Genomic DNA, 57671 nt, shown 5'->3' on the forward strand with positions numbered 1-57671 from the left:
CCAGAGCCAAAGTGTCAAGTCAGACCGATTGGGAGTGCTTTGACCAATTCACGGTTGATTGAGGCCGCGCCGGTGGGAGAAAATTTGTGTACCAATGGTACACAAGTCCCAGAGCCAAAGTGTCAAGTCAGACCGGCACGGGACTGGCTTGAGCCCCCTAAAGGCGCAGCGTCTTCACTCTAGAGCTGAAGTGAGCCATTTGCCGGAGCATGAGTTGGCAGTCTGCCCGGCGGCGAGGGCTCATCTGTTGCTTATCGGCTGGCGGATTAAACGCCAGTCAGGCAAGCATTTTATGATGTGGTGTTTGCGTTTTACGAGCAGCAAAAGATTGGGACTGGGATGTTATAGCAGTATGCACTTAGGTTAGAACATTAGACCTTCAGGGCAGCCAGACGCTGGCCTACGTCTATATCCCAGTAGTAATATGGGTTAGGACAATAGGAGCAGGACTGGGGGGGTGCAAAAGAGGCCAAAATGTACGAACCTAAGTGCCTAGTGCTATAGCCCGGGTCTGGCTTGGTGACGGGTTTAATACCTGAAGACCTGTAATTCTTGCTTCAAGCCTAACCGCACTTTCGTGGCTCGGACAGGGGTGCACCCAGTAAAGAAGGAGTTGAGAAATTCAGTAAAAAGAGGAATTGACTGACAAGATGAAGTCTGCTAAAAAATTCTTCCAGATCAATTCCGATCAATTAAGCAGAAAAAGCAATGGGCGAAACCGAAGGGTCAAAGAAGAAAGTTGCAGAAGGTGCTGTTTTCACGGCAACAGGAGCTGCCGCTGAAAGCCTCCCAATCCACTTGCAAAAACTGGTGCGAGGTGGGATTCGCAATATAATCAACCCGCACAGTAGGGTGCGTTCCCGCACGAGGCAACGCACCCGACAGCTCTTCCTTGGCGTCCCTTCACGGGGGCGGTTCACCCCCCCTTACGCCATAATAAAAACTATGCAAAACCCCCGCCAAATCGCCTTCCTCGCCCTCCGCGACACCCACCGGCATTCCGCCAAAGCAGACGACGCCCTCGACAAATGGCTGCGCCAAGCCAAACTGAGCGATCGGGACCGGGGGCTCGCCACAGAATTAGTTTACGGCTGCGTCAGGAGAATGCGAACCCTCGACGCCCTCATCGACCAACTCGCCAAAAAGAAATCCCACCAGCAACCGCCGGATCTGCGCGCCATCCTCCACACCGGCTTGTATCAACTGCGCTATCTCAGCCACATCCCGCCAAGAGCCGCAGTAGATACCGCCGTCGAGCTAGCCAAACAGAATTCCTTAGCAGGACTTGCCGGTTTTGTCAACGGTCTGCTGCGGCAGTACCTCCGTCTGGCGGCTGATTGCGCCGATCCCCTGCAAGTGCCCTTCGATCCCGTTCAGCGTCTGGGGATTTCGCACAGCTACCCTGACTGGATTGTGAAAAACTGGCTAGACCGGCTGGGTTTTGAAGAAACAGAACAGCTGTGCCGGTGGTTTAACCAGTCCCCGACAATTGACCTGCGGGTCAACCCCCTGCGGGCGTCAATCGAGCGAGTTGAGGCGGCGATGGCAGAGGCGGGGATGGCGGTCAGTCGGGTGCCCCATTTGCCCCTAGCGCTGCGCACCGAGGGTGCCGGTGCGATTCAAAACCTGCCCGGATACAGGGAGGGGTGGTGGGCGGTGCAGGACAGCAGCGCCCAGCTGGTCAGCTATTTGCTCGACCCGCAGCCTGGCGAAGTGGTGGTCGATGCCTGCGCCGCACCGGGGGGCAAAACGACGCACATTGCGGAACTGACCGGCGATCGCGGCACGATTTGGGCGTGCGATCGGGCTGTGAGCCGGCTGGAAAAGGTGAGCGAAAATGCAGGCCGGCTGGGGCTGTTATCGATTCAAATCTGTGCCGGTGACATTCGCAACTTCTCGCAGTTTGCCGGTGCGGCGGACCGCGTGTTGCTGGACGCCCCCTGTTCTGGTTTGGGAACCCTGCACCGGCGTGCTGACGCTCGCTGGCGGCAGACTCCAGAAACGGTTCGGGAACTGTCTGCCCTGCAAGGGGAATTGATAGCACATGTTGCGAGTTTTGTCAAGCCCGGGGGCGCGATTGTTTACGCAACCTGCACGCTGAATCCCCCGGAGAATGAAAGCATTATTGAAGTATTTCTGGACAGTCATCCGAGCTGGCGGATTGAGCCGCCGGCACCCGATATGCCTGTGGCTGCCTTTGCCAGTCCGGAAGGCTGGGTGCGAGTTTGGCCTCATCGGCACCAGATGGACGGATTTTTTATGGTGCGACTGAGGCTGGGGAAGTGATATAGCAGTATGCACTTAGGTTAGGACATTATCACTCTTCTGTCACTCTAGGCAGAGGAAAAGTAATATTGCCACTGCTGGCCGTTTACGGAAATGGCCGGTGGAAAGAAATTCATTAGAGAAATTAAGCGAGTCAAGCCCAAAGTTAACTGAGGGATAGGGAAAACCTTTAACCAAAGCTTGATAAGATTAAAACAGAGTAGAGGGAGAAGAATTAAGCGCAGATTGTTCAAAACATTTTTCCAGCCTTCTTTTTCGTCCCATTGCTGATGTTGAGGAAATCTTTGGTGAACAGGAGTTGGGGGATTCAGCCAAAACCTCGACCCTTTTTGACTAGAGGCAGCATAAAGACTGACCATAAAATAGGCGCTCTCTACTATTTACCACCATTTTTCAATGTCCTCGTACTGAGTGAGGCGAAAATCCGCCCAGCCCAGTTCATTTTTGCTTTCTTTGAACCCATATTCTATCCTAGTTCGGCTCCCCTAAAAATTGCCAACATCAAGGTAAGTGAGGCCGGGAATTCTCGTCATCACATATAGCACTTGTCATTTAGGTCAGAACATGCTAAAATAGTAATAAAGAGCGTTTAGGAGTCTATTATATATGCCAGCACCACAGCTATGACCTGCGCCAAAAAGTAGTAGCTGCCGTACAACGGGGCATGAGTATAGTTGAAGCTGCCCAGGTCTTTGACGTGAGCCGCAGTACAATTTACCAGTGGCGCAAGCGTCAGTCCGCGACTGGGGACTTGAAACCGGAGTCAGGTTATCACCATGGATGGGGACAGAAAATCAAAGACTTGGAATCTTTTCGTAAGTTTGTGCTGGCCAATGGGGAAAAAACTCAAGCTCAAATGGTGCAAGCCTGGCCCGAACAAATCAGCCCTTCCACTTTCAGTCGCGCCTTTTAAAAAATTGGATTTACCCGCAAAAAGAAAACTTACGGGTACATAGAAAGGGATGAGGTTTCAAGACAGGAGTTTTTAAAGCTTCTTGAGGACAAAGCACCAGATGGTTTTTGTAGATGAGTCCGGTATAGATAACCGAGAGGATTATCCCTATGGATGGTGTGACGGAAGTGAAAGATTTTACGCCTTTAAGTCTGGTCGCCGCAAGCAAAGAGTGAGTATAGTAGCCGCTTTAAGAGGCGAGAGCTTGATAGCACCAGTAACCTTTGAGGGATCTTGTAACCGCAAGCTCTTTGAAAGCTGGGTCGAGAGTCAACTTATTCCCGTTTTAACCGCGGGCCAAATTGTGATTTTAGACAATGCCAGCTTTCATAAAGGTGGGAAAATTGAGGAACTGATTAAATCAGCGGGGTGCGATTTAATCTATTTACCGCCCTACTCACCAGACCTGAATCCAATTGAAAGATGTTGGGCAAGACTTAAAAACTATATCCGTCAAGCTCTTGTCAGGGGTGAGGAGTTAAGGCAATCAGTTGATTCAGCAGTTTTATCTATGTCCTAACCTAAGTGCATACTGCTATACTCTTTCCAAAGTGACAAAAGAGGGATATCAGTAAGGGCCAGTTTCTCAGGGCTCGAAGCTGTGTGGCAAATTTTTCTGGCCCCCACCCCCACGCACTGAAAAATATAGCAGTATTCATTTAGGTTAGGACAGCTTTGATCGCAGCGAACGCCTGTCCTAAGCCTTTTTTCCCCAGGCCACTGATGTCCGTGACCAATATGACTACTGCTATATTATTCTTTCCGATTGCATGCTTTATCTTTAAGTAAAATTTCCGCTCTGGAAAAACACGATATTTCCTGAATAGGCTATGATTTATAGTGGTTGTTTCGCCAGATTTTATATAATATCGATGCAAGGGTAAGGGAGAGCGAGGCTAAAATTTAAAATCTTTAGTCAGCCCAGTCCTGCGCCTGGCCGGCAGGGCTACGGCGCGGGACTGGGGGCGCATGGTCCGTCACAGAGGTTAAGATTTGGGCTTGCCGATACCCGGAGTTTCTTCTGGTTTGACCTCAGGCACAAAGTCAGGACGATTTTTATCTTCCCAGCCGGCAGGGCGCTTGGAGTTATACCAAGCGATGGAACCAAAAACGACAGCGGCAATAAACCCGACTACATAGACTGCAGTAAAGGCCACGGGAAAATTTGAGGTGCCGGCAGATACATCCATCAGAATATGCATAAATGATGACTCTTGTAAGGGACAGCAAAATCGGTAATTTATTTCAATCCCTGACAGGGATTCATACAAATTAACCCTGGTCACTAAGTATAATAGCAAATTCCCATAGAGCTTGTACTAGACCCTTTATGAAAACCAGAATAACCAGCCTTCTGGCTACCTGGCATCTGCCGTTAGAAGGAAAACACGACCGCTGCTTTGCAAAAGGGGCGGGTAAAAAATGCTTCCCGGGGCGGGGGCATTCCGAAAGCGCCGGCGGAAAACCTGCGGGGTGGGTTAATAGGGAAGTACAAGCAGTAGGGTGCGTTAATAGGGCACCCTACTGGTGGCCGGCCACATCTACTGGGGGCTGGAATAGCCCTGGTCGTAGTACCCGCCACCGCTGTTGACACTGTCGTAGTAGCCGGCACCGTAACCCGTACTGGCGGTATTTTGCGGGGGCTTGGCGGGGATGTCATAGTAGGTGATACTGGCCGGGATGGGTTTAGCCTTGATACTGGCTTTACGGCCATCTAGCTGGGGCAGTTCTGGGAAGGGCTCAACCGGCATGCCCCCTACCGCTTCCCTCATAAACGCCCGCCAGGTAGAAGCAGCCGTGCCGCTCGTGCCCCCTGTGGGATAGCTGTCATCGTTCCCCAGCCAGACACCTGTTACCAGTTGGGGGATATAACCAATAAACCAGAGATCGCGGGCTTCCTCAGAGGTGCCGGTTTTCCCTGCCACAGGTCGGCCCAGATAGGCCGGCCTGCCGGTGCCCTCTTGCACCACCCCTTCCAGCATCCAGGTCATAATAGCCGCCGAGTCCTTATCCAAGACTTGTTTGGGTTTAAAATCGGCCTCGTAGAGAACCTGACCCCGCCCGTCGATGACGCGGCGGATGCCGTGGGCTGGCACATGCTTGCCTTGAGCGGCCAGAGTGGCGTAGCCGTTGGTGAGTTCCAGCAAATTCACCTCAATCGCCCCCAGGGCTAGGGCGTAGTAGGGTTTGAGTTCGGTTTTGATCCCCATCTCGTGGGCCAGTTTGATAGTCGGTTCAAACCCCACTTCCGTTAGCACTTTCACCGCGACGACATTAACCGATTTAGCGAGGGCTTCCGCCATCGAAATCCAGCCGCCGCTATAACTTTTACCGTAGTTTTCCGGTTTGTAGCCATCGACGCGCATGGGCAGGTTCCGGTAGCCGTCGTAAGGAGAGAAGCCGGCGGCGATGCCGGCGGCATAGACAAAACTCTTAAAAGTCGAACCCGGTTGGCGCATCGCCTGAGTGACGCGATTGAATTCACTCTCGCCGTAGCCATAGCCGCCGACGAGCGCCTTAACTTCGCCGTCGCGCGGGTCAATCGCCACCATTGCTGCCTGCTCGAACCCCTCAGCCGGCCCATCGAGTTCCACTGCGTCCTTAACCACCTGTTCCGCCACCCGCTGCCACTTGAGGTTGAGGGTTGTCTCCACCGTCAGGCCGCCCTTTTTCAGGGCCTCTTTGGAGATATACTTGGGCAATTCCTTCTGGATATAGGAAGTAAAATAAGGAGCTTGCAGCTGCAAACGCTTCGGCTTCTTCGGATTGAGCTTGACGGGAGTGTTTTTAGCAGCTTCCGCCTCAGCCGGGGTGATATACCCAGCCTCTACCATTTCCCGCAACACGATATTGCGGCGATCCAGGGCAATTTTGGGATTGACCAACGGCGAGTATTCCGTAGGTGCGGGCGGCAGACCGGCAATCGTGGCCATTTCGGGCAGGGACAGTTTGTCCACCGTTTTGCCGAAATAAACCCAGGCCGCGTCCGCCACCCCGTAAGCCCCCGAACCCAAATAAACCAAATTGAGGTAGCGCTCCAGGATTTGCTCTTTGGTCATCTCCTCCTCGATTTTCATCGCCAGCATCGCTTCCCGAATTTTGCGCTGTGCGCTCTGATCGAGATCGAGGAAGACAATTCTCGCCACCTGCTGCGTGATCGTGCTGGCCCCTTGCACCACACTTCTCTCCCGCAGGTTGGAGACGACCGCTCTGAGAATGCCCTGATAGTCTACGCCGCCGTGTTCATAAAAGCGCCGGTCTTCGATGGCAATAAACGCTTGAACCAGCTTTTCTGGAATTTGGTCATATTTCAGCTTGTCTCGGGTGGCGTCGCCGACTTGCTGTAAAATAGTGTCATCAGCGGCTTTTATCGTCAGCGTTCCCTGTCTGGCAAAGGTGAATACCTCTGAGATGGGCGGCAAGCTGCGCTCTAAAGACTGCAAGGCCACCAGCATAGTCACCGCCCCACAGCCCCCACTGAAAAGGTACATGCCGGTCCAGAATAAAGGACGCCGGTGCAGCGGCTTTTGCCGCAGATTCGCTCCCACAGCCTGCAAAACTGGCTTGACGGGTTCGAGTTTCCCCTCCAGCTTGTCGAGCGTTTCGCGGACGCCTTTGGCGCTCTCGAATCCCAGGGCTCCTGCCTGGGAGCCTTGAGCCGATAACTCCGGAGAAGTTTCCCGATCGGGTTGTGAACCCTCTTGCTCCTCAGGCAGAAGATAGTATTCACGAGTGGGACCTGGGTAGGCTTCGGTCGAGCTTTGCTCCCGATCCCGAACATCTTGCCCCCTATCCTCTAGCTGAGCTTGCTCTCCTGCCTCAATAGGAGGGGCATATTGATAAAATTGAATCGGATCAGAATCGTTGCCCGACGTCAATGATATATGCTTGAGCTTTGAGAGAAACTTTGACACAGCAGATCCTCAATCACACCAGGAGATGATCCAGGGCTTTGCAGCCCTTGGCTCGAGCCACTGGAAGGATACACCAACAATATCCTTCCCGCAACGGTGAAGCCGGAACATCCACAGTGGCCTTTCACACACCACCATATACCCGGGCTCGAAGTTCGTTCTATTTTAGTGCTTGGGAGGGCTATCTCGCCAAGGGGGTGCGAGTATATATTTTAGATTTTATCTCAGGTTCTGTCAACTGACCCGAATCAATTTCTCTGTGTTCCCCCTCAAGCCCTCAATCCGGCTCGCTGAAAAGTAAACCGGAGGCGAGCTGAGATTTTTCCGTAGCGACCTGCTCCCAAATTGGGGCTGGTCGCCACTCAAATCTCACACAGGCTACACGCCTGCATGCCCCAAGGCCAGACCGGCGACCAGCATCCCCAAAACGAGAAAAGGCTGGGCGGAAGCCTGATATTTGACATCGTTTTCCAGGGGATTGCGCAGGAAATACATGTCCTGGAAGGTAATTTGGGGGATGACCAGCAGCAGCAGAATCACAGCGTACAGGTTCTGGTGAATGGCGATCAAGTAAGCGGCGATGCCGGCTTGAAACAAATCAATCATCAGGACGCAGATCCAAGCCGCCGTGCCAATGCCAAACATCACCGGCAAAGATTTCAATCCCAGCTTCTGGTCGCCTTCGACGCTTTTGAAGTCATTGACCACGGCAATGCCCAACCCAGCCAAGCTGTAAAACAGAGTGAGAGCCACTATAGTGGCATTGAGCTGGCCAAACAGGGCGTGGCCCGCCCACCAAGGCAGGGCGATGTAGCTGGCTCCGAGGGCGTAATTCCCCAGCCAGCCGTTTTTCTTCAGCTTCAGGGGTTCTGCAGAGTAAATGTAAGACAGAAACGACCCGCCAAGGGCCAGCACGGTCAGGATAGGGAAGCCGTGGCCGGCCCATCTGTCTAGTGCGTAAGCCACGCCAATCCCAGCCAAGAGCAGCGCCAGAATTTGGGTGACAGCTTGGGGAATAGAGATAGCACCCGAGGGAATCGGGCGGTAAGGCTCGTTGATGGCGTCGATTTCGCGGTCGTAGAAATCGTTGAGGGTTTGGGTGTAGCCGGCCAGCAATGGGCCCGACATCAGCATGCAGGCCGCGGCCTTGAGCAGATTTTCCAAACTCCAAGTGTACGCCCCAGAGGAGGCTGCGCCGCAGACGACGCCCCAAATCAGGGGAATCCAGGTGATGGGTTTCATCAGCTGCAGGCGGATTTTCCAGATATTGGTCTCTCCGCCGGCAGCGCCTTTCATACCTAGCAGCTGCCTGGTTTTGCCGCTGCGGTCTGTCTCGCTGGCCGCAGCGCCTGCTGTCGGTTCAACTGGATTTGGGGGAGAAGTCGGAGAATTAGACATAGTTCAAAGTTAGTTGTCAGCTGCCAGCTGTCAAAAGTCCCAAGTCCGTTTATTTTTGACTGAACGGTGAGCGCCACTACGCGAACGAAACGATCAGGTACTGATTTTGAAACTTAGCTCCCTTAACGGGTTTGCCGCTCAATTCGGGAGGCAGCAGGATGTTGCGCCGCTGGTCGCCAGCTTCTATCGTCACTTCCGGACCGTATTGCGTCAGTTTCACTTGCTTTTTGTCAAATCCGGGCAGAAATAGGCTGACTTGGCGACCGGGGACATCAATGGAGATCGGTCTGGGAGCCTGAGGGGCTTTGCTGAAATCTGGCAGGGCGTCCATTAGCGGCTGCCAGTCGCTGCCGGTGCGGAAGGGAACCGTGCTCACCGGCAGCGGTGCCAGTTCAGAGGTGACGGTCGCTTCGACGCAGGCTTCGCGCTCGTAGGTGCTGTAAAGCTCTTGCAGGCTGGGAGCCAGTTCTGCTGCAGCTGTGTCCGTCAAAATCGCCTGATTGAGGATTGCGCCCCCAACGGTGAGGCCCACTTGCTGGGCGCTGCCCCAGAGGTAGCGGGCTGCCGCCACGGCCACTGGGTTGCCGGTGGTCACCAAATAGGCAGCCACGCGGTTGGGGTTGGCGATGGCATCCCTCCACTTGTCCAGCAAGTGGGTAAAGTCCTGAGTCGGCGCGGCAAAGTTATCAGCCGACCAATCGACATTGAGAACCGCGCTGGTCACCGGCTGCAGGAATGGCGACAGGGTTTTGCCGAGGTCGGAATCGGCAAACACCTGACGGAACCGGCGGATGTACCAGCTGAGAATTTCCGGTGCCCCCAGCATCCGCAAGGTGTTTTGGTCGCCGCTCAAGTCGCAAACAATCGCGTCATACTGGCCACTGGCGTCCAGCTCGCGGATGGCATTCATAACCAAGGCGGTTTCCATCCCCGGCACGACCCCCAGCTCTTGGCCATAAACAGCCTTAAAAAAGGGGGTGCGGACATATTGAGCTTCCAGTTTTTTGATTTCTTCCCAGCCGCGCTCGAGCAGCACAGCTATCTGAAACTGCACTGCTTTCAGGTTGGGAGCAATCTCTTGCGGTTTGGGCCCGAGGGGTGCCCCCAGCATCAAGCCCAGGCCAGGGCCAGGATCGGAGCTTGCCAGCAGCACTCGCTGCCCAGAACTAGCCAGCCGCTTGGCAGCTGCGATCGCTATTGTGGTGCGGCCTGTGCCGCCTTTGCCCAAAAAGGTTAAAATCAGAGCCATTTTTGTTCCCGACGCCCAGATCGTCCAACTTATCCGACGTGCGGCACTGGAAAATGCAAGTTTTCCTTATGTTAGCGGGCGGAACCGCACCTGTGCCACACCCGCAACCGTAACGCTGCTCTTTGCTGCCAGCGTGAGGCTGTCAGTTATGTTTGACCCCCCAAAGTTTACTGCGACGCCACTTCGAGTTCGTCTTCAAAGAACCAGGTGGCAAAGGTGTCATCAAATTTGACCAAGAAACCAATGCCTTTTCCATCGACCACTTTGAATTCCTCAACTGTGCCGACTGGATTCTGTTTAATTTTGCTGACTGTATTTGCCGGCAGCCGGTCCCTGAGGCGGCGCACTCTGACTTTTTGACCTATTTCCATATTGATATTCCCGCTGGATACTCCCGCCACAAATATGATAGCTGGCGGTGAGAGGAAAGCGGGGCGGGGTGTGTCGCTTTCCTGTGGACAAATTTTTGCTCGCTGTCTGGCTGCAACGCAGCCAGGAACGGGGCCGAAACCTCGCTTGGCGGCTTGCGGGCGACCGGGTTGCCGCAGGGGGGGCATCTTGCCCTTTTTTAGGGACAGGCGGGACGGCTGTCCTGCCACCGGCACAGGCGGGACCCCTGTCCGGCGACCGGTACCGGCGGTTCCCCCCGGGACTGCTGCCGGCTGGATTTACAGACCAATCCAAAGTTTATCAGGGGACGCTCACGCATTCCATCTAGAAATTTTCAGTCTTGCTGCGGGACGGCTATACAGTGGGAGTGGGGGCGAGGGGACTTGGGAACCAGAAGGGGGTGAGGGGGAGATCGCTCGGGCTGTCTCCCTCTCTGTTTTTCTGGCTCTACCCCCAACGGACACCCCAAGCCCCCTGTCACTCAGTCGCACTTAAAGGAATTGCCATGCTGGCCAAACGAATTTTGCCCTGTCTGGATGTCAAAGCTGGTCGGGTGGTTAAAGGGGTGAATTTTGTGGATCTTAAGGATGCCGGCGATCCAGTGGAACTGGCGCAGGTTTATAACGATGCCGGTGCCGATGAGCTGGTGTTTCTGGACATCACGGCAACCCACGAGGATCGGGACATCATTTTTGATGTGGTCTACCGCACCGCTGAGCGGGTATTTATCCCCCTGACGGTGGGCGGAGGTATACAAAACTTAGAAACTATTAAAAGATTGTTACGAGCCGGTGCGGATAAGGTCAGCGTCAATTCCGCTGCAGTGCGCGATCCTGAGTTCATTAACAGGGCAAGTGAGCGCTTTGGCAGCCAGTGTATTGTAGTCGCTATAGATGCCCGCCGCCGGCCCGATGGGGCCACCCCGGGCTGGGACGTGTACGTCAGGGGCGGGCGGGAAAACACCGGCATCGATGCGGTGGAGTGGGCTTTGGAAGCAGAGCGCCGCGGTGCCGGCGAACTGCTGGTCACGAGTATGGACGCCGATGGCACGCAGGCCGGTTACGACTTGGAGCTAACCCGCACGATTGCTGAGCAAGTGCCGATTCCTGTGATTGCCTCCGGAGGTGCCGGCAACTGCCATCACATCTACGAGGCGCTGAGTGCCGGCAAGGCGGAAGCGGCTCTCCTGGCCTCTTTGCTCCACTACGGACAGTTGAGCGTGGCTGAAATTAAGGACTATTTGGCAGGGCAGCAAGTCCCGGTGCGGTTGCTGTAAGCCGTGGGGACTGGGGGATGGGGACTGGCCACTAGCGACTGGCGGCGCATGCTTAACCCAAATGGGTGACGGTTGCTGATACCAGTGTTACAATATGTCAAGATTTGAATAGTTAAATTATGTAAAGTGATGTTCATAATTCTGATTATTGTGATAGCGTTAGTGGCCTGGTCGCTGCACCTGATGCAGGAGGCGGTGGAGAATCGCGAGTTCGCTTTAATGCTGGCCGGCACGCTGGTGGCCACTGCAGCCGCTGCTATGGTCGGGGTTTATTTTCTGATGGGCGGCTATGTGGGCTACGTCACGGAAATGTCCCAGCAGTCCTATTTGCCTTATGAGTCGCTGAATGTAGAATACCTGAGCTGGGTTTCGCCGCCGGATGGTATGTTGGAGCCGGGGGCGCGGCTGACCGGCTCTCAGATTGGCGGGCCCCCAGCGTTTCCGTCAAGGAGACCGTTGGCTGGAAGCTAGCTCCGGTAAGGGTTCTGGCCGCTGGAACCGGCACGCGGAATCTGGGGGTGCTCCCCGAAAAAAAATTTTTGAAAAAATGCTTGACAAAAGGGGGAGGGTTGAGTGATTATAGTGAAGTGCGGCAAGGGGCTATAGCTCAGTTGGTAGAGCGCTTCAATGGCATTGAAGAAGTCAGCGGTTCGAATCCGCTTAGCTCCATAAGAAAAACTTATGTACGGTAGGGTGTCCAGCTATTATCCGCTGGACACCCTTTTTTGTGGGGAAAGCCGGTGGTGCCGGTGGGTGAGAGGGGTGCCGGTGGGTGAGGGGGTGCCGGTGGGTGAGGGGAGTGCCGGTGAAATACTTGAAGCGCCACTGGTTGTGGTAGAGTTTGTTTCCATATTAGAGACTTTGACCGGCAAGGGGCATTAAGCAAAGCTATGCGGCAGGCGAAGCCCCCGCAGCCACTTCTGCTTCCCGAAAAATAAGATACCGAATAGCATCTAGCGTCAGAAGGCGATCTGCTATTGTGGTGTGGAGAGAGACAATTTATTCATCAGATCCCCAATGGTGGAGTATCAGAAGCATTATTGGTGCGCGTTTATTAGTGATTACTAAAGTTAGTGGGTAAGCCAGGAATTCAGAGCGGCTTGTCTTTGGATATATAGCAGTAGCCACTTAGGTTCGTACAGCTGCTATATAGACGTAGGGCAGGCGTCCGGCCCCCCTGCAGGTCTAATGTCCTAATCTAAGTGGCTACTGATATATATTTTCACAGTGTATCTGTCTGGCTTCCGTTAGTCTTCCTTCCCTAAAAACTTTTACCCCTTTTCCAATTTTCACTGGATTGAGCGGAGTAATGTACTGTTGCAAGACTAATGGCAAACAAATGGTAGCAGCTGGTTTGAATTTTGCCAGCTCCGTGATGAGTAAAAGCTCGTGGGCGGAATGCTTTCTCCAACAGTGGGAAGACATTGAAGCAGCTGCCAGAGAGTTGGGATGTTATGACCGGCTTCATATTTGGCCCGACCCTGAATTGAGAGGGTATGTTGATGAAGCAAAGGTAGAGAACTGGCTGTATAAGCAGACAGTTGAAAAGTGGAAAGTCTAACAGCCTACAGACTAACGTGAACTCCACTCAGGCGATTTGTAAGAAAAACACCGGCACTCCCCACCCCCGCAAACCTCCCTAAAATTGCTATGGTGGGGATCACCGGCATCTCCTTATAATTCGCAGTGCAGGTTCAACCTGCCAACCGGCACCCCATCTTCCCAAACCTAGAAACCGCTCGATAGATGAATCGAGGTCATGTTCAAATTCAGAAACCAGACCTATAATTAAAGTATAGCGCAGAGAGGAGAAACCATGACTCAAATTCTAATACAAGACCTCGACCCGACTGTCGCCGACAAGCTAAAAATTCGCGCCGGCAAACACGGGCGCTCACTGGAAGCCGAGGTGAAAGCGATTCTGGAGGCGGCGGCTGAAACTGAGGCTGTCGAGAGGGCAACCACAAGGTTGGAAGGGTGGGAAGCAATTGACAAGGCAAGAGCTAAGTATGCCGGTCGAACCTTTAGCGATAGTGCTGAACTTTTGCGGGAGGATAGAAACCGTTGACTCTGTTTGTTGTAGATGCCAACGTAGCCATTAAGTGGGTAGTGCCTGAAATCCACTCTTCAGACGCACTCCGTTTGCGTTCGCCCGACTGTGACCTCCTAGTTCCGGATTTCTTCTTCCCAGAAATAGCCAATATTCTGTGGAAGCGGATTCGGCGCGGTGAAACTACCCTAGAAAATGCTCAGGAGGATTTAGCTGCATTGATGACAGCCCCTTTACAGATACATCCGTCTTTCGCGCTGATGCCACAAGCTCTTGATATTGCAGCCCGAACAAGCAGTTTATGACTGCGTTTACTTGGCTCTCGCTGTTACTAACGGCTGCCAAATGGTCACGGCTGATCTGAGATTCTTTAACGCACTTCACGGCGATCCCTTAGCCGCGCACCTGTTATGGTTGGAGAATTTGCCCTGAAATAGTTTGCAGCCAGGAAAGCCCAATTAAACGAGAAAGTCGGCTTCTCTAAAAAACCGGCTTTCTTCACCCTAAGTCCAGATTCCCAAAACCGGCACGCCAGCTACACATCCTCAACCTCAAGCTGACCCACCACAATTGCCGTAAAAGCGAAGGCAAAAACTACCGGCATGGGACACTTCAGCAAATAGCTCAAAATAGCAGCCGTCACGCCCACCGCAGTTGCCGCCACCGACCAAAATTTCTCATCGGGACTCATTCCTTTTTGCGCCTTAATCAACCTGAGAATTTTACCAGGGATGGGCTCCGGCATCACCGCACTTGGCGGGAACGCCCAGTAATTATTGTAACGCTCTCTAATTAAATCCGTCCAGCCGTTCTCCTCACACCATTCGGCGACCCACTCATCACAGTAATGATTCATATCCTTGCTTATCTTCAGACAATTCAAGTGGTTTAACTAAACGAAACTTAGCCTTCAGGAATTCCTGGCAGCTCAGCCAAATCAGCCTTTAATGCAAAAAATTGTAAAAGCTCGTAAAGGCTTGTAACGAAAGACCGGCAGCTGCAAAGCACCGCCACCTTTCATTCAAAAGACTAGCAGACGCAGGAGCAACAGACAAGCAAAAGATAATAAACTTTACCAAAACCAATCAGCCGCTGAGTAAAAAATCCTACCACCGGCATAAATTCTTACTCAGGGACAGGCGGGACGCCTGTCCTACGCCTTTGAGATGGACAGGCGGGACGCCGGGGACAGGCGGGACGCCGGTCCTACGCCTAGCCGCCTTAAGATAGAAGCTGTTCACCCCCGACAGAGAACCATTCGTGGCCCACTCAACACAGCCCAGCGACGCCAAACAGCCGTGTCAGCCACCGGCACTCGCCCGAACGCCCCTGTTCGAGCTTTCCGCTGAACTCAACGCCAAAATGACGGAATTCTCCGATTGGGAAATGCCGGTGCAGTACACCGGCATTCTCCTCGAACACCAAGCAGTGCGGGCAAATGCCGGCATGTTCGATATCTCCCACATGGGCAAATTCACCGTCGGGGGAAAAGACTTAATCTCCCGCTTCCAGCCTCTCGTCCCCTCGGATCTGGGCCGGCTGCAACCGGGCGAAGCCCAGTACACCGTCCTTCTCAACGCCGCTGCCGGCATCTTGGACGACATCATCTTCTACTATCAGGGCGCTGACAGCACCGGCACCCAGCGCGGCACAATTATTGTCAACGCCGCCACCACAGTCCGGGACAAAGCCTGGCTCATGACACACCTCGAATCCACCGGCATTCAATTCCAGGATCTCACCAAAGAAAAAGTCCTGATTGCCGTTCAGGGTCCGCAAGCCACCAGCTCCCTCCAACGCTTCGTTGAAGCAGACCTGACCCCAGTCAAGGCTTTTGGACATATAGAAGCGCCGGTACTCGGCGAGATGGGTTTCCTGGCGAGAACCGGCTACACCGGCGAAGACGGATTTGAAGTCATGCTCGATCCACCGGTGGGAGTCAAACTCTGGCGCTTCCTCCTCGATGCCGGTGTCACCCCCTGCGGTTTGGGGTGTCGCGACACCCTGCGCCTAGAAGCTGCAATGGCACTCTACGGACAGGATATCAGCGACACCACCACCCCCCTAGAAGCAGGTCTGGGCTGGGTTGTCCACCTCGACAGCAAAGGCGACTTTATCGGGCGCTCAGTTCTAGAACAGCAGAAGCGCGAAGGAGTGCGGCGGCGACTCGTCGGACTGCAAATGCAGGGGCGACAGATCGCCCGCCACGGGTATCCCGTAATACATGCCGGCATGCCGGTGGGAGAAGTCACTAGCGGCGCACCCTCACCCACCTTGGGCTATCCCATCGCCCTCGCCTACGTTCCAACCCACCTAGCACAAACCGGCCAGCAGTTAGAAATCGAAATCCGGGGCAAAACTTACCCCGCAACTGTCGTCAAAAAACCCTTTTATCGCTCGCCGAGCCGGCTTTCTAAAATTTAATCCCCCTCCCCTCATTCTGGAGGCATCACTTTCTAGTAGGTAAACGGACAGGCGAGACGCCTGTCCTACATCCTAACCTAAGTAGCTTCGGGAGCGCGGGAGCAAGGGAGGCCGGAATGTAAGTTTCCTAAATGCTTACTGCTATATAGACGTAGGGCAGGCGTCCCGCCCCCCTCAAGGTCTAATGTCCTAATCTAAGTGACTGCTGCTATAATCCACCCCATTAAATCAAGGATTGCACGAAGGGAGCTCCCCACCAACACCGGCAGGAGAATTATTCCCTATAATAGCACCTTGTGCTTGCAGTGTGGAAAGGTCGGGGGACGTCCCAATCGTAATTGCTCCGGTCAAATCGAGATTTGTCGCGCTGGCGAGATTGCTCAGATCCGCACCGCTGATATCTGCATTTGCCAGAGAGGCATTCCTCAAATTCGCCGCCCTCAAATCCGCCCCTAGAAGCCGGTATGATGGGTCAGGGCCAATACAGGCATTTAGGCGAGCGGAACGCAAATCGGCACCTTCCAAGTTAGCCCCATTGAACTTCGCCCCAGACAGCACCGCACCCCTGAGATCCGCATTTGCCAGGTTAGCGCTGACATGAGCTAGGCGCAGGTTAGCATTCTGCAGGTTAGCATTCGTCAGGTTCGCTCCAACCAGCCTAGCATTTTCCAGATTCGCCCCCCTCAAGTTAGCGCCCTCCAGGTTGGAATCCAGCCTACTATTGTTAAAAGACTCGAATGAAATCAGAGCACCTCTCAAATTCGCCTCTCTGAGATCCGCACCTCGCAGATCGGAACCTTGCAAGTCAGCAAATTGCAGGTTAGCATACCGCAAGTCCATCCCTCGCAGGTTGATGAAAGTCAGGTCGCAGGCTGAGCAGGAGCCGGTTCTCATCAGCTGTCTGACGTGAACGGGATTCGCTGCTTTCCCCGCACTGGCAAACAAGACTGTAGCTAATACAGTCAGAGTAGCTATAATTATGCGACGCATTTTTCACCTCTGAACTCTACAACACTTGGCTTTGATAAAATCCTAATTGCTGCCAGCAAAAGTAAGAGACTGTTTCTAGCAGCACACAGTCAGTTTAGGACAGGGCATCTCACTTGCTAGGAAGGACAGGGACAGGCGCGACGCCTGTCCTACGTCCTAAACCAAGTGGCTGCTGCTATATAAAGCAATTGCTAAGGCTGGCTCTCCGGTAATAAACCCGGTTTATTTTGCTGGTAGGGGCGGGTTTAAAGATATCCTTGACTAGCAATAAACATCTCGGGAAACCCCGCCCCTACCTCTGTAAGGGCAACCCGCCACAACCGGCACGATTTCTAGATCCCTCACGTTTTCTTTATACAAACTCTCTAACCCCCATTACCCAAAGTTGAGAAATGAACGCAAACTTCATGAAGAGATCCTATGTTCTAGCCTAACCTTAGAGCGCTACTTGTTCAATCTTTCTTTGGGTATATTTCCCGCTCGCTCTAAAGTTGAAGTAATGTTTGCGAAAGTTGCCAATTGTATCAATATCCTCAAAAATTGGCTAAAATAGGCTATATAAGGAAATCTGAGGCCGGCAGCCGGCTTTTGGGACATCACCGGACAGATGTCCTGCACAGCCACGAGCGCAGCGACTCGCCAGAGAACAGCAGACAGCACCGGCTGATGGGGGTGAAGTCCTCATGCGTCTCGTTACGGGTGTGAGATGGGAGTAGAACCAAACACATGAAAAAGAAAACTTGGTTAGGCATGCAGCCGGTCAGCCGAAGCGCCTTGCACCGGCTCGCCGCACTCGCTATAATTCTCAGTATTCTGATTGCTTGGGGGTGGTTTGCCACGATCCAAATGCCCGGGAAAAGCCACACCGGCACTCTCGCCGAGCTGACAGCGCCGCAAGTTGCGCTGCGAGACGCACTGCGGCGGGATGTCGAACAGCTAGCCGGCACCATTGGAGAGCGCAACTACACCCTGTACAAAAAGCTAACAGCCTCAGCTGATTTTCTGGAATCCTCGTTTGCATCAGCTGGCTACAAAGTCCAGCGACAGGGGTACGAAATAGACGGAAAAAACTACGACAACCTGGAAGTGGAGATTGCCGGTGCAAAGAAACCAGACGAAATCGTCATTGTCGGCGGACACTACGACTCAGTGTATGGCAGTTCCGGAGCCAACGATAACGGCACCGGCGCAGCAGCAGTTCTAGAGCTAGCCAGAGCCTTTGCCGGCAAAAAAAAACAGCGAACCCTGCGATTTGTTGAATTCGTCAACGAAGAGCCGCCCTTTTTCTGGACCCCTGACATGGGGAGCCTGGTTTATGCCAAACGCTGCAAACAGCGCAACGAGAAAATCGCCGCCATGCTCAGCCTAGAAACAATGGGGTACTATTCCGACGAAATCGGCAGCCAGAAATACCCCTTTTCCCTGGGCACGCTCTATCCCTTGCAAGGAAATTTTATCGCCTTTATCGGCAACATAGCATCGGGAAAACTGGTGCGGGAAACTATTGCCTCCTTCCGCACCCACGCCAAATTTCCCAGCGAAGGAGCCGCCCTTCCGGGAGCAGTTCAGGGCGTGTGCTGGTCTGACCACTGGTCATTTTGGCAGCAAGGCTATCCAGCGCTAATGGTAACAGATACCGCTCCCTTTCGCTACCCCCACTACCACACTACAAAAGACACTCCCGACAAAGTAGATTACGAGCGCATGGCGCGAGTTGTCGCGGGGTTGGAAAGTGTAATTGCCGACCTCGCCGGTCTTGTTAGTCGTTAGGTGGGGGGAGAGATTTCCTGTCGGGCGGTGGGGTTTAGGGATTGGGGTTCTCCCCGCGCCGCAAAGCTTCAGCAAACTCCCGCAAAGCTTTTTCATACTCCTGACCGGCAACCTCCATGACATCATTGTGACCGGCTCCCACCACCGGCAAAAAGCGTTTCGGCGGATTAGCCGCCGCAAACAGTTCTTGCCCGTGCCAGAATGGAATCACCGCATCAGCCGTTCCGTGCGCCACCAAAACCGGACAGCGCACCCGCTTAATCTTGTCAATATTGGCAAACTTGTCGAAAGGCACAATCGGAATCCGCGTCACCACCCGAAATGCGGAGATAAACGGATTTTCCAAAACCAGACCGGCTACCGGCTGCCGGCTGGCCAAATCAACCGATGGCCCAGACCCCACCGAGCGCCCGTAAACAATGATCTGTGCCGGTGGCACCCTGAGCTTCTGTGTCAGATAATTGTAAGCAGCGTTAATATCTCCATAGGCACCCAACTCGCTCGGCGTCCCCTCGCTCGTTCCGTAGCCCCGGTAATCATAAGCGAACACAGCAAACCCGATGTCCCGCAATTCTTCGAGCACCCAGCGAATATCTCCCAAGTCCTCTGCGTTCCCGTGGCTGAAGAGGATAGTATAGTGCGCCTGCCGGTTGGGGAGATAGACAGCAGAAATCCGGACGCCATCCGCTACCGTCAGCTTGAGAGTCTCTCGGGTGTCCCCATAGCTTGCCGGTTGCGGCTTAAAAATCAGCCCGTCCGCGAAAAAGTATCCGTAGATACAAACACAGGCATAGATGAAGAGGGCGGAGCGCACCAGGCGTTTTAGGGAAAATTCGCCCACCAGCAGCCGGCTGAGAGTTTTCTTGTCCATTCGGCATGTACCCAGAATACAAACTTTGGGGAATAATCTGTAGCGGTAACACAATGCTATCCGCGCCCTTAAAGCACCGGCACGATCGCAGGCTCGCTGCGTCTCGCCCGCGCCCAAAGCCCGGAACTCCCGCCAATCCCTGTATCTATGTCTTGTGAGGAAATAACATGAGCCTGCACTGTCCTGATGACCTGAAGTATCTCGACAGCCACGAGTACGTGCGCTTAGATGGCGACATTGCTACCATTGGCATCAGTGCCTTTGCCGTAGACCAGTTGGGTGACATCGTTTTTCTGGAACTGCCAGATATCGGTGCGGCTGTCACAAAGGGAGAGTCCTTTGGCACAGTTGAGTCCGTGAAAGCGGTTGAAACCCTCAAATCACCCGTCACCGGCACAGTGGTGGAGCGCAACGAGCCACTCAACGACGATCCCGAGGAACTGGGGATAGATCCCTACGGAGAAGGTTGGCTGATCAAGGTGCGCGTTGAGAATCCAGACGAACTGCAAGACGCCATGTCAGCAGATCAGTACCGCCAGCTGGTGGAGGGGTCATAGAAGACGGAAGAAAATCGCTCATCTTTCATCCCTGCCGTAATTTACGATTGATTGCTTACTTTATAGCCTGCGCGGGGTATCGGCGCAACCGATCATTGGCTGGGCTGATACCTTTCATTTAATTCGCCTGAAACTCTGTTTTTTTATGGACTAAAAAAACGGATTTTACTATAGGTGACGGGGGCGGGCAGTGGGGCGTGGCGAATCTCTGGCCCGGAGAAGAATTAGATTAATCAACCGGACATGATATGAGGGAGGTCAAAGCTCGCCTCGGGCTGGCCTGAAATTTGACAGCCAACTCCGGAATCTTGCCAGAGTGCGCTCCCCCGGAACCGGCATCTGCCTGCAAATTTTGAGTGATTGTTGCAAAATATGAAAAATGCAGGCGCTGGACAGCAGATGCTTGCTGCAGGCGCAAACTATCCCTGCGTCCCACACCTGGGTTTACGGTGTTGAATCCGGATGTTAGGTGCGAGCTACATACCCTCAACCCCTCAATCAGTCCCCGTTCTATGCCTAATTTGAATCTTACAGATAACCGCCCCGCTCTAACCGAACATAACGATAACTCGCTTCCGGGCCAGAGACTCGCACCGGCAGATTCTTTTGTGCGCCGGCACATTGGCCCGAGGCCAGATGAAATCCGGCAAATGCTGGAAGTCTTGGGCGTGCCGAGTTTGGACGCCCTGATTGAGAAAACAGTGCCGGCGGCGATCCGGCTCAAACAACCGCTGCAATTGCCCGCAGCCGGGAGCGAATACGCCGCCCTGGCCCAATTAAAAGAAATCGCCTCCAAAAACGAGATATTCCGGTCATTCACCGGCACCGGCTATCACGACTGCATCACCCCGCCGGTCATCCTGCGCAACATCCTGGAAAATCCCGGCTGGTACACCGCCTACACCCCCTACCAGGCAGAAATTGCCCAAGGGCGGCTAGAAGCGCTGCTGAATTTCCAAACCATGATCATAGACCTCACCGGCATGGAAATTGCCAACGCTTCCCTGCTAGACGAGGGCACAGCCGCCGCAGAAGGGATGGCGGTGAGCTTGGGTTTGTGCAAAACAAAAGCAAAAGCCTTCTTCATTGCCCAAGACTGCCACCCCCAAACCATCGAAGTGGTGCGAACCCGCGCCAACCCCCTCGGCATTGAAGTCATTGTCGGCGATTGGCAAACCTTTACCTTCGATCGGCCAATCTTTGGGGCGCTGCTGCAATACCCCACCACCGACGGCACCGTATGCGACTACCGGCACTTTATCGAACAAGCGCACGCCGCCGGTGCCCTCGTCACCGTAGCCGCAGACATCCTGAGCCTGTGCCTGCTCAAACCCCCCGGTGAATTTGGCGCGGATATTGCCGTAGGGAGCACCCAGCGGTTTGGCGTTCCCCTCGGATACGGCGGACCGCACGCCGCCTACTTCGCCACAAAACAAGAGTACAAGCGGCAAGTTCCCGGAAGGATTGTCGGCGTGTCCAAAGACGCCCAGGGCAAGCCGGCGCTGCGACTCGCCCTGCAAACCCGCGAACAGCACATCCGGCGCGAAAAAGCAACCAGCAACATCTGCACCGCCCAAGTGCTGCTGGCGGTGATTGCTTCTATGTATGCCGTCTACCACGGGCCCGATGGGCTGAAAAGAATTGCCTTTCGGGTGCACCGGCTGACGGCAATCCTGGCGGAAGGGTTGAAGCGCCTGGGATACCGCATCGCTTCCGAACCGTTTTTTGACACGCTGCGGGTGGAAGTGGGAACCCGCCGGCTCGAAGACATTCTCAAAGCTGCGCGAGAGCGCCGCATTAACCTGCGCGCCTTTAGCCCAACTGCATTAGGCGTCAGCCTCGACGAAACCGCCACTGCAGAAGACTTGCGCCAACTCTGGGAGATTTTTGCCGGTGGGGGAGAGCTTTCCTTTACTGTCGGAGAGATTGCCGGAGAAATTGGCGAATCTCCTTTGGAAAAAGAACCGTTTGCCCGTACCAGCAGCTATCTCACCCATCCGGTGTTCAACCGCTACCACTCGGAAAGCGAACTGTTGCGCTACCTGCACCGGCTGGAAACCAAAGACCTGTCCCTGACCACATCGATGATACCGCTCGGCTCGTGCACGATGAAGCTGAACGCCACTGCCGAGATGCTGCCGGTGACTTGGCCAGAATTTGGCAAGATCCATCCGTTTGCGCCCCTGTGGCAAACGCGGGGCTATCAGGTTTTGTTCCAGCAGCTGGAACAGTGGCTGGCTGAAATCACCGGCTTTGCGGGAATTTCCCTGCAGCCGAATGCCGGTTCGCAGGGGGAGTATACAGGATTGCTAGTAATTCGTCAATACCACCAGCACCGGGGAGAGAGCCACCGCAACGTCTGCCTGATCCCCCAGTCGGCGCACGGGACGAATCCCGCTTCTGCAGTGATGTGCGGCATGAAGGTGGTGGTGGTTGAGTGCGACGAGCAGGGCAACGTTGATATAGAGGATCTGAGGAAAAAAGCCCAGAAGCACGAGCCAGAACTGGCGGCGCTGATGGTGACGTATCCCTCCACTCACGGGGTTTTTGAGGAGGGAATTAAGGAAATCTGTGATATTATCCATGCTTGCGGCGGGCAAGTGTATATGGACGGGGCGAACATGAACGCCCAAGTGGGGCTGTGCCGGCCCGGGGATTTTGGGGCGGATGTCTGTCACCTGAACTTGCACAAGACGTTTTGCATCCCCCACGGCGGCGGCGGGCCAGGTATGGGCCCGATTGGCGTGGCCCCGCACCTGCTACCGTTCCTGCCGGGGCACTCGGTTGCCGGCACCGGCGGTGCGGAAAGCATTGGGGCTGTTTCCGCTGCGCCTTGGGGTAGCGCCAGCATCCTGACGATTTCGTGGATGTACATTGCCATGATGGGTGGCGCGGGGCTGGCGGAAGCCACGAAGGTGGCCATTCTCAATGCGAATTACATCGCCCGCCGGTTAGAGCCGTATTACCCTGTGCTGTATAAGGGGAAGGACGGTTTTGTGGCCCACGAGTGCATTTTGGACTTGCGAGGGCTGAAGAAGAGTGCGGGGATTGAGGTGGATGATATTGCCAAACGCCTGATGGATTATGGGTTCCACGCGCCGACAGTTTCTTGGCCGGTGGCGGGTACGGTGATGGTGGAGCCCACGGAAAGCGAGTCGAAGCAGGAGCTGGACCGTTTTTGCGATGCCATGATTGCCATTCGCAAGGAAATTGAGGAGATTGAGTTGGGGAAGGCGGACCCCAGTAATAATGTGCTCAAGAATGCGCCCCACACGGCGGAAAGCTTGATTGCCGGGGAGTGGGACCGTCCTTATTCGCGGGAGCGGGCGGCTTACCCGGCACCGTGGACTCGCGAGTCCAAGTTCTGGCCGGCTGTGGGGCGGATTGACAATGCCTATGGGGACCGGCATTTTGTCTGTTCTTGCTTGCCGGTGGAGGCGTATTCGCAGGCGTAACGCCCTGTCCGGTGCGGGACGCTAGCGCTTAGCACATTGGCTGTAAAATGTCAAGCAGCCAGAGCCGGAGAAAAAAATCCTAATCAAACAGCGGGCCGGCGATCGGGAAAGTAGTTGGGCTTTAGCCCTACCGGCGGAAAGTAGTTGGGCTTTAGCCCTACCGGCGGAAAGTAGTTGGGCTTTAGCCCCACCGGCGGGGCTCCTATCTGTCCCGCTCTCCTGGCACAGCCGCTGGCACAGCGTCTCCCGTGCCGGCACAGCCCGTGGCACAGCCTCTGTCGCCGCAGTGACAGACAAGATGCCGGTTTCTGGCGCAGGGAAGGCACCGGCATTGGAAGCAGCTCACAAGCAGGGGCGCGCTGCCGGTGATCCCTGCGCCCCGCTGAGTGAAACCTTTGTATTTTCGTCAATTCCCCCCGCACCCCCTCTGGAAAACCCCTTTTCGGAAAAACTGGCAACCGGTGGGGGGGGAGAGGGGAACTAATCAGCAACCTGCAGCGTCTTGCTTGGAGTCCTGCTAAAAATCCTTCACGGACGACCGGCAGGCCAGTTTTAATAAATCTCAAATAATCAGTCCGAAATAGAATTTGGCCGGAGCAATTGCAGGCTGTTTAAAGTCCGCAATGTTAAAGATTTTACCCGTGGCAAACAGTCGCGTTTGTCGCACTGATTTAGATTAAACCTATGGCACAGAAATTTTAAAATAATTTGCCTAAATAATTTGTTTTGACAAAACAGTGGATTCACGGATGACTGTACGGGCAGAGAAAGGGAGAATATAAACAGGGCAAAAAGTTATGCTTGCTGACAAAAAATTGGGGGGGTGTTACAAAAGAGAGAGAAAGCTTTTGTAAAGGGTTGGACTTGTATGGGAATAACCAGTCAGTTTAGGACAAGGCATCTCACTTTCTAGTAGGCAAAGGAACAGGCGTCTCGCCTTTCCTAAGTCCTAACCTAAGTGGTTACTGCGATAAAGTCAAGCGAAGACAGATAGCCGCAAATGAAATAAAAAGAATGATGCGGTGCGGTCGAGTGCCAGTCAATTTCATAGCCCGGAATAAAAAAGTGTTGGTAAGCTCAGATATTAGGGTGCGCTTAAATGGGTCGGGAATCCAATGCATGCGGTGGGGGCATCTTTACTGGGCCATGAATTTGTCCCAAACACAGGTGGCTTGCCAAACGGAGATTCCCCGTTAAAAAGGGTTAAAGAATCTAGAGACGGGAGAGAGAGAGGAGGAAAGAAACCTTCAGTTCTTGTCCTAGGTTTGGGTTTATTTCAGGAAAAAGAAAGGTTTGTGTACTCTCAGTCAAGGGTTAAACTTATGGAATTGTTCGATGAGAATAGCGGGACGCTGCAAGACTTAAGTGGGGAAAAGCTCACAGAGGATAAATTAGCAGCTCCCCTGTACAAGAAAACAGGCGGCAACCAGGGCGGGACAAACGCCGGCGCTGGGGGCGGCGGTAGCATGAAACCTCCGAGCCAAGGGAAGCCAGACGAGTCAGACCAGCCGGCAGCAGACAGCGGCTCCAACAAGATAAGCTCCTCGGATTCGGTCAAAATCAACCACTTTCGCACTGAATACTCGGTTCAATTAACAGCGTTCTACGGAGTTGAAACCGCAGCTGACCTCAGCGACGAGCAGGTGTTCAACTACATCAAAACCGAGGGACGGTTTTCAACGCTGGAAGGCTTGCTAGACCTGAATGTGTATCGCGCCGCCGGCACGGACTTACAGGCAGCCGGTCTGACCGACGAACAGCTAATTTCTCACTTCCGGGAGTTTGGGGTAAAAGAAGAGCGTCCCTTCGCCGCCTGCATCGACATCAACTACTACCGGCAGGTTAACCCAGACCTCACCAACTTAACCTACGAGCAAGCGCTGCAACACCTGCTGGAGTTTGGGTTGAAGGAGAACCGGCAGTTTTCGGCGCTTATCGACCTCAGCTACTACCAGAAGGTCAACGCAGACCTAGCCGGTTTGAGTTCCGAGCAACTGCTGTCGCACTTGCTCGACTTTGGGTTGAAGGAAAACCGGCAGTTTTCGGCATTCGTAAACCCTGACTACTACCGGCAGCAAAACCAAGACCTGGCCGGCATGACCGACGAGCAGGCGCTGGAGCACCTGTTCGCGTTTGGGCTGAAAGAAAACCGCCAATTTTCTGCCGTCATCGACCTGAACTACTACCAGAAGCAAAACGCAGACCTTGCCAGCATGACCGGCAAGCAACTGCTGGAACACCTGGTCCAGTTTGGGCTGAACGAGAACCGCAAATTCTCGCCGCTGTGTGACCTAAACTACTACCAGCAGCAAAACGCAGACCTAACCGGCATGACCGGCAAGCAACTGCTGGAACACCTGATCCAGTTTGGCATCAAAGAAGGGCGTGCCTTCTCGCCGCTGATTGACATCAACTACTACAAGAACACCTACGCCCAAGCGCTGACCGACTTTTTTGGAGCTGGATCTGTCGGGGAAATCAGCTTCCAGCAAGTATTCCAGTTCATGACCGGCGCTGGTTTGCAGCAAGGCATCAGCCCCTCGCCGGTGGCGGACATCAGCGTGTTTACCAGCGCTCCGTCCGATGACATTGTTCAAGGCGGCACCGGCAACGATGTTGCCGGTGGGGGCACCGGCAGCGAAACCCCCAGCGGCGGCACCGGCAGCGAAACCCTCAGCGGCGGCACCGGCAGCGAAACCCCCAGCGGCGGCACCGGCAGCGGCACCACAACCCCTCCCGCAGACAGCGACCTTCCCCTTCCTCCCATAGTTGGCCAGCCGGCCACTCCTCCGGTAGATGGCGGCACCGGCACAGACACCACACCCGGTGGGGACGGCACAGAAACCACACCCGGTGGGGACGGCACAGACACCACTCCCGGTGGCACTGGCACAGATCCTGACCCATTTTTCAACAGCGATTACATTCGCGACACTTACGCCGACCAACTGGCACAGGCATACCCGGGCGCTGACCCCGCAACTCTCACCGAAGAGCAGGTTCAGGAGTTTCTGAACGACAAGGCGCTCGAACAGGGGTTAAACCCGTCGCCGGTGGTTGACGTAAAGTATTATGTATCCGCCTATGGCGACGACATCCTCAGCTACTATCAAGACCAAGGAAAGCCGGTTGCATCTGTTGCAGACCTGAGCTACCAGCAGATCGTCGATTACATCAAAGGCCCGGGTCTGGAAAAAGGGGTGAACCCCGCACCGGCGGTGGACTTGGGCTTCATCAAAGTTACCTACTCCGCAGAGTTGCTCGCCGAGTACAAAGTAGACTCTGTAGACAAACTGACCAACGCACAGATTTTGGCGTTTGTCAGTGGAGCCGGCAAAGAAAAAGTCACCCAACCCGCACCGGCGGTTGACTTGGGCTTCATCAAAGTTACCTATTCCGCAGAGTTGCTCGCCGAGTACAAAGTAGACTCTGTAGACAAACTGACCAACGCACAAGTTTTGGCGTTTGTCAGTGGAGCCGGCAAAGAAAAAGTCACCCAACCCGCACCGGCGGTTGACTTGGGCTTCATCAAAGTTACCTATTCCGCAGAGTTGCTCGCCGAGTACAAAGTAGACTCTGTAGACAAACTGACCAACGCACAAGTTTTGGCGTTTGTCAGTGGAGCCGGCAAAGAAAAAGTCACCCAACCCGCACCGGCGGTTGACTTGGGCTTCATCAAAGTTACCTATTCCGCAGAGTTGCTCGCCGAGTACAAAGTAGACTCTGTAGACAAACTGACCAACGCACAAGTTTTGGCGTTTGTCAGTGGAGCCGGCAAAGAAAAAGTCACCCAACCCGCACCGGCGGTGGACTTGGGCTTCATCAAAGTTACCTATTCCGCAGAGTTGCTCGCCGAGTACAAAGTAGACTCTGTAGACAAACTGACCAACGCACAGATTTTGTCGTTTGTCAGTGGAGCCGGCAAAGAAAAAGTCACCCAACCCGCGTCAACGGTTGACTTGGATTTCGTCAAAACCACCTACTCGGCAGATTTGCTCGCGCAGTACAAGGTAGATTCTGTAGACAAACTGACCAACGCACAAGTTTTGGCGTTTGTCAATGGGGAAGGGCTAGAAAAAGTGACTTCTCCGTCGCCGGTGGTGAACCTGAGTTACATTAAAGCCACCCAATCTGCGGAAATCCTCAGCTACTACCAGCAGCTTGGCGTTCAAGTGACATCCGCCGCCCAACTGACCAACGCTCAGATTCTCCAGTACCTGAGTGACGCAGGTCTAGAAGAAGGCGTGAACCCGTCGCCGGGGGTCAACTTCAAGTACGTTAAAGAAACGTACTCGCAGGAAATTCTCACCTACTATCAGTCCGTTGGTGTTCAAGTGCAATCCGTTGATGAGCTGAGCTTCCAGCAGATTCTCGACTTCATACAAGGTGAAGGCGTCAAACAAGGGTTGAATCCGTCGCCGGAGGTAGATTTAGCGTACTTTAAGGCGAGCTACGCTGAGGAAATTCTCAGCTTCTATCAATCCATTGGCGTTGAAGTTACATCCGTTGATGAACTGAGCAACGAGCAGATTTTCCAGTTTCTGAACGGAGCCGGTCTGGAGCAAGGGCTGAACCCGTCGTCGGTGATTGACTTAAACTACGTCAAAGCCACCTACGGCGACGAAATCCTCAGCTTCTTCAAACAGCAGGGACTTGAAATCACATCGGTTGCGCAACTGAACTTCCAGGAGATTTTCGCGTTTCTCAACAGCGCCGGTATGGAACAAGGGGTGAGCCCGTCGCCGCTGGTTGACCTCAACTACATCAAAGCCACCTTCTCTGCGGAACTCACCAGCTACTTCGGCGTAGCCTCTGTCGATGAGCTGAACTTCCAGCAGATTTTCGACTTCGTGACCGAAGCCGGTCTTGACGAAGGGATGAAGCCCTCTGCGGTTCTGGACATCGAGTACATCAAACAAACCTACTCCGAGCAAATTCTCAGCTTCTATCAAGCGCTGGGAGTGGAAGTTGAAACCGTCGATGACCTGAGCTTCAAGCAGATTTTCGATTTTGTCACCTGTGACGGTATCGAACAAGGGGTGAACCCGTCACAGTTCGTAAACTTGAACTACGTTAAAGCCACCCACTCCGAGGAAATACTGAGCTTCTATCAAGCTCAAGGCGTTGAAGTTGAATCTGTTGCAGAGCTGAGCAACCAGCAGATTTTGACCTTCGTGAGCGGTGTCGCTCTGAAAGAAGGGTTGAGCCTGTCACCGGCATTTAGCTTCGACTTCATCAAAGCCGCCCACTCCGAGAAACTGACCGCCCATTTCGGCGTAGCCTCCGTCGCAGACCTGAGCCCTCAGCAAATCCTCGACTACATAACCACCACCGGCTTGCAAGAAGGGTTGAGCCCCTCACCGGCGGTCAACTTCGACTACTATCAATCGGTTCACGGCGACGCTCTGGCGGAGCACTACAACATCAAATCCATTGACGAACTCAGCGACGAACAAGTCGCCGAAAGTGCGGTTGCGGTTAAGCTTCCCGTCTTGGATGTCGCCTTCTTCCGCGCTACCTACGCCACAGAACTGGCGGAGTTCTATCAAGTCCCAGTTGAAGGGGTCGCCGATCTCACCGAGGAGCAGGTGCAGTCCTACATGCTGGATAAGGGCGCGGATAAAAAGCTGAAACTGTCCCCGCTCGACTTCAAAAGCTACAGCGAAGACAACGCCGACGCACTGAAGGAATTCTACGAAGTTGACGGCGTTGCAAAACTCAGCCAGCAGCAGATCAAAGACTTCATGCTGGGCGAAGGAGTGAAAGCCGGCATCGATTTGACCGCCCACGTACAAGTCGATTACTACCGCAGTAGCTTCGCCGAGGCACTGAAGAGCTTCTTCGGCGCTGACACCATCGAAAAAGTCACAGACAAACAGATCGTCGATTTCTTCTTCGGTAAGGCCGGCGTCTCAATCGACTACGAATACTACCGCAAGACAAACGCCGAAGCCCTAATTGCTGCTTTCGGTGTTCAAGATGTCGAGAAAATCACCGACGAGCAGATCGAAACCTACGCTTTGGGCGCGGGGTGGAAACCAGAAGTCAAGCTGTCTCCCATCGACTTCGCCAGCTATCGCCAGCAACACGCCGCCGACCTGATTGAATATTGTGGCGTTACCGATGTCACAGAAATCGGCGATGACCAGATCCGCGAGTTCATGTTTGGTAAAGGCTGGAAAGACGGCATCAAGCCTGTTGATTTTGTTGATGCTGCCGAAATCGACGCCATTAAGACCGACAAAGCCAGCGAAATCGCCAAATCCTTTGGCATTTCGGTTGAGGGAGTTGCGAATATCAGCGTCAGTGTGTTGCTGGACTTCCAATACGGTGGGCTGTCCCAAGACATTGACTACGACTACCTCCGCACGACATACGAAACGCAACTGACCGAAACCTACGGCGTTGCTATCGACCAGATCGCCGACTGGCAAATTCTCGATTATGTCTACACCGAGGGCGTTCCCGAGCAAGGCGTGCAGGTGACTTCCTTTGATGTGGACGCCTACGCCTCAGCCAACTCCGCCGCACTGGTGGAATTCTATGGCGTGGGTGATGTGCGCCAACTCAAGCACAAAGATATCCTCAAGTTCGCCTTCGACAAAGGCTGGAAAGACGGCATCAACCCCTCTGATTTTGTCGGGGAAGCCGAAATCGAGGACATTAAGGTCAAAAAAGCCGACAAACTCGCCGAATACTTCGGCATTGAGGCTGCGCAAGTCACCAACCTCAGCGCCAATCTGGTGCTCGACTTCCAGTTCGGCGGCTTGTCGAAAGAAGTTGACTGCGACTTCATCCGCAAGACCTACGCGACGGAATTGACGGCGCTATACACCGGCGTCGCTGTCGAACAGCTCACCAAAGTCCAGATCCTCGAATTCGTCTACAGCAAGGGCATTACTATTGAAGGCTTCCAACTGTCGTCTGTCGATATTGACGCCTACAGCGAAGCTAACGCCGACAAGCTGCTGGGCCACTTCAAGCTTAAGGATGTCAAGGATCTCAAGAAGCTCGACAAGAAGGATATCGAAGATTTCGCCTTCGGCGAGGGCTTAAAACTGGGCGTAGATGTGTCCGCGTTTGTCTCTGTCGCCTATTTGCGCCAGGAATACTCCGCCGCACTGCTGAGCGTCTATCAAACGACCGACATCACAGCGGTAACAGACGATCAGGTGAAGACTTGGTATGAGGACAAGGCGGCGAGTGCCGATTTTGACTACTGTCGCTTTAAGTACAGCGACAAGCTGATTGAACTGTCCGGCGCAGCTACTGTTGAAGAACTCTCCAACAAGCAGATCCTCGATTTTGTGTTGAGCGAGCAGTTGGGAGCAGACGCTGTGGTGTCCCCAATTGACTACGAGGCTTATCGCAAGCAACACGCCGCAGAATTGGCCAGCTTCTTTGGCGGGGCTAGTGGTGCCGGTGCTGAGGACACGGTTGCCGGTGGTGAGGACACGGTTGCCGGTGGTGAGGACACCGTTGCCGGCGGTAGTGACACAGTTGCCGGCGGTGCGGACACCATAACCGGCGGCGCGGACACCATAACCGGCGGCGCGGACACCATAACCGGCGGCGCGGACACTATAACCGGCGGTGCGGACACCATAACTGGCGGCTCGGACACCATAACTGGCGGCTCGGACACCATAACTGGCGGCTCGGACACCATAACTGGCGGCTCGGACACGGTTGCCGGTGGCTCGGACACCATAACTGGCGGCTCGGATACGGTTGCCGGTGGTGCGGGATTCGACGTAGCGAGCCTCACCCACGAGCAACTGCGGGAGTTCATGTTTGGCAAAGGGTTGGAGCAAGGAATCAACCCGTCCGACTTCGCGGTTGATATCGAATACTTCCGCTCACACTTCCAGGCGCAACTCGCCGAACACTATGGAATTGCGGTTGAGCAAGTGGCCAACCTCAGCCCCGATCTGGTCCTGGACTTCCAGTTCGGCGGTTTGTCCGAGGCTGTTGACTACGACTACATCCGCGCCACCTACGCGACGGAACTGACCGCCACCTACGGCGCAGCCATCGACCAGATCGCTAACTGGCAAGTGCTCGATTATGCCTACACCCAAGGGATAACGGCTGAAGGGTTCAAACTCTCGGCGGTTGACTTTGACGCCTACACCAACGCCAACAAAGACAAACTGGTGGAATTCTATGGCGTGGGTGACGTCGCCAAACTCAAGGACAAGGACATCCTCAAGTTCATGTTTGGCGAAGGGTGGAAAAAAGGCATCAAACCTGCCGATTTCGTCGATGCTGCCGAGATCGACGGCATTAAGGCCAAGAACGCCGACAAACTCGCCAAATACTTTGGCATTGAGGCTTCGCAAGTCGCCAACCTCAGCGCCAATCTGGTGCTGGACTTCCAGTACGGCGGCTTGTCGGAGGAAGTTGACTGCGACTTCATCCGCGCTACCTACGCGACGGAACTGACTGCCACCTACACCGGCGTCGCGGTCGAACAGCTCACCAAAGCCCAGATCCTGGATTACGTCTACAACCAGGGGTTAGCGGTTGCGGACTTCAAGCTGTCGGCAATCGATATTGACGCCTACAGCGAAGCCAACGGCGACAAGCTGCTGGGCCACTTCAAGCTCAAGGATGTCAAGGATCTCAAGAAGCTCGACAAGAAGGATATTGAAGATTTTGCCTTCGGCGAGGGCTTACAGCTGGGCGTGGATGTGTCCGCCTTCGTCTCTGTCACCTACTTGCGCCAGGAATACTCCGCCGAACTGCTGAGCGCCTATCAAGCGACCGACATCGCAGCGCTAACAGACGATCAGGTGAAGACCTGGTACAGCGACAAGGCGGCGAGTGTCGATTTTGACTACTGTCGCTTTAAGTACAGCGACAAGCTGATTGAACTGTCCGGCGCAGCTACTGTCGAAGAAATCTCCAACAAGCAGATCCTCAACTTTGTGTTGAGCGAGCAGTTGGGAGCGGATGCTAAGTTTTCCGCGATTGACGTTGATGCTTATCGCGAGAAACACGGCAAAGAGCTGGCCAAGTTCCTGAAAGGCACCGGCGACATGTCTGGCAACACCGGCGGTGCTGACACCATAACCGGCGGTGGTGACACCATAACCGGCGGTGGTGACACCATAACCGGCGGTGGTGATACCATAACCGGCGGTGGTGATACCATAACCGGCGGTGCTGACACCATAACCGGCGGTGCTGACACCATAACCGGCGGTGCTGACACCATAACCGGTTCTGATACGATGGCCGGTGCTGGGGACACGATGGCCGGTTCTGACACCATGAGCGGCGCTGACACCATGAGTGGCGGCACCGGCGGCGGCGACATGTCGGGGAACACCGGCTCTGATACCATGAGTGGCGGCACTGGCGGCGATGACATGTCTGGCGGCACCGGCGGCAAGGACGTTGATGTCAACAGCCTGAAAGACAAGGACATCATCAAGTTCATGTTCGGCAAAGGCTGGGAAATCGGCATCAACCCGTCCGAGTTCGTGGCCGATATCGAATACTACCGCACTGTCAACCAGGAGGCGCTCGCCGAACACTACCAGATTACCGTTGAGCAAGTCGCCACCCTCAGCGCGGCCCTAATCCTCGACTACCAATTCGGCGGCTTGTCCGAGGTTGTGGACTACGAGCTGATCCGCTCTACCAAAGCCGATGAACTGACCGCTTTCTACCAAGGAGTGGCCATCAACCAGATCGCCGACTGGCAGGTTCTCGATTTTGTCTACAGCACCGGCTTGCCAGAACTGGGCTTGCAGGTGTCGGTGTCGTCCTTTGACGCGGAGGCTTATGCCGAAGCCCACAAAGACGCACTGGTGGAATTCTATGGCGTGGATGACGTTGGCAAGCTCAAGGACAAGGACATCCTCAAGTTCGCCTTCGGCAAAGGCTGGAAAGACGGCATCAACCCTGCCGATTTTGTCGGGGAAGCCGAAATTGACGACATCAAGGGCAAAAAAGCCGACAAACTGGCCGAGTTCTACGGCATTGCGGTTGAGGAAGTTGCCAACCTCAGCGTCAGTCTGGTGCTCGACTTCGAGTTCGGCGGCTTGTCGCAGGAAGTGGACTACGACTTCATCCGCACGAGCTACGCCACCGAACTGACTGCCACCTACACCGGCATTGCGGTCGAACAGCTCACCAAAGCCCAGATCCTGGAATTCGTGTACAGCAAGGGACTCTCCGAGGTGGAAGGCTTCCAGCTGTCGCCGGTGGATGTGGATGGCTATTGCAAGGAGTACGGCAAGAAGCTCAAGGACCACTTCAAGGTCAAGACTGTCAAAGACATCGACAAGAAGGACATCAAAGAGTTCGCCCTCGGCGAGGGGTTGGATCTCGGACTCGATGCCTCCAAGTTTGTCAACTTCGAGTATTACCGCCAGACTTACTCTGCGGCACTGCTCAAGTTCTACACAGACGTCACCGATGTCAGCACGATTACTGACCAGCAGATTGCTGACTGGTTCAGCGCCAAGTCGGTCAGTGTCGATCTGGACTACACTCGCTTTACCTACAAGGCAGAACTGGTCGCCTTCTACGGTGTTGACAGCGTAGAGGATCTCACCGACAAGCAAGTCGTCGATTTCGCCTTCGGCGGTAAATTGCCAGAAGGTGGTAAACTTTCCGCTATCGACACCAAAGGCTATCGCGAGAAACACGGTGACGAGCTGGTCAGCTTCTATAAAGGCAGCGGCGGCAAGCACACCAATAAGGGCACCGGCGGCGGCGACATGTCTGGCAACACCGGCGGCAAAGACGGCGGTACCGGCGGTGATGACATGTCCGGCGGCACCGGCGGCGCTAAGGACAGCGCGGACACCATTGCCGGCGGCGACATGTCAGGCGGCACCGGCGGCGCGAAGAACAGCAGCAACGACGGCGCTGACACCATTGCCGGTGGCGACATGTCTGGCGACAGCCCCGCCGCTGACACCATTGCCGGTGGCGACACCAGCGCAGCGGACCTCACCGACGCCCAAATCATCAAGTACATCTTCGGCGAAGGCTGGAAGGAAGGCGTCAACCCGCTGGAATTCGTCGATGTCGCTTACCTGCGCCAGACACAAGCCACCCAACTGGCTGAGTTCTACGGCGTTAGTGTTGAGGAAGTGGCCAACCTTGACGACGATCTGGTCATCGACTTCCAGTTCGGCGGTTTGTCCCAATTCGTTGACTGCGAATACTATCGCGTCAAATACTCGCAGGAACTGGCCACCGACCTCCAGATTGACGTTAAGGACGTAGCCAAGCTCGACGACAAACAGATTCTCAAACACCTGTACAGCAAAGACTTAGACCCCAATCGCAAGCTGTCTGGCATCGATTTCGCCGGCTATACCACTAAATACGCGAAAGAGCTGGCCAAAGAGTTTGGCACTGACGTCAAAGATGTCTTCAAGCTGGACAAACACAAAGTCAAGGACTTCATGTTTGGCAAAGGCAAGGATGAAGGTCTGAAGCTGTCCGATTTCGTCGATGTGGACTTCTACCGCCAGTACCAAGCCGGTCAAATCACCTTGAACTACCGCGCTGACAGCGTTTACAGCGTCAGCCCCAAACAGATTTCGGACTTCATGTTCAAAGAAGGTCTGGAGCAAGGGCTGAACACGTCACCGGCAGTTGACCTGGAGTGGTATCGCACCACCTACGCGCAAGCGCTGGAAACCGACAAACAATCCATCGATATTGACGCTAACGGCAATATCGATAACCCTGAACTGTTTGACTATGTGACAGGTGCCGGTTTGCAGCAGGGCAACAACCCGTCTCAGGCGGTTGACATTGCCGAGTACCGCCAACTCTACGCCAGCGACTTGCTCACGCAGTACGGTGCAGCCTCTATTGATGAGGTCAGCAACCAAGAAACGCTGGACTTCATGCTGTCAAGTGGCTTGGAAAAAGGCTACAAACCCTCCTCGAAGCTTCAAGACTTAGATGAGTACAAAGCCGCTCATGCGGACGTCCTCATCCAAGAATACGGCGCGTCTTCCATCGAACAAGTCACCTACGAGCAGACTTTCGAGTATATGGTAGGTCTGGGCAAGGAAGCCGGTATTGACCCCTTCCTCGGATAGTCCCTTGTTTCTCTCTCGCGGGGCAGGCGCTTGACCCGCCCCTAGAACCCCCTAATTATAGCAGTATGCACTTAGGTTAGAACATTAGACCTTCAGGGGGGGCGGGACGCCCCCCCTACGTCTATATAGCGTCCATCTGCGTTTCTCTGGCGTTTAATCCCCCTTCCCCTGAACTCCCCCTAACGAATTCTTCTCCCCCTCTCTCTTTCTCTCTCCTTCTTCCTTGGCGTCCTACCCTTCGGGAAGCCGCTAGCGCGTCTAAGGCGTCTTGGCGGTTTAATATTCTCTAAAATATCCCCCATCCCCATATTATAGCAGTATGCACTTAGGTTAAAACATTAGACCTTCAGGGCAGCCAGACGCTGGCCTACGTCTATATCCCAGTAGTAATATGGGTTAGGACAATAGGAGCTGGAGTGCGGGGGTGCAAAAGAGGCCGAAATGTACGAACCTAAGTGGCTACTGCTATAAACTAAAATCAATAGTGAGCAATTTTAACTATGGTTTGGCCAGCGGGACACGTCTTGCAAAACGGCAAGTACATAATCGAAAAAAAGATAAGGGAAGGCAGCTTTGGCATCACCTATATAGCCAGAGAAACCGCCGGCAATTTAACCGTTATCAAAACCCTAAATGACGAAGTGCGCCAGCGCCGCGACTTCGCCAAACTTCAGCAGGATTTCCTCAATGAGGCGCTGCGTCTGGCAAAATGCAGCCACCCTCACATCGTGCGCGTCGATGAGTTAATCTGCGAGGAGTCTTTCTGGTGCATAGTGATGGAGTACATTGACGGCACGGATTTGGCAACCCGCATTGAAACTCGGGGCTCTTTGCCGCTGTCTGAAGCGCTCCTCTACACCCGCCAAATTGGTGACGCCCTGACGGCGGTTCACAAGCAGGGCTTTTTGCACCGAGATATCAAACCGCTCAACATCCTGTTGCGCAAAAATAAACTTGAAGCTGTACTGATTGATTTTGGAATCGCTCGCGAGTTTACCCCCAATCTCACTCAAGTCCACACGCTGTATTTCTCGGATGGCTTTGCGCCTATTGAGCAGTACGACCGGCGAGCGATTCGCGGCGCTTATACTGATGTTTATGGCTTGGCTGCAACGCTTTACGCGATGGTAACTGCGAAGGTTCCTGAATATGCCCCCGCTAGAGATCGCAGCACGGTCAAACACAAAACTGACTCTTTAATCCCGCCCAAACAGCTCAACCCCCGCCTCAGCGACCGGCTGAACGAGGCTCTGCTCCTGGGTTTGGCTCTGGAGCCAGAAAATCGCCCCCAGTCTGTGGTAGAATGGTTAAAACTTTTAGAGGCGGATAGCTCCGCTACCTCCCCGGTTTCGCCCCCACCGGCACCTGAATCGGCTCCCCCACAAACCCCAGCAGAAATCCCTCGCTGGATTTCGGCGGTGGGAATGGATTACAGCAAGTTGCGCGATTTACTCGCCACCGGCAACTGGGAAGACGCCGATATGGAAACTGCGTCTCTGATGCTTCAGGTTGCCGGTCGCGAAAAAGAAGGCCGGTTGGATATAGAAGATGTAAAAAAATTCTCCTGTCGCGACCTGCGCACGATTGACTCTCTCTGGGTAGAATACAGCAGCGGGCGCTTCGGCTTTAGCGTACAAAAACGCATCTGGAAACAGGTTGAAAAAAATTACGAAGCGTTTGGATATCTCGTTGGGTGGCGTCGCGCCAGCATTTGGCTGCCTTACTCTGAACTCTCTTTCAGCGCTGCCGCGCAGGAAGGACATTTGCCCACGTGGGGACGCCGGGGCCGTTTGTGGAGTTTTCTGGCGGAACGGCTTGTAAAATGCAGTTTGTAACCCAAAGCGCCAAGATGTCATAGACGCGCTTTCTCGGCTTCCCGAAGGGTAGAGCGCAAAAAAATAAGGCAAACTTTTTAGGCGGATATTAGAACAGTTGTAAGTCTGTAAGTTCTGTTAGAATAGATATTAGCCGTAAGATGATTTTTATAATACGGTTGAAGACTCATGTAATGGCAGTTGGGCGGTAAAGGTTGCCCCCTGCCCGCTGCCCCTGCTTTCCACGGAGACCGTACCGCCGTGGAGCTCTACGAGGTGGCGGACGATGGCTAGCCCCAGGCCCAAGCCGCCATCTTTGGCCATGCCTTCAGCTTGGCGGAAACGGTCGAAGGCGTGGGGCAAGAAGTCAGGGCTGATGCCGATGCCGGTGTCGGCGACCTGGATTTGGGCTAGGGATGTTGGATGTTGGATGTTGGATTTTGGATTGGGGATTGACTGTTTTGCCCGATCTCCAGTGTCCGAGGCGCTGTCCCCCATTTGCACTGACAGCCGCACCCCGACCCGTCCTTTTGGCGGTGTGAACTTGATGGCGTTAGACAGCAGATTCCCGACAACTTGCTGCAACCGGCTGGAATCGCCCAAAACCACACAGGAGCTCGTGCCGATCTCCACCTTGAGCTGAATCGCCTTAGCCGCAGCCGCCGGCTGTACAGTGTCAACAGCCGCGTGAATCACCGGCACCAGATCCACCGACTGCAAGTTGAGGCGGATCTTGCCGGTCACAGTGCGGGAGGCGTCGAGCAGGTCTTCAATCAGTTGCGCCTGCAGCTGCACGTTGCGCTCGATACTCTCGAAGGCGCGTTTAGCCGCTGCTTCATTGAGCAGGCCCGATCTCAGCAACTGCGCCCAGCCGCGTATGCCCTGCAGGGGGGAGCGCAACTCGTGGGAAACCATTGCCAAAAACTCGTCCTTGCTGCGGTTCGCCGCCTCCGCAGAAGCTCGCGCTTGCTGCTCCCGCCCTAGCAGCTGGGCCCGCTCTCTCTCCGCCCGCACGCGATCGGAGATGTCGCGCTGAATTGCCGTCCAGTGTGTGAAGTACCCTGTTTCGTCAGCCACCGGCACGACGCTCAATTCAATCGAGAACGGCGTTCCGTCCTTGCGGTAGTTGACCAGTTCGGCACGCACCGGCTGCCAATTTTTCAGCGCCGCCCGAATCCTGTCGAGAGCCGCCCGGTCAGTTTCTGGCCCTTGCAGGATGCGGGGCGTTTTCCCCAGCACTTCCTCTGGCGCATAGCCGGTCATCCGGGTAAAAGCTTCGTTGACGTAGAGAATGCGCGGGCCCGGCTCGTCGAGCTCGGTGTCCGCAATCAGAACCGCATCGTTCGCGCCGGTGACGGCAGATTCCAGCAGCCGCAAGCGCTCCTCAATTCGCAGGCGCTCAGTGATATCTGTCAAAAACCCGACAGCGCCCCGCACCTCGCCCGCCACATCCCGCAGCGCCGCCGACGAGAGGCTGACGTCCACGAGAGAGCCGTCTTTTCTGAGCCGGCGCAGCTGCAAATTGTGGCGCACCGCCCCCCGCAACTCCTCCTCAAACAGCTTTTGGAACTCCGCCCGCCGCTGTTGCGGAATCGCCGCAAAGGGGCGACCGAGCACTTCGGCTTCGCTCCAGCCGAAAAGTCCCTCCGCTGCAGGGTTCCACAGCTGAACGCGGCTCTCCCTATCCATGGCGACGATGGCGATCGGCGAAGCTTCAACCAGCGCTTGCAGCAATTCGGTCGTTTCCCGCAACTGCGCCTGAGCGAGCACGCGCTCGCTGATGTCGCGCCAGCAGATCGCCAAACCGTCGTCGAGTTTGCTAGCGCAGACGTCGTAAAATCGGCTCTGGGACTGCGGGCTGCCTGCGTCTGGGCAGATGACCGATTCTCTGACCAGTGGGGAGCCGGTTTCCACCACTTGGCAGCATTCCTCAAAAAGTCCTATTTGCCAGAGAGCCGGCTGCAGTTGCAGCAGGCGCTTGCCAATGTGTTCCTCCTGAGTCATGCCGGTGTTCAGGCAAGCCGCCGCGTTGACATACTCGATGAGGAAGTCTATAATCCGCCCAGAGCCATCCCGAATTGCCGACCAAATCGCAAAACAGTCCAGCATATTCTCGACGGAAGTGCGGAACGGCTCCTCACTTTGTTGCAGCTGCCGGCGGAGGTAACTATTTTCTATGGCACTGTGGATGGCGTCGCGGAAATTCTCAGGGGAAATCTTTCCCTTGACTAGATAGTCGGTGGCTCCGCTTTTCATAGCCGTCACAGCCACTGACTCATTTCCCTGCCCTGTCAGCATCACTACGGGCGGAGAATTTTTGTCGGGCTGAGCTCTCAACTCGGACAGGAATTCCAGGCCATCTAAATCTGGGAGCCGGAAATCCAGCAAAACGACATCCAGATCCGGCTGGTCGCACAGTTGTAGCGCCCTTTCGCCAGAATCCTCCTCCAGAAAGGTATAAGTGTATTTGGAATCTTGCAGCAGGTATCGCCGGTAGGTCGCCCGGTCTTCCGGGCTGTCATCGACGATGAGAATTTTCCGGTGCCGGTCAGCCATTATCTTTTTACCTTGTCGGGGAGAATAACCGCCTCAAACCAGTAGTCTATCAAAAGGCGGACTGTTTTTCTAAGTTTATCTAAATCGATGGGTTTGACAATATAGGCGTTGGCACCATTCCTGTAACAGGTTTGAATATCCTTGGGGTTGGAGGATGTGGTGAAGACCACCACGGGAATGATTTTGAGGATCTCATCTTGCTTGATTTCTTGGATCACCTCTCGCCCATCCGTACCGGGCAAGTTGAGGTCGAGCAGGATGAGTGAGGGGCGGGGCGCTATTGTGGGATCGGCGTATTCGCCGGTGCGGTACAGGAAGTCTAGCGCCTGATCTCCATCTGTGCAGCGATAAAGCGGGATATCTATGGAGGATTTTCTCATTATCCGCACAATTGCTGCAAAATCTTCATCGCTGTCCTCAATCATAAGTAGGGGTTTAGTTAGATAAGTTTTCACTGTGTGGTTTAAAAAGTGTCACATCAGCGTTCAAAGGCAGGGGCGCAGCCGGCAGATGGCCCTACTTGTCAGGCCGGTGGTGGCCCAGAAGGCAACAGGGGGAAATCGCTCAGTCTGGGTTTTTGGTGCCGGTGCGTTCCCCCCGGAAGAAGGCACCCGAACTGAGCCGTTAGATTAATAATGCTGCTTGCTGGGGAAAGCAGGCTCTGCCTCCCGAGGCCACTTCCCAGGCGGAGCCCGGGAACGAGGGGAAGAATGTAGGCTTTAAATTATACCACAGCAAAGCCTAACATGCCGGCGGTCAGTGATAGAGCGGTTTGCCAGAAACCCGGTTTCTTAAAGAAACCGGGTTTCTCAGCACCTCACAAAGGATGAAAAGCGCTATATTTCTTGAATTAGCGGTTGCGGTGGGTTCCCCTGCGGGGAACTACTGAGAGCGCGAAATTATACCACTTTGCAGAGTGAAATAAAAGGTGCTTCCCTGACCGAAAGTAGATTCCGCCCAAATTTCGCCGCCATGACGCTCAACAATTTTCTTCGCGATGGTCAGTCCTGCGCCGGTTCCGCCGCCATATTTGTCAGGTGCGTGAAGGCGCTTGAAGATGCGAAAAATGGTGTCGAGGTGTTTGTGGCGAATGCCAATGCCGTTGTCGCTGACATAGAAAACAATCGCCTGCTCTGGGTTGGCGCGGTCCGTTGCCTGCTGGGGTTCCAGAAAGCCAATCTCAATCCATTTTTCCGGCTTGTCGCTGTACTTAATAGCATTGGTTATCAGGTTATTGAACACCTCACCCACCCGAACCCGATCGCAGCGAATAGCGGGGAGAGATATGGGAATGCGGATGTCTACTTTCGCCTGCTCTATTCGGGGTTTCAAGATTTCTATAATCTGGCTCACCAATTTATTCAAGTCCGTCTCTTCCACCGAGAGGTCCACCCGCCCCACCCGAGAAAAATACAGCAGGGAGTCTATCAGGTTTTCCATACGCTGAGTGAGGCGAACCAGGGTTTTCAATTTAGAGACTCCCTCCTCATCCAGCTTGTCCGCATAATCTTCTATCAGGAAGCTAGAGTAGTTGTGAATGCCGCGCAAAGGTTCCTTCAAGTCATGGGATGCGATGTAAGCAAAAGAGTCCAGCTCGCTGTTGCTGCGTGACAGCTCTACATTTAACTTGGCGAGTTCATCGGCTTTGCGCAGCACAATACTAATAATAGCATTTCTCATCTCGATTGCCGCGTCAATTTCAGACTGCTTCCAAGGGAAAGACTTCAATCGAACCGTTTCTCGCCAGAGGTCAAAAGATTTGCGCGGAGACAGCCGCACCCTAGCGTCACTCCCGTCACTCCCCACTCCCACCAGCTTGTTAGGATTCCCCCCCCACTCCACAGTTTGAAGGACCTCAGGGCGGAACCACAAAACATAATTCTTCTGAGTTTTGGATATAGAAAGTGCCAGCAACCCGCAGGCGGCGTCTTTAAACTTCTCGGCTTCTGGATAAAGGCTGGGCAAAGAATCTGTATAAAATACGTCCTGGCTATCGGTGCGGTTCACCCATTCTATTAAGTGCTTAACCTCTGACTCTTGAGGCGTTACGCCAGCCAGGGCGCACTCGCCATCAAAATAAACGGCTGCGCCTCCAGCGCTCACCAAGTTCAGCAAAATATGCTGGTGCTTGACTGCGCCGGTAATAAAATTTTCTTCTGCCGACATAACCTCAAGGAATTTAGCCAGGATAGATTTCGCCTCAATCCTGTAATCGGCATCCTCACTTTCTTCTTTTGAGGCAATTTCTAATGACATGACCTGGCCGATAAATTCGCATGCTGTCCGCACTTCATAAGGAACGTACTTGGGAGACTGGTGGTGGCAAGCGATCAGCCCCCAGAGTTTGTTGTCTTTAATTAAAGATACAGACATGGAGGCGCTAACGCCCATGTTTTGCAGGTACTCTATATGAATGGGAGAGACACTCCTCAAAAAGGAGTAGCTGAGGTCGATCGGTAGATTGGAGATCGGATTATTGGCGGGAACAATTTCTACAGGTTGATAGGCGATGTCTGGGATTAGCCTAATCCAGTTTAAGCAGTACAGTCTTCGAGCTTGTTTGGGGATATCGGAAGCTGGGTAGCGCAAACCCAAGTAAGGGTTGAGACTTTCGAGCTTATCTTCCGCAATCACAGTTCCATGCCCCTCTCCGGGATCAAATCGATAGAGCATTACCCTGTCAAACCCAGTTAGCTTCCGCACTTCTTTTACTATAACCTGACACAGACTGTCAAGGTTTGCCGCTGCTTTTAGGGTGTAAATAGAGGATTTAATGGAGTGATATAAATTAGCGAAAGAAAGATTTTCTTTGGATAGCGAAGGCTCTATTTCCAGAATTACAGTCCCATCATCATTGCGGTGAACAGCGCCGTCAAAATTTAACTGCCTGTCTGTCAAGCTTACAGACAATTTGATGGGACTGACAGATGGCAATCCGGCTGGCGAAAGGGAGTCTTTCAGGCAATTTACCTGGGCTCCATCCAGAAAAACGTCCAAGGTCTTGCCGATCAAATCTTGCGGAGAAATTCCGAGAAAGCTAGAGGTATTATTGCTGACCTGCAAGATTTCTAGCTGCGGTTCTTTTAATACGAAAAGTCCCCCGTGAGGCTGGACGCAACCGGGAATGTGAATGGGTTCTTCGTCGCAGGCGGTCAAATCCATCTCTGGCACTTGGACATTTACGAGTTCGCTCATGTTGCGGGTTGCTTTCCAGCAGCTGTGAAGTGAGAGTATTATAGCCGGTTTCATCTGGGTGAAGTGCGCCCGAGAAACCAGGTTGGTTTAAGGCACCTGGTCTTTCAGCACCTCACTCCTGTGACAAACACTCAATAATTTTACACGACAAGCGGCTGTTTGAAAACATTCTGGGGGGTGAATTTGGAAAAAGCCGGCAGCGGTTGCCGGGAAAAGGGATAGAAAGCAACCCGCCGGAACGGGAGTGAGGGGAGCGAGCCGCCGGCGTTTGGGGAGGGGAGCGGGTGGGGGCTGGTGGCGGGGACTCAGAACTTTTTCTTCTTTTTGAAGAGGTTGGGGGGGGGTTCGTAAGGGGGGATTGTCCCGGGTTGGGCCGGCATTTGGCGGGGTGTCGATTTTTTCTCCGGCGGTTTGCCGCTCTTTTTCTTCTTGGCTTTTTTAGGTTCTTCGACAGGAGGGAGATCGAACACCACTTGAGCGATAAACGTGGCGTCCTCCAGGACGAGCTTGTTTCCCTCGCGGCACACGTCCAGATCCCAGAACTGGCCATTGACATTTCCGGGCAAGAACCCCTCAATACCCAAAGTGAAGGGCTGGTATTTTTTTCTCAGGGCTTTTTCCGGCGGGATGATATTGCGGTGGATGCGGACTGTGATAGTGCCGGTGTGGCTGTCTTGAGAGACGATCTCGCCGCGAACCGAGAAATAGTCTACGCCTTGGATATCGTCGATGGTTTGCCCTTCCATTGGCAGCCGCAAGGTTTTCAGCTGCATGTGCAGGTGGTTATCTAAAGTTCGTGGCCAAGCCACCCAGACGCGCTCTTGCTCGAGCAGCAGTTCTGGCTGCACCTTAGTGAGCCAGCCGGCATTCTCTGTGAGGTTAGCGGACATTACAGTGCCGTCATGCCCTAGCAGGGTGCCTCTGGTGATTTTGTTTTGGCTGGGCAGATAGCGCCCGCGCACGAGACCGATCGCCCGATACTCTAAGGGAGAGAAAGGGGGCAGCAAGACGGGGTTTGACATACGCAACTCGCTCCAATTTCCATATCTTCACTTATTTTCTGTCGCACCCAGGCACAATGGTCGAGTGGTTTTATCTCAGCAGTCCGATCCGGCATAATTTTTCCCCCCGCCAGCCGGCGGGCGGGGTTAGTTAAGATATTCTAAGTGCAAAGCTCAGCGCAAAATTTCCTCTAATCGCGCAATCGCGTCTGTTTCTGCCGGCTGTGCCGCCACCCGGCACCAGCTGTGGGGGGGCATGGAATGGCGCAAGCCTCCTCGCCTGTCCGACAGCGCGCACTCTTGTGAAAGCCCATATCGAGAGCCAGATGACACCCAAAAGCGATTCTTCCAAGTCCATCCCACCTGAGTCCAATCTAACGCTTGCCAGTCCGGGCGGTGCCGGTGGGGGAGATGAAGACGGGGACCCCACCAAGTCGGGAGCGGCTGTCGCCCCCACCGTGGCCATCGGGCCGCCTCCGGCTGGGCCCTCAACCCCCACCGCACAGGTGCCGGCTGGCGTTTGGAAGGCGAACCCGATTGCGGCTGTGCTGGCGGGAGCAGGTCTGGCGCTTCTGGGGGTGGCCATTAACAGTCCCTGGCTGGGACTGTCGGGTGCCTTCTTAGCGCTGCTGGTCTCCGTGGCGCTGATATGGCCCAAGGTGCTGTCGCTGCTGGCGGACTTGCTGTTGCCGCACCGGCTCTCCCTCGTCGTGGCCACTGTGGGGATAGCGGTGGCAACCTTGAGCTTCCTAAAGTTCCTGGGTATCTCCGAACGCCTGGCCAGTTGGAGCCGGCAGATTCAGTGGGATGCCTTCGGAAGCCTCGCCGAGTGGTTTGGAGCCCTCGGGCAAATCTTCATCGCCATTTTAGCGGTCTACATCGCTTGGCAGCAGTATGTGATTTCCCGCGACCTGACTCTGGAGCAAAACCGGCTGACGAGCCAGCAAAACACGCTCACCCAGCAGCAGACAATTGACGCCTACTTCCAGGGGATCTCCGATCTCGCCCTCGATGACGAGGGACTGCTAGAAGACTGGCCCCAGGAGCGAGCCTTTTCCGAAGGGCGCACTGCCGCCATTCTCGGCAGTGTGGACGCTGCCGGCAAAGCCAAAGTCCTGCGATTTTTGTCCGGGGCGAGATTGCTCACCCCCCTGAAGCGCGACCGGCATTTGGGACGCCCGATCCTCAACGGCAATGGGGGTTACGAGGAGGACCGCGACAGCGGCGTCCGCGTTATCGATCTCGGCGTCATGCTGGCGGGGGCGGATCTTTCTGGCACTGACTTGCGCTGGACAGAATTGAGCGACGCCAATCTGATCAGAGCCAAGCTCAAGGGGTGCGACTTGGTGAAAGCCAACCTCGCCCGCACGATCCTGTACGAAGCCAATCTTGCCGGTGCCGATCTCAAGGGGGCGCGCCTGTTTTACGGCGACGCTAAAACGGCAAGCCCCCGCAGCCGCACCGAATTGCCAAACTACAGTACGGGAGAGCACACCGGCGCTGTCATTGAGAGCGCTGACTTCAGCGCCGCGCTGCGGCTGTCTGACGAGCAGCGCTACTACTGCTGCGCTTGGGGCGGCTCTAACACCCGAGCCACCATTCCGGGGGGTTGCGAGGGCATTCCCAACAAACTGGGCCGGTAGCTCTAGGGTGAGTTCCGCGCTTGAACGCACCCAAATAGCCTGTTGGCAAAAGTGGCAGGCTCCCCGCAGACAGTGGTGACAGGATCTCCCCACTTAAGAGTCATGTTCCTCCGGCGGGAAAATGCCCCGCTTCTTGCGGGCTTCCATCGCTTTCTCCAGCATTTCTAGCAGTCCGGGCGCTTCTTCTTGCAGGGTGAGCAGCAGCCTCTCTCCGATTTCTTCATCCCCCGGATCTACGCCGGTTTCCATCACCTGTTGCAGGCGGGGCATCGCCACATCATCCACAATCTGAATCAAGCCACTCAGGCAGCGGTTGAACTGTCTTTCTGTTAAAATAGAATCTTCCAAGGGAAATTCAATAATCGCCCGAATTTCTCCATCCGATGGGTCGTACTCCCACTGGAGCATTTTCGTCTCCCAAGAGATGCACAGCATTGTCTGCAGGATAGCATCTTTATAAGGATGCTCGTGGACTCCTGACAGCACTTGTGGGGCGAAGAGCTTAAAAAATTCCCCGTCCTCATCCAGCTGGATCACGATCAGGAAGTCCTCTACATTTTCTGCATAAACTCCCGTAATAATTCGACTATTTTCTTCGTCTAGCTCATATTGCCAACCTTTTGTGTCCAGATAGCGGGCAATCTGTTGCAAAGTCGCCCCCATGAAAGCCTCCTGAGTAAAGAAACAAATTTTTATAACGCCAAGATGCCGGTTGCAGCTGTTCTGGGTTAGATGGCCAATTTTATTGGATCAAAAATACACGCGAATACAATTTGCCATGCGGTCGCCTGGTATGCTACAATGGAAAGGCGACAACTTCAACTCTACACTGCAAGCAGTCAGGCCGGTAAAATCACCTTGAATCCCGGTCAGGGATGGAAACAATCATAGCAAAATACTCTCCGCTCCCGTCAGCTGATTGCTGCCGTTTCGGAATCGGGCGCGGCAGAGAAAGGCGCAGGAATTGCCCCCTTGTTTCCCGCCTTCCTGGCTGTAGCCCGGTGCGGACAGATGCCGGCTGGGCCTGCGCCCAAGCCACAGGCTGCCAAAAAGCAGGCTGTGAGCGCCCGCAGTTCTCCTCCAGCAAGCATTTCCGTCACTTGGCACACAGCACCGGCAAGTGCGGGGAATTCACCCAAAGCTATTCGCCCACAGAGATAGTTTGGCCCGTTTCAGCTGACCGGCGGGCGGCATCAGCAACTTTCAGGCTGTGGGAGCTAGCGTTGGGTGTCACATACAGGGGCGCGCCCTCAATTAAATGGTCGAGCACCATTTTCGTGTCTTTGGCAAACATGCCCCGCCTCGGGCCCACTTCCACCGGCACGCTCTGATCGCCGCGCGCGATTCGCCCAACGTCGCCGTCAAAGATCAGGGTGCCGCGATCTCCGTGGGCTTCAAAGACGCGCTCTTCTTTCCAGAAGGTTTCGCCTTTGCCGTAAACGACGTCCGCGACAGCGCCGCTGGTGAAGCGCAACTGGGCAGCGCACAGACAGGCGGTGAAATAGGGCGGGTTTGCGGCGCGCCCGGGGGCGTCCCAAAACCGGGCCTGACAGCTGACTGTGGCCACAGTGCCAAACAGGTCTGTGAGCCGGTGGACTCGGGAAAGGGCACCGGCGAGGGGAAAGCCAAACAGGTCGGGCTGGTAAGTCCAGCGGCGGGGTGCAGGTCGCTGGGGGCTGAGGGTGCAGTAGCGGGCGTAAAAAACTTCCCCAAGTTCGGGCAAGGATTTTACTGCAGCTTGGTGCACCCCGCCGAGAAGTTCAATGTGCTCGACGTGCAGCAGCAAGCCGGCGCTCTCGGCCAAAGCAATCAGTGCAAAGGCCTCAGCGGGATCTAGGGAGAGGGGGTATTCCACCACCACATGCTTGCCTGCGTCCAGCGCCGCCCGGGCTATCGCGCCGTGATCCCGACTGACAGTAGAAACGATCGCCAGATCGAGATCCTCGCGCTCCACCAGCTTGCGCCAGGAGACGGCGGCTTCAGCCCCGAAGGTTTGGCTGAACGCCTCAGTTTTTTCTGGCGTGTGACCGGCAACCGCCACCAGAGTGGCTCTCGGATCGGCAAGCAAAGCTTCGGCACGCAGCTTGGCGGCGTAGCCGGTGCCGGCGAGCCCCACCCGAATGGGCGAGCCTAAGGCGGCAATTAAGGGTTTTTGAGGCATTTTTGGGCCTGGAGTGCGAGTTTTTGGGTTTGTGTGCCAGCTTCAGTCCCGTTTCCGGGATTCACGGGTCTTGACGTCTTTTTTCTTTTTTTCAATTCCTGGCAGGGATTTGTGCTAACCCATACAGCTGGGTTTGCATCATAGCACATTCCCCGACTGTGCTTGCATTCGACCGGGGGTGAAAATTGCCACACCCATGCACCAGCGCCTCCGGCGTCCAGTGGCACGGGCAGCACCCGGCGACACGGCCCCAGTCCGGGTGGGCCGGGCCACCCCACCAAGTATAAGCAATCCAGATTAAATTAGAAAAAGTTATAACTTTTCCCATTGGGAAAAGTGGCCACTCAGTGTTGCGGTGGGGATTTTTTCCCCTACTATCAAAAATGAAGCGCACCTAAGAGCGTGCCGCCGGCTTAAATCTCGCCCGCGAGCCAGCATTAGGTAAACTTATAATTTACGCGATGACTTGAGAGGAACGCTGCATGGCAACGTACAAGGTGACGTTAATCAACGAAAAAGAAGGGCTCAACGAAACGATTGAAGTGCCCGACGACGAGTACATTCTGGATGCTGCAGAAGCTGCTGGACTGGATCTGCCCTACTCCTGTCGCGCCGGGGCTTGCTCCACCTGTGCCGGCAAGATCAAAGAGGGCACAGTAAACCAGACTGACCAGTCTTTCTTGGATGACGATCAAATTGAAGCTGGCTATGTCTTGACCTGCGTTGCATACCCCACATCTGACTGCACCATCGCAACTCACCAAGAAGAAGAACTGTACTAAAAGTGTTCCCTCCCGGGCGCGAAAGGACGAAAGTCCACTCCCGCCCCTTGTCTTTCAGCCCCCACGCCGACAGGGATGAGCACCCGCCGTAAAGCCTTGAGTCTTTATACGGATGCCATCTTTGACCCCGGCAGGGAATCCTACTGTATAGAGACTTCTGGAGCGGGGGCGTCGTGGGGCGTCCCTGATTCCTTTTGATACCTCTCGCGAGACTGGAATGGCGATCGCGTGGGATGTTCCTGAAAGTTCTGGGGGATATGGCCTCTATCACTTTTAACGGTGATAGTGCCATCGTTGCACTGTCCGGAGATTCCCGGACAAATGTCGCGTAAATTTATCAGAAATTCTTCCCTTTCTGGCAAGGGAAGGAACAAACTAGCGCCAGCGTTCGCTCCCTCACCCACAGCTGCGCCGCAGTCGGTGCACCCAAAAATTGCCAGCTGCGCCGAATGGTGATACAATGCAGGTTCTGCGCTCTGAGTGCCGGCAGAGCATAAGCTGAGAGCAGGGGGGCTCGCTCGATCCATTTTGCCTGGGCTGTGACAGCCAGGTGGACGGGTGCCGGGCTCCTAGAAGGCACCTGGAAGCGCTACGCAGCCTACGACAAGGCCCCAGTACGGGCGGGCCCAGGCCATACAGCCCCCGAACGTATAAGCAATTGAGATTAAATTAGAAAAAGTTATAACTTTTCCCATTGGGAAAATCTGTGTGCTGAGTGTTGCCAGGTGGAGCTTTTCCCGTACTATAAGAAATGTGGCGCACCTAAAAGCATGCCGCCGGCTTAATCGGGCCTTGGAGCAGCCATTAGGGAAATTTATACTTTACACGATGACTTGAGAGGAGCACTGCATGGCAACTTACAAGGTTACGTTAATCAACGAAGCAGAAGGTCTGAACACGACCATTGAAGTACCCGAGGATGAGTTCATTCTGGATGCGGCTGAGGAGCAAGGGCTGGATCTGCCCTACTCCTGTCGCGCCGGTGCTTGCTCCAGCTGTGCTGGTAAGATCGCAGAGGGGACAGTGGATCAGTCTGATCAGTCTTTCTTGGATGACGAGCAAATTGAAGCTGGGTATGTCTTGACCTGCATTGCATACCCCACCTCTGACTGCACCATCATAACTCACCAAGAAGAGGGACTGTACTGAAGAGTGCCCCACACCGGGCGCGAAAGGAAGAAAGTCCACTCCCGCCCCTTGTCTTTGGCACCCCACGCCGACAGGGATGAGCACCCGCCGCAACGCTTTGAGTTTTTAAACGGATGCCTTCTTTGACGCCGGCTCTTAATTCAACTGTATAGACACTTCTGGAGCGGGGGCGTCGTGGGACGTCCCTGATTCCTTTTGGTATCTTTTAACGGCGAGTCAACTGGCAATGCCCAGAGGAGTCGCCCACCTGCTATGGCTGGGCTCAGATAGAGCACAAGGCTTTTTGATTCCTGCGCCCATGTCACGCTCAGCTTACAAACTAGCGCCAGCTTTCGCTCCCTCACCCACTGCTGCCCCGCAGTCGGTGCACCCAAAACTTGCCGAGTGCGCCAAAAGGTGATAAAATATAGCATCTGCGCTCTGAGTGCCGGCACAGCAGAAGCTCAGAGACAGCGGGCTCGCTCGACCCATTTTGCCTGGGCTGTCGCAGCCGGCTCGACGGGTGCCCGGCACCTGGAAGCGGCGCGCACCCCACGACACGGCCCCAGTGCGGGCGGGCCCGGGCCACCACACGAACGATAAGCAATCAAGATTAAATTAGAAAAACTTATAAGAAATCCCATTGGGACAAGTGCCCGCGCTCGTGTTGCGGTGCCGATTTTTTCCCGTACTATCAAAAATGAAGCGTACCTGAGAGCGTGCCGCCGGCTTAATCGGGCCTTGGAGCAGCCATTAGGGAAATTTATACTTTACCCAATGACTTGAGAGGAACACTGCATGGCAAAAACTTACAAGGTTACGTTAATCAACGAAAAAGAAAGGCTGAACGAGACGATTGATGTGCCCGAGGACGAGTACATTCTGGATAGTGCTGAGAAAGCTGGACTGAAGCTGCCCTACACCTGTCGCGCCGGTGCTTGCTCCACCTGTGCGGGGAAGCTCGTTTCAGGGACAGTCGATCAGACGGACCAGTCTTTCTTGGATGACGAGCAAATTGAAGCGGGGTATGTCTTGACCTGCGTTGCATACCCCACCTCTGACTGCACCATTGAAACTCACCAAGAAGATGAACTGTACTAAACGTATTCCCTCCCTCCGCGCGCCCAAGAAATTCAGCCCGGATGATCTCACCTGGCAAAACTTTAAGTCTTTAAACGGAAGCCTTCTTTAACCGGCGCTCTTAATTGAATTTTTCAGAGACTTCCGGAGCCGGTTCGTCCTGTGGCGTCCCCGATTTTTTCCTGTCCTGTCAGGTAAATTTGCGGATCTCCGGATGAATCGTCTATCTGCAATCCTGGCGCTCAGATCAATTAATGGCCTGCGCCACCTCTAGACTGACGCGCCACAGCAAGGGCGAAGGGATACCCCAGCCCTGCATCAGGGAGCCCGACTAATGGGAAAGTCGTAAAATTGTCAGGCTGAACGTCAGGCTGAACAAAGCGAAGCAATATTCGGTTAAATACTTACACTATATCAGAACTGAGCGCTAGCTAGGGTTGTATTATAGCATAAAAGTAATTAAAAGTAATTAAACGAACTTAATGTCAAGTGACCTGCTTGGGGGCTTGGCGCGCCTGTCAGGGAAGAAACAGCGCCGGGTGCCGGTGGCCAGCTCCCTGACCCAGAGCGCTGGCGCGCTTGCGTGCCGGCACAGCAGAAGCCAAAAATGCCGGTCGCGCTTTGCGCCGGTGGGACTGACGCCGGCCTGTTCGCGGGACATGCCCCAGGACACGGCCCCAGTCCGGGCTGGCCAGGGCCACACAGCCCCGAACGTATAAGCAATTGAGATTAAATTAGAAAAAGTTATAACTTTTCCCGTTGGGAAAATCTGCGCCCTGAGTGTTGCCAGGTGGATCTTTTCCCGTAATATCAGAAATGTTGCGCACCTAAAAGCATGCTGCCGGCTTAATCGGGCCTTGGAGCAGCCATTAGGTAAATTTATACTTTACGCGATTACTTGAGAGGAACAGTGCATGGCAAAAACTTACAAGGTTACGTTAATCAACGAAGCTGAAGGGCTGAACACGACCATTGAAGTGCCCGACGACCAGTACATTGTGGATGCTGCTGAGGAACAAGACATCGATCTGCCCTACTCCTGTCGCGCCGGTGCTTGCTCCACTTGTGCTGGCAAGCTCAAAGAGGGGACAGTGGACCAGTCCGACCAGTCTTTCTTGGATGACGACCAAATTGAAGCTGGGTTTGTCTTGACCTGCGTTGCTAAGCCCACCTCTGACTGCACTATCCTCACTCACCAAGAGGAAGAAATCTCGTAAAGAGTTGTCCCCACCGAGCGCGCAAGGGAAGAAATTCAACTCGCGTCCCTTGTCTTCTAGACCGCACCATACAGGGACGATCTCCCACTGCAATCGTTTGAGTCTTTAAACGGATGTCTTCTTAGACCGGCACTGGGAATTGAATTTTTTTCTGGCTTCAGGAGCGGGGGCGTCGTGTGGCGTCCCCGATTCTTTTGGCCCTCCTTTCAGAGCCGTTTAATAATATCCGGATGAATCGCTCATCTGCAAGTCTTGAGGGCCGGGTTGTAAATCTGAGAGGCCGGGCTGCTTTGGGCTGGAATAGAACGCCGGTTTTCCCCGTCAAATGCCAGCTTAGCTCCCGAAAGGGCAGCCAAACCGCACCGGAACTCCCGAGCGTATCTTGCCATACCAGAAACCGGGTTTCTTTGCAAGGGAGCAGCGAAAATTTAGCCTTCTAGCCGGCGGTCTGCCACCGGCGACGGCCCCCGGTTTGGCAGTGCACAGGAGCAATACAAGACTCGCTCTCTAGAACTGCGGGTCGCGCCAAAAGGTAATCGAATCGCTAAGCGGAAGGATTTGGGTGCCCGGATAGTAGAAGCTGAGAATGCGCTCGCTGGGCCACCCCATTTTAGCGAGCTTGTAAGAGCCGATTTGACTCATGCCGACGCCATGCCCGAATCCCCCGCCAACAAAAGCGTAGCCCTTCAGGCTTTTGCTGTCCTTGCTGTCCTTGCTGTCCTTTTTGTACACCGGCTCGACATAGAACAGAGTGCTCAAAGGCGCATAAAAAGCCCTGAGAATCTCGTCTTTTTCCAGTTCAACAGTGCCTGCGTCGGTTTGCACTGTCATGTTCAGAGCCCGACCGCTTCTGGAGCGCTGCACCACCTGGATCTGCTGAATAGTTTTAAAGTTGGCCAGGGGATGTTTTTTATCCTCCAGATAGCGCCTCAAGTCTTTGTTCATATTTTCCAGAGAGCTCTCCTCGCGCCAGCGGAATAGCTCCTTGCCTTCCTCATTAAATCCCTTCTTGAGGCTGATAAACCGCCGGAAGTTCTCTTCGTTTTCTAAACTCTGGCCCGACAGGTCCCAAACATTGCTAGTAGGGGCGTCTATCACGGTTTGCAGGTAAGGGCGCTCCGGACCGTGCCAGATGTCGCTAAAGGGAGCGGTGACGCCGCCGCTAGTTGAATAGTACAGGGCGTCAACCAGCTCGTTTTTATAGGTCAGCACCTTGCCGGCGGTGGCGGCGACTGCTCGGTCGGCATCCGCCCAAGTGCCGGTCAGTCCTTTATAAACCTGGCAGTTCGTATTAGCACATATCTGGTAGCCATCGGTGGCAAACCGGCGCAAGTTCCGCAGCACATAGGTGCGAGCCAGAATGGCCTGCGCTTCTACCGACGCATAGGGGGCCTCGCCCCCTATCTCATGGGGGACGACGCCGCGCAGATAGGTTTCTAGCGGCACTTGGTTCACCAGGGTGTAGGTGCCATAGGCGTTTGGCTGCAGGCGCAGAATTCCTGGATACAGGCGCTCCGACTTTTTGTCTTTGCCTTCCTTGAACTGAATCCTGCCGGTGCCGGCGGTTATCTCCAACTGCGGTGCGCTGTAGCGCTTGCCGCTCACAGTCCAAGTCGGTGCCGGTGCCTGCTCAACGATGTTCGTCTCCAGGTATGCCTTTTTATCCCCCTGCGCTTGCAGGCTCTGCAGCAGCAACCGCCGCACCAAGGGGCTGCTGTATGCGTCGCGCTTGGCCCACACCTGCCACCGGCGCGGTTGGGCAATTTCTACCTCAATCCCTTTGGCCCGCCACTGGGTTGCTGTTTCTTCCGCACTCTCAAAGCTGCGGTAGGTGCCCAGCACCAGGCGCTCGTCCACCCCCTTTGAGGGCAGCGGCTCCATCTGGATTTCCAGCTTGACTTCGCTGGCTTTTACAGACACCGGCTCACCGTTGCTGTTGAAGTTCAGCGTCAGCCGGTCTCCCCACCGCGCTTTCAGCGTCAGCTCGTCGTTTGGTTTCGCCCCGAAACGCTGCACCACCCCCACTTGCAGCTCTATATCTCTGGGCGTCTGCGCCGGCGCGAGGCTGCCGGTCAGTCCCAGCAGCCACAATGACGAAATCGCGGTTCCTGACAGATAGGTTAACCACTTGCCGGTGCTGGCGCGGCGCTTGGGTTGGATTGGCACAACAATCTGCGTCAAGGCGTCACCTGTTTGCTGCATGGACTGTCTCACAAAAACCCTTCTTTGGATAGAAGGGGGATTCCTGGGGCGCTCTCACACCACCTTAATATAAATTAAACGCTTGCGGCAAGATGCATGCGCTGTGTCTCCTGTAACACTCCCCTCCCAAGTTCTGCTGAAAAATCAGCCCACCCCAATGCTCGGCCACCGGCTGCCGGTGGCGCGTTACAGGCATTATACGCCACCAGCACTTAAATTTTCCCTAAATTCATTAAACGGATAACAGGCCCGGCTTTCTCCGGTCAGGATTTCTTGACTGCCGCTGGGCAAGTTGAAGTCATTACGAGTATGATTAAGAGAGATGAGGAGATGGAGATGGGCCATGAGGATTGAGGAAATTCCCCTAAAAGAGATTCGCCGCCCCCTGCCGAGAGAGAATGACCAAGCCAAGGTAGCCGCCTTGATGCAGTCCATTAAAGAAATCGGACTGCTCGAACCGATTGATGTCCTGGAAGTCGATGGACAGTTCTACGGCTTTTCTGGCTGCCACCGGTTCGAGGCAGTGCAGCGCCTGGGTTACGAGACGATTCGCTGCAAAGTCCGCCGCGCCACCCGTTCCGTGCTCGCCAGCCACCTGGCCTGAGATCCCGCGATGCGGCTGGCGGGCCGGTCATGCAAATTAGAAGCAGACTATTTCAGCGCCGCCAGCCACACAAGCCGGTGAACTTTATAGTGAAAAGAGACAACCTTATTCAGCTTCAAAACAAATCCATGAAAATAGACATCGGAATTGACGAAAAGACGAGATATGAAATTGCCGAGGGGCTGTCGAGGCTCCTGGCTGACACCTACACGCTATACCTCAAAACACATAACTTTCACTGGAACGTCACCGGCCCAATGTTCCAAACCCTGCACCTGATGTTTGAGACGCAGTACACCGAACTGAGCGCAGCAGTGGACGTGATTGCCGAGCGGATCAGGGCTTTGGGCTTTCCCGCGCCCGGCACTTACAGCGACTTCACCCGGTTAAGCTCGATTCAAGAGACTGCCGGTGTGCCCAAAGCAGAGGAGATGATCCGGCTGCTTGTGGAAGGGCAAGAAGCCGTAGTGCGGACTGCGCGGTCAATTTTCCCCAAAGTGGATGAGGCCAATGACGAGCCCACCGCAGACTTGCTGACCCAGCGGATGCAAGTGCACGAAAAAACCGCCTGGATGCTCAGAAGCTTGCTACAAGAGTAAAAACCAGCCAGCTTAAGTTTCAGGTGTCAGGTGTCGCGTGGTATCCAGAAACCCGGTTTTAAAGAAACCGGGTTTCAAAAGCCCTTACCCTTAGAAGCCTTATCCCTCGTTCCCAGGCCGTGCCTGGGAACGCGCCTCTGAAGGCTCTGCCTCCTTTTTTCAATAAGCATATTAAAAGCGTAACAGCTTACCATACCCTTAGAAGCCTTGGCTGCTGAGAAGTTTTACTCATGGGCACAAGTCCGGAAGTTCCGATTTTTTCCAAACTTTTATTGACATTTTACCCTTTATAATGTAAAGACTGTCTCATAGTAAAACGGGATTTAAAGTGGTAAATTATTTCTTAAGCCGGCCTAACCTGTGCGGCTCACCGGCTCAAGCAGTCGGAAGTAAAAACACCTATAGCGCAAGCAGACATGACAGAAGAAAAGAAAGAACTGACAACAAGTGGGGGAATCCCGGTCAGCGACAACCAGAACTCCCTGACGGCGGGAAATCCTGGCCCGATTTTGCTCTAGGACTTCTACTTGCTAGAAAAACTGGCGCACTTTAACCGCGAGCGGATTCCAGAACGAGTTGTTCACGCCAAAGGTGCGGGAGCGGGCGGATACTTCGAGGTAACAGCAGACGTCAGCCAGTGGACAAAAGCCAAATTCCTAGAAACAGTTGGCAAGCAGACGCCGGTATTCGTGCGGTTTTCCACGGTGGGCGGTGAAAAGGGCTCCTCCGACACAGCGCGGGACCCGCGAGGGTTTGCGGTGAAATTTTACACCGAAGAAGGGAACTACGACATCGTGGGCAATAACACGCCGGTGTTTTTCATCCGCGACCCGATGAAGTTTCCGGATTTAGTCCACAGCCAGAAGCGGAATCCCCAAACCAATTGCAAAGATCCAAACGCCATCTGGGACTTTTTCTCTCTGACTCCAGAATCCACTCACCAGGTAACGATTCTCTATTCAGATCGCGGCACGCCCAAGTCTTACCGGCACCGGATTCAGCAGCCACACCTTCAAGTGGATTAATGCTGAAGGAAAAGGGGTGTGGGTGAAATATCACTTCAAAACTGAACAGGGAGTTGAGAATTTAACGGGCGAAGAGGCAACTCGGGTGTCGGGAGAGGACCCGGATTCCGCAACGCGAGACTTGTTCAATGCCATCGCCGCCGGCGAATCCCCCGCCTGGAAGGTCTGCGTGCAGATTATGCCGGAAGAAGACGCCGCGACCTACCGCTTCAATCCCTTCGACCTCACAAAGGTGTGGTATTATAAAGATTATCCGCTGATTCCCATAGGCCGGCTGGTGCTGAACCGCAATCCAGAGAATTACTTTGCGGAAGTGGAGCGGGTGGCTTTTTCGCCATCTAATATAGTTCCCGGAATCGGATTCTCGCCAGATAAAATGCTGCAAGGACGCCTGTTTGCCTATCCAGACGCCCACCGCTATCGCTTGGGGGCGAACTTTGCCTCCCTGCCGGTCAACTGCCCGCACGCCCGCAAGGCGATAAACTACCAGCGAGATGGCGCTATGCGGTTTGATGACAATGGGGGCAGCAGCGCCAACTACGAGCCTAACAGTTTTGCCGGCCCTACGGAAGTGCCGGCATATAAAGAGCCGGCAGTGGCGGTTGCCGGTGTGGCGGACCGCATTCCATTTCACCGCGACGATAGTGATTTCGCACAAGCCGGTGCGCTCTATCGCGTGCTGAAAGAAGATGAAAAAGCTCGGCTTGTGGAGAATATTGTCGGTGCGATGAAGCCGGCGTTGCGGGAAATCCAGCTGCGGCAAATCTCGCACTTCTACAAAGCCGATCCTGACTGCGGCACCCGTGTCGCTGAGGGGCTTGGCATCGATATCCAAGAAGTGCTGTAACTCTCTCTCTTTAGATCGCAGCACCAGTTTAGCAATGCGGCTGGCGCTTCCCGATCCAGAAGTAGCGTTCCTGGGGAGCGCTACAAACGATACTGAGAAACCCGGTTTCTTAAAGAAACCGGGTTTCTGAGCGAACCGCTATAATAGAAACTTTGGAT

At 54.4% G+C, this 57671-nt stretch carries 44 protein-coding genes, 1 tRNA gene and 3 pseudogenes; 29 read left to right on the forward strand and 19 right to left on the reverse strand.

What is annotated here, in order from left to right:
* Nucleotides 1-183, forward strand: a 183-nt coding sequence (locus tag OSC10802_RS51370; protein WP_232731772.1) for a hypothetical protein, incomplete at its 5' end; no start/stop codon positions are given.
* 762 nt (nt 184-945) lie between these two features.
* Complete coding sequence (locus OSC10802_RS0128360) at nt 946-2286, forward strand: 16S rRNA (cytosine(967)-C(5))-methyltransferase (protein WP_026098893.1); 1341 nt, start codon at nt 946-948, stop codon at nt 2284-2286.
* Between the two features lie 47 nt (nt 2287-2333).
* Here OSC10802_RS0128360 and OSC10802_RS44925 read toward each other — a convergent pair whose 3' ends face one another.
* Nucleotides 2334-2645 (reverse strand): hypothetical protein, encoded by a 312-nt coding sequence (locus OSC10802_RS44925; RefSeq protein ID WP_017720158.1) that lies wholly within the window; start codon nt 2643-2645, stop codon nt 2334-2336.
* Between the two features lie 305 nt (nt 2646-2950).
* Between OSC10802_RS44925 and OSC10802_RS48065 the strand changes: the two are divergent.
* Nucleotides 2951-3758, forward strand: a pseudogene (locus OSC10802_RS48065) (IS630 family transposase).
* A 466-nt stretch (nt 3759-4224) separates the two neighbouring features.
* On the opposite strand, the gene psb35 reads toward OSC10802_RS48065, so the two are convergent.
* The 5 genes from psb35 to petP form a co-directional block, all read right to left on the reverse strand.
* Entirely contained in the window at nt 4225-4440 is a 216-nt protein-coding gene (psb35, locus tag OSC10802_RS0128380) for a photosystem II assembly protein Psb35 (protein WP_017720162.1), read from the reverse strand.
* A 339-nt stretch (nt 4441-4779) separates the two neighbouring features.
* Complete coding sequence (locus OSC10802_RS0128390; RefSeq protein WP_445727649.1) at nt 4780-7152, reverse strand: transglycosylase domain-containing protein; 2373 nt, start codon at nt 7150-7152, stop codon at nt 4780-4782.
* Nucleotides 7153-7530: 378 nt separating this feature from the next.
* Nucleotides 7531-8550, reverse strand: a complete 1020-nt coding sequence (gene chlG / locus OSC10802_RS0128395; protein ID WP_017720164.1) for a chlorophyll synthase ChlG — start codon at nt 8548-8550, stop codon at nt 7531-7533.
* Between the two features lie 76 nt (nt 8551-8626).
* Complete coding sequence (locus OSC10802_RS0128400; RefSeq protein ID WP_017720165.1) at nt 8627-9799, reverse strand: Get3/ArsA fold putative tail anchor-mediating ATPase NosAFP; 1173 nt, start codon at nt 9797-9799, stop codon at nt 8627-8629.
* A 167-nt stretch (nt 9800-9966) separates the two neighbouring features.
* Nucleotides 9967-10170: a cytochrome b6f subunit PetP gene (gene petP, locus OSC10802_RS0128405; protein ID WP_369797102.1), complete on the reverse strand. Its 204-nt coding sequence runs from the start codon at nt 10168-10170 to the stop codon at nt 9967-9969.
* A gap of 83 nt (nt 10171-10253) precedes the next feature.
* Here petP and OSC10802_RS51375 point away from each other — a divergent pair, with 83 nt between their 5' ends.
* From OSC10802_RS51375 to OSC10802_RS51380, 8 genes are all read left to right on the forward strand, one after another.
* The gene (locus tag OSC10802_RS51375; RefSeq protein ID WP_155968514.1) at nt 10254-10517 is read left to right on the forward strand and encodes a hypothetical protein; all 264 of its coding nucleotides are present in this window, start codon (nt 10254-10256) and stop codon (nt 10515-10517) included.
* Nucleotides 10518-10694: 177 nt separating this feature from the next.
* Complete coding sequence (gene hisF / locus OSC10802_RS0128410) at nt 10695-11465, forward strand: imidazole glycerol phosphate synthase subunit HisF (protein WP_017720167.1); 771 nt, start codon at nt 10695-10697, stop codon at nt 11463-11465.
* Nucleotides 11466-11594: 129 nt separating this feature from the next.
* On the forward strand, nt 11595-11936 hold the full coding sequence (locus tag OSC10802_RS56780; RefSeq protein ID WP_017720168.1) for a hypothetical protein: 342 nt from the start codon (nt 11595-11597) through the stop codon (nt 11934-11936).
* Nucleotides 11937-12061: 125 nt separating this feature from the next.
* A tRNA-Ala gene (locus OSC10802_RS0128420) sits at nt 12062-12134 on the forward strand.
* Nucleotides 12135-12146: 12 nt separating this feature from the next.
* Nucleotides 12147-12347 (forward strand): hypothetical protein, encoded by a 201-nt coding sequence (locus OSC10802_RS0128425; protein WP_017720169.1) that lies wholly within the window; start codon nt 12147-12149, stop codon nt 12345-12347.
* Nucleotides 12348-12774: 427 nt separating this feature from the next.
* Complete coding sequence (locus tag OSC10802_RS0128430; RefSeq protein ID WP_198525210.1) at nt 12775-13026, forward strand: hypothetical protein; 252 nt, start codon at nt 12775-12777, stop codon at nt 13024-13026.
* 255 nt (nt 13027-13281) lie between these two features.
* Complete coding sequence (locus OSC10802_RS0128435; protein WP_017720171.1) at nt 13282-13533, forward strand: FitA-like ribbon-helix-helix domain-containing protein; 252 nt, start codon at nt 13282-13284, stop codon at nt 13531-13533.
* Nucleotides 13530-13820, forward strand: a complete 291-nt coding sequence (locus OSC10802_RS51380) for a type II toxin-antitoxin system VapC family toxin (RefSeq protein ID WP_017720172.1) — start codon at nt 13530-13532, stop codon at nt 13818-13820. The genes OSC10802_RS0128435 and OSC10802_RS51380 overlap by 4 nt, the downstream gene beginning before the upstream one ends.
* A 230-nt stretch (nt 13821-14050) precedes the next feature.
* On the opposite strand, the gene OSC10802_RS0128445 is transcribed toward OSC10802_RS51380, so the two are convergent.
* Complete coding sequence (locus OSC10802_RS0128445) at nt 14051-14371, reverse strand: slr1957 family protein (protein ID WP_017720173.1); 321 nt, start codon at nt 14369-14371, stop codon at nt 14051-14053.
* A gap of 404 nt (nt 14372-14775) precedes the next feature.
* On the opposite strand from OSC10802_RS0128445, the gene gcvT reads away from it, so the two are divergent.
* Nucleotides 14776-15939, forward strand: a complete 1164-nt coding sequence (gene gcvT, locus OSC10802_RS0128450; RefSeq protein WP_017720174.1) for a glycine cleavage system aminomethyltransferase GcvT — start codon at nt 14776-14778, stop codon at nt 15937-15939.
* Between the two features lie 228 nt (nt 15940-16167).
* Here gcvT and OSC10802_RS0128455 read toward each other — a convergent pair whose 3' ends face one another.
* A complete protein-coding gene (locus OSC10802_RS0128455; protein ID WP_017720175.1) occupies nt 16168-16929 on the reverse strand; it encodes a pentapeptide repeat-containing protein in 762 nt (253 codons plus the stop codon).
* A gap of 519 nt (nt 16930-17448) precedes the next feature.
* Here OSC10802_RS0128455 and OSC10802_RS51385 point away from each other — a divergent pair.
* Nucleotides 17449-17634, forward strand: coding sequence for a hypothetical protein (locus OSC10802_RS51385; protein WP_155968516.1), 186 nt, complete (start codon nt 17449-17451; stop codon nt 17632-17634).
* A 21-nt stretch (nt 17635-17655) separates the two neighbouring features.
* Nucleotides 17656-18699: a M28 family peptidase gene (locus tag OSC10802_RS0128465; protein WP_017720176.1), complete on the forward strand. Its 1044-nt coding sequence runs from the start codon at nt 17656-17658 to the stop codon at nt 18697-18699.
* Nucleotides 18700-18733: 34 nt separating this feature from the next.
* Here OSC10802_RS0128465 and OSC10802_RS0128470 read toward each other — a convergent pair whose 3' ends face one another.
* Nucleotides 18734-19570, reverse strand: a complete 837-nt coding sequence (locus OSC10802_RS0128470) for an alpha/beta hydrolase (protein ID WP_017720177.1) — start codon at nt 19568-19570, stop codon at nt 18734-18736.
* Nucleotides 19571-19737: 167 nt separating this feature from the next.
* Between OSC10802_RS0128470 and gcvH the strand changes: the two genes are divergently transcribed.
* Entirely contained in the window at nt 19738-20127 is a 390-nt protein-coding gene (gcvH, locus tag OSC10802_RS0128475; protein WP_017720178.1) for a glycine cleavage system protein GcvH, read from the forward strand.
* Between the two features lie 512 nt (nt 20128-20639).
* On the forward strand, nt 20640-23582 hold the full coding sequence (gene gcvP, locus OSC10802_RS0128485) for an aminomethyl-transferring glycine dehydrogenase (RefSeq protein WP_017720180.1): 2943 nt from the start codon (nt 20640-20642) through the stop codon (nt 23580-23582).
* An 83-nt stretch (nt 23583-23665) separates the two neighbouring features.
* Here the strand turns inward: gcvP and OSC10802_RS51390 are convergent, their stop codons facing one another.
* Nucleotides 23666-23914 (reverse strand): hypothetical protein, encoded by a 249-nt coding sequence (locus OSC10802_RS51390; protein WP_155968518.1) that lies wholly within the window; start codon nt 23912-23914, stop codon nt 23666-23668.
* A 990-nt stretch (nt 23915-24904) separates the two neighbouring features.
* Here OSC10802_RS51390 and OSC10802_RS0128500 point away from each other — a divergent pair.
* A complete protein-coding gene (locus OSC10802_RS0128500) occupies nt 24905-35659 on the forward strand; it encodes a hypothetical protein (protein ID WP_017720183.1) in 10755 nt (3584 codons plus the stop codon).
* A 500-nt stretch (nt 35660-36159) separates the two neighbouring features.
* Nucleotides 36160-37494 carry a serine/threonine-protein kinase gene (locus tag OSC10802_RS0128505; RefSeq protein WP_017720184.1) on the forward strand — a complete coding sequence of 445 codons (1335 nt, stop codon included), beginning with the start codon at nt 36160-36162 and terminating at the stop codon, nt 37492-37494.
* A gap of 147 nt (nt 37495-37641) precedes the next feature.
* On the opposite strand, the gene OSC10802_RS42230 is transcribed toward OSC10802_RS0128505, so the two are convergent.
* Together OSC10802_RS42230 and OSC10802_RS0128515 are read right to left on the reverse strand one after the other, a co-directional pair.
* Nucleotides 37642-40029: a PAS domain S-box protein gene (locus OSC10802_RS42230; protein ID WP_017720185.1), complete on the reverse strand. Its 2388-nt coding sequence runs from the start codon at nt 40027-40029 to the stop codon at nt 37642-37644.
* Nucleotides 40029-40454 carry a response regulator gene (locus tag OSC10802_RS0128515; RefSeq protein ID WP_017720186.1) on the reverse strand — a complete coding sequence of 142 codons (426 nt, stop codon included), beginning with the start codon at nt 40452-40454 and terminating at the stop codon, nt 40029-40031. Before OSC10802_RS0128515 ends, OSC10802_RS42230 begins: the two co-directional genes overlap by 1 nt.
* A gap of 31 nt (nt 40455-40485) precedes the next feature.
* On the opposite strand from OSC10802_RS0128515, the gene OSC10802_RS51395 reads away from it, so the two are divergent.
* Nucleotides 40486-40662 (forward strand): hypothetical protein, encoded by a 177-nt coding sequence (locus OSC10802_RS51395; RefSeq protein ID WP_155968520.1) that lies wholly within the window; start codon nt 40486-40488, stop codon nt 40660-40662.
* Between the two features lie 249 nt (nt 40663-40911).
* On the opposite strand, the gene OSC10802_RS0128520 is transcribed toward OSC10802_RS51395, so the two are convergent.
* Together OSC10802_RS0128520 and patR are read right to left on the reverse strand one after the other, a co-directional pair.
* Entirely contained in the window at nt 40912-43224 is a 2313-nt protein-coding gene (locus OSC10802_RS0128520) for an ATP-binding protein (RefSeq protein WP_017720187.1), read from the reverse strand.
* Nucleotides 43225-43529: 305 nt separating this feature from the next.
* Entirely contained in the window at nt 43530-44246 is a 717-nt protein-coding gene (gene patR / locus OSC10802_RS0128525) for a heterocyst master regulator PatR (RefSeq protein ID WP_017720188.1), read from the reverse strand.
* A gap of 305 nt (nt 44247-44551) precedes the next feature.
* Between patR and OSC10802_RS0128530 the strand changes: the two genes are divergently transcribed.
* A complete protein-coding gene (locus OSC10802_RS0128530; protein ID WP_017720189.1) occupies nt 44552-45868 on the forward strand; it encodes a pentapeptide repeat-containing protein in 1317 nt (438 codons plus the stop codon).
* Between the two features lie 93 nt (nt 45869-45961).
* Here the strand turns inward: OSC10802_RS0128530 and OSC10802_RS0128535 are convergent, their stop codons facing one another.
* Together OSC10802_RS0128535 and OSC10802_RS0128545 are read right to left on the reverse strand one after the other, a co-directional pair.
* The gene (locus OSC10802_RS0128535) at nt 45962-46531 is read right to left on the reverse strand and encodes a hypothetical protein (RefSeq protein WP_017720190.1); all 570 of its coding nucleotides are present in this window, start codon (nt 46529-46531) and stop codon (nt 45962-45964) included.
* Between the two features lie 478 nt (nt 46532-47009).
* Nucleotides 47010-48029 carry a Gfo/Idh/MocA family protein gene (locus OSC10802_RS0128545; RefSeq protein WP_017720192.1) on the reverse strand — a complete coding sequence of 340 codons (1020 nt, stop codon included), beginning with the start codon at nt 48027-48029 and terminating at the stop codon, nt 47010-47012.
* 482 nt (nt 48030-48511) lie between these two features.
* Here OSC10802_RS0128545 and OSC10802_RS0128550 point away from each other — a divergent pair, with 482 nt between their 5' ends.
* Nucleotides 48512-48811 (forward strand): ferredoxin, encoded by a 300-nt coding sequence (locus OSC10802_RS0128550; protein WP_017720193.1) that lies wholly within the window; start codon nt 48512-48514, stop codon nt 48809-48811.
* 201 nt (nt 48812-49012) lie between these two features.
* Nucleotides 49013-49143 (forward strand): annotated as a pseudogene (locus OSC10802_RS54975) (RNA-guided endonuclease TnpB family protein); the annotation flags it as partial.
* 5 nt (nt 49144-49148) lie between these two features.
* Here the strand turns inward: OSC10802_RS54975 and OSC10802_RS54980 are convergent.
* Complete coding sequence (locus tag OSC10802_RS54980) at nt 49149-49391, reverse strand: hypothetical protein (RefSeq protein ID WP_232731773.1); 243 nt, start codon at nt 49389-49391, stop codon at nt 49149-49151.
* 269 nt (nt 49392-49660) lie between these two features.
* Between OSC10802_RS54980 and OSC10802_RS0128555 the strand changes: the two genes are divergently transcribed.
* The gene (locus OSC10802_RS0128555) at nt 49661-49960 is read left to right on the forward strand and encodes a ferredoxin (protein WP_017720194.1); all 300 of its coding nucleotides are present in this window, start codon (nt 49661-49663) and stop codon (nt 49958-49960) included.
* Nucleotides 49961-50737: 777 nt separating this feature from the next.
* Complete coding sequence (locus tag OSC10802_RS0128560; RefSeq protein WP_017720196.1) at nt 50738-51040, forward strand: ferredoxin; 303 nt, start codon at nt 50738-50740, stop codon at nt 51038-51040.
* A 497-nt stretch (nt 51041-51537) separates the two neighbouring features.
* On the opposite strand, the gene OSC10802_RS51405 is transcribed toward OSC10802_RS0128560, so the two are convergent.
* Nucleotides 51538-51720 (reverse strand): hypothetical protein, encoded by a 183-nt coding sequence (locus tag OSC10802_RS51405; protein WP_155968524.1) that lies wholly within the window; start codon nt 51718-51720, stop codon nt 51538-51540.
* Between the two features lie 213 nt (nt 51721-51933).
* On the opposite strand from OSC10802_RS51405, the gene OSC10802_RS0128570 reads away from it, so the two are divergent.
* On the forward strand, nt 51934-52236 hold the full coding sequence (locus tag OSC10802_RS0128570; protein ID WP_017720198.1) for a ferredoxin: 303 nt from the start codon (nt 51934-51936) through the stop codon (nt 52234-52236).
* A gap of 507 nt (nt 52237-52743) precedes the next feature.
* Here OSC10802_RS0128570 and OSC10802_RS0128580 read toward each other — a convergent pair.
* Nucleotides 52744-54438 (reverse strand): SpoIID/LytB domain-containing protein, encoded by a 1695-nt coding sequence (locus OSC10802_RS0128580; protein ID WP_017720200.1) that lies wholly within the window; start codon nt 54436-54438, stop codon nt 52744-52746.
* A gap of 343 nt (nt 54439-54781) precedes the next feature.
* Here OSC10802_RS0128580 and OSC10802_RS0128585 point away from each other — a divergent pair, with 343 nt between their 5' ends.
* The 4 genes and pseudogenes from OSC10802_RS0128585 to OSC10802_RS56205 all read left to right on the forward strand — a co-directional run bounded on the left by OSC10802_RS0128585 (nt 54782) and on the right by OSC10802_RS56205 (nt 57513).
* On the forward strand, nt 54782-55042 hold the full coding sequence (locus OSC10802_RS0128585) for a sulfiredoxin (RefSeq protein ID WP_017720201.1): 261 nt from the start codon (nt 54782-54784) through the stop codon (nt 55040-55042).
* A 128-nt stretch (nt 55043-55170) separates the two neighbouring features.
* The gene (locus tag OSC10802_RS0128590) at nt 55171-55641 is read left to right on the forward strand and encodes a Dps family protein (protein ID WP_044171751.1); all 471 of its coding nucleotides are present in this window, start codon (nt 55171-55173) and stop codon (nt 55639-55641) included.
* A 527-nt stretch (nt 55642-56168) separates the two neighbouring features.
* Nucleotides 56169-57165 (forward strand): annotated as a pseudogene (locus OSC10802_RS42240) (catalase); the annotation flags it as partial.
* Nucleotides 57166-57168: 3 nt separating this feature from the next.
* Nucleotides 57169-57513, forward strand: coding sequence for a catalase-related domain-containing protein (locus OSC10802_RS56205; RefSeq protein WP_304412234.1), 345 nt, complete (start codon nt 57169-57171; stop codon nt 57511-57513).
* The last annotated feature ends 158 nt before the right edge of the window (nt 57514-57671 follow it).

The organism is Kamptonema formosum PCC 10802 (genome assembly GCF_000332335.1).
Taxonomy (GTDB): domain Bacteria; phylum Cyanobacteriota; class Cyanobacteriia; order Cyanobacteriales; family Oscillatoriaceae; genus Oscillatoria.

What these genes read in the sequence shown, in the direction of transcription:
- OSC10802_RS0128520 (WP_017720187.1), bottom strand. Translation starts at nt 43,224, where the DNA reads ATGAGCGAACTCGTAAATGTCCAAGTGCCAGAGATGGATTTGACCGCC.
- gcvH (WP_017720178.1), top strand. Translation starts at nt 19,738, where the DNA reads ATGAGCCTGCACTGTCCTGATGACCTGAAGTATCTCGACAGCCACGAG.
- OSC10802_RS56205 (WP_304412234.1), top strand. Translation starts at nt 57,169, where the DNA reads ATGCGGTTTGATGACAATGGGGGCAGCAGCGCCAACTACGAGCCTAAC.
- OSC10802_RS0128530 (WP_017720189.1), top strand. Translation starts at nt 44,552, where the DNA reads ATGACACCCAAAAGCGATTCTTCCAAGTCCATCCCACCTGAGTCCAAT.
- OSC10802_RS0128570 (WP_017720198.1), top strand. Translation starts at nt 51,934, where the DNA reads ATGGCAAAAACTTACAAGGTTACGTTAATCAACGAAGCTGAAGGGCTG.
- OSC10802_RS0128580 (WP_017720200.1), bottom strand. Translation starts at nt 54,438, where the DNA reads ATGCAGCAAACAGGTGACGCCTTGACGCAGATTGTTGTGCCAATCCAA.
- OSC10802_RS0128535 (WP_017720190.1), bottom strand. Translation starts at nt 46,531, where the DNA reads ATGGGGGCGACTTTGCAACAGATTGCCCGCTATCTGGACACAAAAGGT.
- patR (WP_017720188.1), bottom strand. Translation starts at nt 44,246, where the DNA reads ATGTCAAACCCCGTCTTGCTGCCCCCTTTCTCTCCCTTAGAGTATCGG.
- OSC10802_RS42230 (WP_017720185.1), bottom strand. Translation starts at nt 40,029, where the DNA reads ATGGCTGACCGGCACCGGAAAATTCTCATCGTCGATGACAGCCCGGAA.
- OSC10802_RS51390 (WP_155968518.1), bottom strand. Translation starts at nt 23,914, where the DNA reads ATGCCGGTGCCTTCCCTGCGCCAGAAACCGGCATCTTGTCTGTCACTG.
- OSC10802_RS0128545 (WP_017720192.1), bottom strand. Translation starts at nt 48,029, where the DNA reads ATGCCTCAAAAACCCTTAATTGCCGCCTTAGGCTCGCCCATTCGGGTG.
- gcvP (WP_017720180.1), top strand. Translation starts at nt 20,640, where the DNA reads ATGCCTAATTTGAATCTTACAGATAACCGCCCCGCTCTAACCGAACAT.
- psb35 (WP_017720162.1), bottom strand. Translation starts at nt 4,440, where the DNA reads ATGCATATTCTGATGGATGTATCTGCCGGCACCTCAAATTTTCCCGTG.
- OSC10802_RS0128560 (WP_017720196.1), top strand. Translation starts at nt 50,738, where the DNA reads ATGGCAAAAACTTACAAGGTTACGTTAATCAACGAAAAAGAAAGGCTG.
- OSC10802_RS0128555 (WP_017720194.1), top strand. Translation starts at nt 49,661, where the DNA reads ATGGCAACTTACAAGGTTACGTTAATCAACGAAGCAGAAGGTCTGAAC.
- OSC10802_RS0128590 (WP_044171751.1), top strand. Translation starts at nt 55,171, where the DNA reads ATGAAAATAGACATCGGAATTGACGAAAAGACGAGATATGAAATTGCC.
- OSC10802_RS0128445 (WP_017720173.1), bottom strand. Translation starts at nt 14,371, where the DNA reads ATGAATCATTACTGTGATGAGTGGGTCGCCGAATGGTGTGAGGAGAAC.
- OSC10802_RS0128455 (WP_017720175.1), bottom strand. Translation starts at nt 16,929, where the DNA reads ATGCGTCGCATAATTATAGCTACTCTGACTGTATTAGCTACAGTCTTG.
- OSC10802_RS0128500 (WP_017720183.1), top strand. Translation starts at nt 24,905, where the DNA reads ATGGAATTGTTCGATGAGAATAGCGGGACGCTGCAAGACTTAAGTGGG.
- OSC10802_RS0128505 (WP_017720184.1), top strand. Translation starts at nt 36,160, where the DNA reads ATGGTTTGGCCAGCGGGACACGTCTTGCAAAACGGCAAGTACATAATC.
- OSC10802_RS44925 (WP_017720158.1), bottom strand. Translation starts at nt 2,645, where the DNA reads ATGGTCAGTCTTTATGCTGCCTCTAGTCAAAAAGGGTCGAGGTTTTGG.
- petP (WP_369797102.1), bottom strand. Translation starts at nt 10,170, where the DNA reads ATGGAAATAGGTCAAAAAGTCAGAGTGCGCCGCCTCAGGGACCGGCTG.
- OSC10802_RS0128435 (WP_017720171.1), top strand. Translation starts at nt 13,282, where the DNA reads ATGACTCAAATTCTAATACAAGACCTCGACCCGACTGTCGCCGACAAG.
- OSC10802_RS0128360 (WP_026098893.1), top strand. Translation starts at nt 946, where the DNA reads ATGCAAAACCCCCGCCAAATCGCCTTCCTCGCCCTCCGCGACACCCAC.
- OSC10802_RS0128515 (WP_017720186.1), bottom strand. Translation starts at nt 40,454, where the DNA reads ATGATTGAGGACAGCGATGAAGATTTTGCAGCAATTGTGCGGATAATG.
- OSC10802_RS0128465 (WP_017720176.1), top strand. Translation starts at nt 17,656, where the DNA reads ATGAAAAAGAAAACTTGGTTAGGCATGCAGCCGGTCAGCCGAAGCGCC.
- hisF (WP_017720167.1), top strand. Translation starts at nt 10,695, where the DNA reads ATGCTGGCCAAACGAATTTTGCCCTGTCTGGATGTCAAAGCTGGTCGG.
- OSC10802_RS56780 (WP_017720168.1), top strand. Translation starts at nt 11,595, where the DNA reads ATGTTCATAATTCTGATTATTGTGATAGCGTTAGTGGCCTGGTCGCTG.
- OSC10802_RS0128470 (WP_017720177.1), bottom strand. Translation starts at nt 19,570, where the DNA reads ATGGACAAGAAAACTCTCAGCCGGCTGCTGGTGGGCGAATTTTCCCTA.
- OSC10802_RS0128550 (WP_017720193.1), top strand. Translation starts at nt 48,512, where the DNA reads ATGGCAACGTACAAGGTGACGTTAATCAACGAAAAAGAAGGGCTCAAC.
- OSC10802_RS0128425 (WP_017720169.1), top strand. Translation starts at nt 12,147, where the DNA reads ATGTACGGTAGGGTGTCCAGCTATTATCCGCTGGACACCCTTTTTTGT.
- OSC10802_RS0128400 (WP_017720165.1), bottom strand. Translation starts at nt 9,799, where the DNA reads ATGGCTCTGATTTTAACCTTTTTGGGCAAAGGCGGCACAGGCCGCACC.
- OSC10802_RS0128585 (WP_017720201.1), top strand. Translation starts at nt 54,782, where the DNA reads ATGAGGATTGAGGAAATTCCCCTAAAAGAGATTCGCCGCCCCCTGCCG.
- chlG (WP_017720164.1), bottom strand. Translation starts at nt 8,550, where the DNA reads ATGTCTAATTCTCCGACTTCTCCCCCAAATCCAGTTGAACCGACAGCA.
- OSC10802_RS0128430 (WP_198525210.1), top strand. Translation starts at nt 12,775, where the DNA reads ATGTACTGTTGCAAGACTAATGGCAAACAAATGGTAGCAGCTGGTTTG.